Origin of the sequence: Pseudomonas sp. (genome assembly GCF_030147005.1) — a bacterium.
Taxonomy (GTDB): domain Bacteria; phylum Pseudomonadota; class Gammaproteobacteria; order Pseudomonadales; family Pseudomonadaceae; genus Aquipseudomonas.
Window position 1 is genome coordinate 1 of sequence record NZ_JASLAW010000134.1, and the last position, 50,421, is coordinate 50,421.

Annotated in this window: 40 protein-coding genes; 21 read left to right on the forward strand and 19 right to left on the reverse strand. The window is 60.4% G+C overall.

Translation table 11 applies throughout. The annotated features are described in order from the left end of the window. Positions 1-394 (forward strand): hypothetical protein (locus Q1V60_RS12155; protein WP_300630550.1); only part of this gene is annotated, 394 nt, incomplete at its 5' end. A 306-nt stretch (positions 395-700) separates the two neighbouring features. Here Q1V60_RS12155 and Q1V60_RS12160 read toward each other — a convergent pair. Next, complete coding sequence (locus Q1V60_RS12160) at positions 701-6,106, reverse strand: hypothetical protein (RefSeq protein WP_300630551.1); 5,406 nt, start codon at positions 6,104-6,106, stop codon at positions 701-703. 283 nt (positions 6,107-6,389) lie between these two features. On the opposite strand from Q1V60_RS12160, the gene Q1V60_RS12165 reads away from it, so the two are divergent. Next, positions 6,390-7,802: an amino acid permease gene (locus Q1V60_RS12165; RefSeq protein ID WP_300630552.1), complete on the forward strand. Its 1,413-nt coding sequence runs from the start codon at positions 6,390-6,392 to the stop codon at positions 7,800-7,802. Between the two features lie 89 nt (positions 7,803-7,891). Here the strand turns inward: Q1V60_RS12165 and Q1V60_RS12170 are convergent, their stop codons facing one another. Next, positions 7,892-9,022 (reverse strand): OpgC domain-containing protein, encoded by a 1,131-nt coding sequence (locus tag Q1V60_RS12170; RefSeq protein ID WP_300630554.1) that lies wholly within the window; start codon positions 9,020-9,022, stop codon positions 7,892-7,894. A gap of 224 nt (positions 9,023-9,246) precedes the next feature. On the opposite strand from Q1V60_RS12170, the gene Q1V60_RS12175 reads away from it, so the two are divergent. Genes Q1V60_RS12175 through Q1V60_RS12185 form a run of 3 tightly spaced genes read left to right on the forward strand, consistent with a single transcriptional unit; the run spans position 9,247 to position 12,078 of the window. Further along, positions 9,247-9,621, forward strand: a complete 375-nt coding sequence (locus Q1V60_RS12175) for a GtrA family protein (RefSeq protein ID WP_300630556.1) — start codon at positions 9,247-9,249, stop codon at positions 9,619-9,621. Continuing rightward, positions 9,618-10,583, forward strand: coding sequence for a glycosyltransferase family 2 protein (locus tag Q1V60_RS12180; RefSeq protein WP_300630557.1), 966 nt, complete (start codon positions 9,618-9,620; stop codon positions 10,581-10,583). Before Q1V60_RS12175 ends, Q1V60_RS12180 begins: the two co-directional genes overlap by 4 nt. Further along, entirely contained in the window at positions 10,570-12,078 is a 1,509-nt protein-coding gene (locus Q1V60_RS12185; RefSeq protein ID WP_300630559.1) for a glucosyltransferase domain-containing protein, read from the forward strand. Before Q1V60_RS12180 ends, Q1V60_RS12185 begins: the two co-directional genes overlap by 14 nt. Before the next feature lie 154 nt (positions 12,079-12,232). Here the strand turns inward: Q1V60_RS12185 and Q1V60_RS12190 are convergent, their stop codons facing one another. Continuing rightward, a complete protein-coding gene (locus Q1V60_RS12190) occupies positions 12,233-13,846 on the reverse strand; it encodes an FMN-binding glutamate synthase family protein (RefSeq protein ID WP_300630561.1) in 1,614 nt (537 codons plus the stop codon). 184 nt (positions 13,847-14,030) lie between these two features. On the opposite strand from Q1V60_RS12190, the gene Q1V60_RS12195 reads away from it, so the two are divergent. After that, complete coding sequence (locus Q1V60_RS12195) at positions 14,031-14,522, forward strand: hypothetical protein (protein ID WP_300630562.1); 492 nt, start codon at positions 14,031-14,033, stop codon at positions 14,520-14,522. A 140-nt stretch (positions 14,523-14,662) separates the two neighbouring features. Continuing rightward, positions 14,663-14,935, forward strand: coding sequence for a type B 50S ribosomal protein L31 (locus Q1V60_RS12200; RefSeq protein ID WP_300630564.1), 273 nt, complete (start codon positions 14,663-14,665; stop codon positions 14,933-14,935). 20 nt (positions 14,936-14,955) lie between these two features. Here Q1V60_RS12200 and Q1V60_RS12205 read toward each other — a convergent pair whose 3' ends face one another. Genes Q1V60_RS12205 through Q1V60_RS12215 form a run of 3 tightly spaced genes read right to left on the reverse strand, consistent with a single transcriptional unit; the run spans position 14,956 to position 19,090 of the window. Beyond that, positions 14,956-16,335 (reverse strand): ATP-binding protein, encoded by a 1,380-nt coding sequence (locus Q1V60_RS12205; protein WP_300630565.1) that lies wholly within the window; start codon positions 16,333-16,335, stop codon positions 14,956-14,958. After that, on the reverse strand, positions 16,332-18,158 hold the full coding sequence (locus tag Q1V60_RS12210; RefSeq protein WP_300630567.1) for a DAHL domain-containing protein: 1,827 nt from the start codon (positions 18,156-18,158) through the stop codon (positions 16,332-16,334). Before Q1V60_RS12210 ends, Q1V60_RS12205 begins: the two co-directional genes overlap by 4 nt. Continuing rightward, positions 18,155-19,090, reverse strand: coding sequence for a cytochrome c peroxidase (locus Q1V60_RS12215; RefSeq protein ID WP_300630611.1), 936 nt, complete (start codon positions 19,088-19,090; stop codon positions 18,155-18,157). Before Q1V60_RS12215 ends, Q1V60_RS12210 begins: the two co-directional genes overlap by 4 nt. A 266-nt stretch (positions 19,091-19,356) precedes the next feature. Between Q1V60_RS12215 and Q1V60_RS12220 the strand changes: the two genes are divergently transcribed. The 3 genes from Q1V60_RS12220 to Q1V60_RS12230 are packed head-to-tail and all read left to right on the forward strand — an operon-like array spanning position 19,357 to position 21,676. Further along, positions 19,357-20,658, forward strand: coding sequence for an HD domain-containing phosphohydrolase (locus Q1V60_RS12220; RefSeq protein ID WP_300630569.1), 1,302 nt, complete (start codon positions 19,357-19,359; stop codon positions 20,656-20,658). 37 nt (positions 20,659-20,695) lie between these two features. After that, positions 20,696-21,109 carry an NUDIX domain-containing protein gene (locus Q1V60_RS12225; RefSeq protein ID WP_300630571.1) on the forward strand — a complete coding sequence of 138 codons (414 nt, stop codon included), beginning with the start codon at positions 20,696-20,698 and terminating at the stop codon, positions 21,107-21,109. Between the two features lie 57 nt (positions 21,110-21,166). After that, complete coding sequence (locus tag Q1V60_RS12230; protein WP_300630612.1) at positions 21,167-21,676, forward strand: GNAT family N-acetyltransferase; 510 nt, start codon at positions 21,167-21,169, stop codon at positions 21,674-21,676. Positions 21,677-21,895: 219 nt separating this feature from the next. Here the strand turns inward: Q1V60_RS12230 and Q1V60_RS12235 are convergent, their stop codons facing one another. Beyond that, positions 21,896-26,044, reverse strand: a complete 4,149-nt coding sequence (locus tag Q1V60_RS12235) for a DUF6543 domain-containing protein (protein WP_300630573.1) — start codon at positions 26,042-26,044, stop codon at positions 21,896-21,898. A gap of 257 nt (positions 26,045-26,301) precedes the next feature. Here Q1V60_RS12235 and Q1V60_RS12240 point away from each other — a divergent pair, with 257 nt between their 5' ends. The 5 genes from Q1V60_RS12240 to Q1V60_RS12260 all read left to right on the forward strand — a co-directional run bounded on the left by Q1V60_RS12240 (position 26,302) and on the right by Q1V60_RS12260 (position 30,003). Continuing rightward, entirely contained in the window at positions 26,302-27,321 is a 1,020-nt protein-coding gene (locus Q1V60_RS12240) for an alpha/beta hydrolase (protein ID WP_300630575.1), read from the forward strand. Positions 27,322-27,377: 56 nt separating this feature from the next. Beyond that, entirely contained in the window at positions 27,378-28,031 is a 654-nt protein-coding gene (locus Q1V60_RS12245) for a DsbA family oxidoreductase (RefSeq protein WP_300630577.1), read from the forward strand. A gap of 273 nt (positions 28,032-28,304) precedes the next feature. Beyond that, a complete protein-coding gene (locus Q1V60_RS12250; RefSeq protein WP_300630579.1) occupies positions 28,305-29,225 on the forward strand; it encodes an arginase in 921 nt (306 codons plus the stop codon). Beyond that, positions 29,222-29,602 carry an EamA family transporter gene (locus Q1V60_RS12255; RefSeq protein ID WP_300630580.1) on the forward strand — a complete coding sequence of 127 codons (381 nt, stop codon included), beginning with the start codon at positions 29,222-29,224 and terminating at the stop codon, positions 29,600-29,602. Before Q1V60_RS12250 ends, Q1V60_RS12255 begins: the two co-directional genes overlap by 4 nt. Next, complete coding sequence (locus tag Q1V60_RS12260) at positions 29,599-30,003, forward strand: transporter (RefSeq protein WP_300630582.1); 405 nt, start codon at positions 29,599-29,601, stop codon at positions 30,001-30,003. The genes Q1V60_RS12255 and Q1V60_RS12260 overlap by 4 nt, the downstream gene beginning before the upstream one ends. Positions 30,004-30,036: 33 nt before the next feature. On the opposite strand, the gene Q1V60_RS12265 is transcribed toward Q1V60_RS12260, so the two are convergent. Beyond that, on the reverse strand, positions 30,037-30,807 hold the full coding sequence (locus Q1V60_RS12265) for a MipA/OmpV family protein (RefSeq protein ID WP_300630583.1): 771 nt from the start codon (positions 30,805-30,807) through the stop codon (positions 30,037-30,039). Between the two features lie 230 nt (positions 30,808-31,037). On the opposite strand from Q1V60_RS12265, the gene Q1V60_RS12270 reads away from it, so the two are divergent. The 6 genes from Q1V60_RS12270 (at position 31,038) to Q1V60_RS12295 (ending at position 38,400) form a co-directional block, all read left to right on the forward strand. Next, positions 31,038-31,736, forward strand: a complete 699-nt coding sequence (locus Q1V60_RS12270) for an MtnX-like HAD-IB family phosphatase (protein ID WP_300630585.1) — start codon at positions 31,038-31,040, stop codon at positions 31,734-31,736. After that, on the forward strand, positions 31,729-33,123 hold the full coding sequence (locus Q1V60_RS12275) for an aminotransferase class III-fold pyridoxal phosphate-dependent enzyme (RefSeq protein WP_300630586.1): 1,395 nt from the start codon (positions 31,729-31,731) through the stop codon (positions 33,121-33,123). Before Q1V60_RS12270 ends, Q1V60_RS12275 begins: the two co-directional genes overlap by 8 nt. Beyond that, a complete protein-coding gene (locus tag Q1V60_RS12280) occupies positions 33,120-34,031 on the forward strand; it encodes an alpha/beta fold hydrolase (RefSeq protein ID WP_300630588.1) in 912 nt (303 codons plus the stop codon). The genes Q1V60_RS12275 and Q1V60_RS12280 overlap by 4 nt, the downstream gene beginning before the upstream one ends. Positions 34,032-34,110: 79 nt before the next feature. Next, on the forward strand, positions 34,111-35,235 hold the full coding sequence (locus Q1V60_RS12285; protein WP_300630590.1) for a GNAT family N-acetyltransferase: 1,125 nt from the start codon (positions 34,111-34,113) through the stop codon (positions 35,233-35,235). Beyond that, complete coding sequence (locus Q1V60_RS12290) at positions 35,235-37,013, forward strand: HAMP domain-containing sensor histidine kinase (protein WP_300630592.1); 1,779 nt, start codon at positions 35,235-35,237, stop codon at positions 37,011-37,013. Before Q1V60_RS12285 ends, Q1V60_RS12290 begins: the two co-directional genes overlap by 1 nt. Next, positions 37,003-38,400: a sigma-54 dependent transcriptional regulator gene (locus Q1V60_RS12295; RefSeq protein WP_300630593.1), complete on the forward strand. Its 1,398-nt coding sequence runs from the start codon at positions 37,003-37,005 to the stop codon at positions 38,398-38,400. The genes Q1V60_RS12290 and Q1V60_RS12295 overlap by 11 nt, the downstream gene beginning before the upstream one ends. Positions 38,401-38,445: 45 nt before the next feature. Here the strand turns inward: Q1V60_RS12295 and metR are convergent, their stop codons facing one another. The 11 genes from metR to Q1V60_RS12350 all read right to left on the reverse strand — a co-directional run. Then, positions 38,446-39,363: a transcriptional regulator MetR gene (gene metR / locus Q1V60_RS12300; RefSeq protein ID WP_124365990.1), complete on the reverse strand. Its 918-nt coding sequence runs from the start codon at positions 39,361-39,363 to the stop codon at positions 38,446-38,448. Positions 39,364-39,508: 145 nt separating this feature from the next. Continuing rightward, positions 39,509-39,847 carry a GlpM family protein gene (locus tag Q1V60_RS12305; protein WP_300630595.1) on the reverse strand — a complete coding sequence of 113 codons (339 nt, stop codon included), beginning with the start codon at positions 39,845-39,847 and terminating at the stop codon, positions 39,509-39,511. Next, on the reverse strand, positions 39,847-41,184 hold the full coding sequence (locus tag Q1V60_RS12310) for a sigma-54 dependent transcriptional regulator (protein ID WP_300630597.1): 1,338 nt from the start codon (positions 41,182-41,184) through the stop codon (positions 39,847-39,849). The genes Q1V60_RS12305 and Q1V60_RS12310 overlap by 1 nt, the downstream gene beginning before the upstream one ends. Continuing rightward, positions 41,181-43,082 (reverse strand): sensor histidine kinase, encoded by a 1,902-nt coding sequence (locus tag Q1V60_RS12315; RefSeq protein ID WP_300630599.1) that lies wholly within the window; start codon positions 43,080-43,082, stop codon positions 41,181-41,183. Before Q1V60_RS12315 ends, Q1V60_RS12310 begins: the two co-directional genes overlap by 4 nt. 224 nt (positions 43,083-43,306) lie before the next feature. Further along, positions 43,307-44,041, reverse strand: a complete 735-nt coding sequence (locus tag Q1V60_RS12320; RefSeq protein ID WP_003231449.1) for an amino acid ABC transporter ATP-binding protein — start codon at positions 44,039-44,041, stop codon at positions 43,307-43,309. Then, positions 44,038-44,709, reverse strand: coding sequence for an ABC transporter permease subunit (locus tag Q1V60_RS12325; RefSeq protein ID WP_046071144.1), 672 nt, complete (start codon positions 44,707-44,709; stop codon positions 44,038-44,040). Before Q1V60_RS12325 ends, Q1V60_RS12320 begins: the two co-directional genes overlap by 4 nt. Continuing rightward, positions 44,709-45,455, reverse strand: coding sequence for an amino acid ABC transporter permease (locus Q1V60_RS12330; protein WP_300630602.1), 747 nt, complete (start codon positions 45,453-45,455; stop codon positions 44,709-44,711). The genes Q1V60_RS12325 and Q1V60_RS12330 overlap by 1 nt, the downstream gene beginning before the upstream one ends. A 194-nt stretch (positions 45,456-45,649) precedes the next feature. Continuing rightward, the gene (locus Q1V60_RS12335; protein ID WP_300630604.1) at positions 45,650-46,585 is read right to left on the reverse strand and encodes a glutamate/aspartate ABC transporter substrate-binding protein; all 936 of its coding nucleotides are present in this window, start codon (positions 46,583-46,585) and stop codon (positions 45,650-45,652) included. Between the two features lie 312 nt (positions 46,586-46,897). Then, positions 46,898-48,436: a glycerol-3-phosphate dehydrogenase gene (gene glpD / locus Q1V60_RS12340; protein WP_300630606.1), complete on the reverse strand. Its 1,539-nt coding sequence runs from the start codon at positions 48,434-48,436 to the stop codon at positions 46,898-46,900. Between the two features lie 287 nt (positions 48,437-48,723). Beyond that, entirely contained in the window at positions 48,724-49,479 is a 756-nt protein-coding gene (locus Q1V60_RS12345) for a DeoR/GlpR family transcriptional regulator (protein ID WP_300630608.1), read from the reverse strand. Between the two features lie 95 nt (positions 49,480-49,574). Further along, on the reverse strand, positions 49,575-50,421 hold an 847-nt coding region (locus tag Q1V60_RS12350), incomplete at its 5' end, for an FGGY-family carbohydrate kinase (RefSeq protein ID WP_300630610.1).

Genomic DNA, 50,421 nt, shown 5'->3' on the forward strand with positions numbered 1-50,421 from the left:
GATTTTCAGCGTTTGGCAGGCTGCATTTCAAGGGCAGCTCTCACAGTGGATTTGCAGCGTTTGGCAGGCTGCATTTCAAGGACAGCTCTCACAATGGATTTGCAGCGTTTGGCAGGCTGCATTTAAAGGGCAGCTCCCAACAGTGGATTCGCAGCGTTTGGCAGGCTGCAATTCAAGGGCAGCTCTCACAGTGGATTTGCAGCGTTTGGCAGGCTGCATTTCAAGGGCAGCTCTCACAGTGGATTTGCAGGGCTTGGCAGGCTGCATTTCAAGGGCAGCTCTCACAGTGGATTTGCAGGGTTTGGCAGGCTGCATTTCAAGGGCAGCTCCCACAGTGGATTTGCAGGGTTTGGCAGGCTGCATTTCAAGGGCAGCTCCCACAGTGGATTTGTAGGGTTTGGCAGGCTGCATTTCAAGGGCAGCTTCCAACAGTGGATTTGCAGCGTTTGGCAGGCTGCATTTCGAGGGCAGCTCTCACAGTGGATTTGCAGTGTTTGGCAGGCTGCAATTCAAGGGCAGTTCTCACAATGGATTTGCAGCGTTTGGCAGGCTGTATTTCAAGGCTTTCTCCCACAGTGAGCAGGCTGTATTTGGAGGCCTGCTTACTGTGGGAGCTCTCGAGCCTTGGCGAGGCAGCGATGGCGGCGTGTCAGGCAGTGGGTGGTTGGCTGACACCCCGCTCCACTCCCCGATGAAACGCTCAATCCCGTGTATATTTAACGCTGGTTTTCAACAACTCCAACCAAGCCGGATCGTTGGCCGGGCCCCACCGGTATCGAGTTCCGTCGTGAAACAGCACCGTTAGCCTTTGCGTATTCCACACCTCCATCGTGGCAATAAGCTGCCTCATATAGTCTTGCGCCGGGCACACAATTGACGTCCACGGATCGCAAATCCACAAATCCGCCCAGTGCGCCTCGCTGAAGTCCAACGTGTTGGGAACGCCTGGCGGCGGGGTGCCCACGACCACGAACGCATGGGCGGGCGGCAGCGTTCCCCACAACTGCGCCGCACCGTCATTGGCGTGCACGTGCTCAAGCGCCACGTGGGCCAACTGGTCGCAATTGCCGGCGCCGGTCCTGAGAATAACCTCGGTGTAGCTGGGGCGTTCGATCATGCTGTATTCCCACATCACCACGGGCCTGGCGACCTGCATGCGAAGGGCCTCGTCGCGCGTGGCCCCTGTGATGTTGGCCGATCCGATCCCGGTTCTGTCCACCCTCGCCAGGGTGCTGATGTTGGCGCGTTCGGCCAGGTATTGATTGAGCTGACTGACGCCCAGGTGGGCGGTGGGTTGGGGCGCCCAGAATTCAATCCTGATGGGGTGGGAGACGACATGGATGTCCAGGCGGCGCCCTTCCGAGGAAGCGTGGAGCAGCAACTCCCGTTGTTTGAGTTTGGTCAGTGTGTTGCCCTTGACCCGGATCATCGCCACCGTTTCCTCGGAAAAGCCGCGACGGGCCAACTGTCCGTACAGCGTTTCCAGGGTCGGCAGCGCCACCAGCGGTTGGTCGCGAATAAATCCGCCAGCCTGCAGGAAGCGGTTTTTCAGCTCGGCGTAGCCATTGATCAAAGCCTTGTGGTCGCCGCCCTTGCTGAAGTCCAGCAGGTGCAATTGCATGTCCTCCAGTTCCCCGGGAACACCCATGGCTTTATAGAAAACCCCCACGTCGGCCTCGACCACCAAGTGCGTGCCCACGGCGACGCTCGGCGCCGTGAGGTCGACCATCAGCCCGCGCAGGGTGCGCTTATCGTCAATGCCATCGACGATACCGTTGAGTTTGACGGCGACACTTTGAGTGTCCAGCAGGCTGTCGCGCTGGAAGTTGGGCATACCAAACTCGGGCTCGTCGAGCACCTTGCCGCTGGCCACGGGTTTATAGCGCAGCGGTGGCAACTGGGGCAGCGCTATCAATCTGAACTCCGTGCCGTACGGGGAGACGTCGTACACGCAGCGGTTGATCACCAGTTTGCGTTTGCCCGTCAGTGGCAGCGGGGCGGGAATCAGTCGGATGTGCTCCAGCGCCTGCACGCGGCGCTTCTCGATCGAATGATGGTGCACATGAATTTTTTTGGTGAAACAGATCAGCGGGATCGGGCTGCGCGCCGGCCTGCCGGAGGGGCAGCTGTACTCAAATTCATCGGTGAGCCCGACAAAGGCCGGAGAGTTCAGGTCGTCCAGATGATCGAGATGGTCATGGCGCAGGCGCCACACGCGCTCCCGTGTGACCAGGTCGGTGGCGTTGGAGCGCTGAATAAGCAGCGGCGGCGTGTCGAAATACGGTTCTGCGACCAGGGCTTTGTAGCCGTCCGCGGCACTGAACGGGGTGACTTCAATGGCGTTCTTGAGGCGAAAGTCGAGCAGTGCGGGGCCGTAGGGCCTGGCGCTGTACGGATCGAAGGCGTGCCAGGTATCCAGGCGGTTGATGACCAACACGTCGGTCAATGCGTCGGCGCGCGTCAAAGTGGCCGGGCCTACGTCGGCCCGGCCGGGCAGGCGCAGGTACTGAAAGGCGGTGTCCGGTGCGAGCGTGTGCCGCGCGCTGCGCAGGGCTTGCGCCAATGCGAGTCGGCCGGACTGGTTCAGGCGTATCAGGCCAAACCGGGTCAGGCGCACCAGCGATGGCACGAACTCCAGCGGGTTGAGCGTATCGTTCAGGTAACGCGCACTGAGCTTGCTCAGTTGCAGCAGTTTTACGTAGGTTGGGGCGACATTTTTCAGGCGGCTCAGGCCACCGATCAGCAGGCCCTTGGTGGGCATGAACAAGCCGATCGTGTCGAGGAAACAGCCCCAGGCGCCTTCCACCTGGCGCCGGGTATCGCCCGAGGCCAGGTCCTTGCCGCAGGACCAGAAAGGAATGAGATTGAGGAGCGCCTGGTACAAGGCCTCGGCGTTTTTTTCGCGCTCCTCCAGCAGCGTCGACCCCTTGGCCTCTGCCAGCAACGGGTCGATGTCGAGGAAAAAATGCTGGTCGACGATGGTGCTCGCCAGGCTGCGGCTTCTGGGCGAGTCGAAGGCCAGCGGCGCGGCAAGCGCCGGGGCCGGGTCGAACTGCCACAGCTTGTCCACGACCACCGTGGAGTGCTGGTCCGGCCGTGGCGGGCTGCCTGTGAGGTAAGCCTGTTCGTCAATGGCAAGCGAGGTGCCCAGGTACAGCAGGCTGGTCGGCAACGGGCTGCGCAGGGTGCCGGTGGTGACTTTGAAGGGCTCGCCGCCCAGTGTGAGGTTGGCCGGTAAATCGGTGTTTTTGAACACCAGGTTTCGCAGCGCAAACAGTTCGTAGTAATGAACGTTGTGAAAAACCTCGCAGCGCAGGATGAAGCCGAACCTGCCGGTTCGGGCCATTTTTTCTTCCGGTGTCTGTTCGGCCGGCGGCTTCTTCGACGGCCGGCGCACCACCAACAGTTGCACGACGCCTTCTTGCAGGTTCGAGCGATCGGCCAGTGGCAGCTGTGCCAGCAGGTATCGGACGATGTAGGTGTAAGCCTTTTTGAGTTGTTGTATGCGGGTTTCGGAAGTCGTCTTGAACAACCTGTTGATGTCCGCCAGTTTGGCGAAGTGCGGCTTCATCTTTGCCAGATCGAAGCCCTTCCAGGAGGTACGCCATTGCTCGGCGAACGGTTGCAGGCGACCGCTCATGTGCAGGTCCACCAGCGATTGCAGGTTCGCGAAGGGCATTGGTTGAAAGGAGGGCAGCCGTTGCGGGCCGGTGCCCCATTGCAGGCCCGCAAAGGTCAGCCAGCGGTTGCCGGGGAACACTCTTTCAAGGTCTTGCAGGGCGAGGCTGCGGCGCGTGGTGAGCGGGATGGTGAAGAGTGTCGAGGCTTCTCGCAGGCTGTCGATGCGGGTGGCGAGGGTTGTTTTGACCGCCTCGATCTGATCCAGCCGATAGGCCGTCTCTTGCGCGGCAGGTTGCAGTTCGCCCTGGGCAACCGCCCAGTCGATCAGGCTGCTGGTGGCGTAGTGTTCGCGCCATTGCGTTTGCGCGTCCGCGTCCGAGGTCTGGGTGGCCAGGGTCATCACGTCGCTGAACGTGAGGTGCCTGGATGACCCCACGGCAAGCGCTTCGGCCAGCATCACGCCTTGCTTGAAGAGCATCCAGGCGTGGGAACTCATGAAGTACAGCGAGTCGGGAATATCCTGCACCAGAAATTCCGGGGCGATACCGGCCAGCAGTATGTGCGCGACCAGGGCCGTGGTTGCGGCGGTGGCGGCGCCGGTGTCGATCAGGTGCAATTCGATGGCGGTGCGCAGTTGTTGATAGGACCAGCCCCAGTAGTCGCGATGGTTGAGGTCGAGGCCGGCGACCCGGTAGCGCGTCAGGCCGGCCTGCGGATCAAGGTCGAGGATCAACGCGGCCAACACCAGCGCGTCGCGGCTTGCGCGGTTGCTGGTTTCATCGGGCGCGTGGCCGTACCACTGCACGGCGGCGATCAACTGGTCTGCGAGTTTTTGTGCGGCGGGGCTCGCCAGCAGGGCGTTCAGCAGCCCATCGGCCTGGGCCGGGGTGGCTTGCTTGGCCAAGCGCTCGGCGCCTAACAGATCGAGCAGGCCCTTATTGGGCCTGGGGCGTAAAGCGCCGCTGGTCTGGATGACCGTGGCGCGTTGCTCGGCGCTGAGCGTCAGCGCGCCGGACTGGGGCAGGCCCAGAGCGGCCCAGTAGTTGCCCAGCCTGGGCGAGACTGGCGGGTTGGTTTCCAACTGGTGCCGGGTTTTTTGTGCGGCGTACTCATCCAGCGGCATGTTGAGGTTATAGCGCTGCAACCCGTGTTTGAGGTTGGTCTGTTTGCGCGGTGCGAAAAGCGTGAGGGCCGGATGGCTGAGCGCGGTGTCATGCAAGATGACCGGGTGGCCGGCCGACAACGGTGCGCGTGTTTCCTCGGCGATCAGGCCGCCCAGCGTGGTGGACAAGGTGTCGCGATCATGGGCGCCGGTCAGTTGTTGGCGCAGGTGCAGCAAGGCGATATCGGCGTTGGCCAGGTCGCAGGCTGGGGGGATGGGCTCGGGTTCACTGGCGGCCAGTTGTTCAATCAGGTCCCACACGGCGTCGCGCGTTTGCGGCACGTCGAAGTCATACAGTTCAAGCCACTGCGCCAGGCTCAATTTGGCGTCGATGGGGATGGGCAGGTTCAAGCGGCTGGCACTGGCGTTCAGGCGCTCAAGCTGGTCGTCCAGCGCCAGGCTGGCCAGTTGTTGCTGGGTGAGGCTCACACGTGTCTGGTCAGAGTTTGTGGCACTGATGGTTTGGGTGGTCGGGTCAAATTCATAGGTGTCGGGTTGCAGCTCGAGGGTCTGCTCCAGCGCCGCGAAGCGCGGGTGTTCGGTGATGCCCTTGAGCAAGCTCGCGGCGGTATTCAGTGCGTTTGCGCAAAACGAGTGCGAGGTGAATGCCCACCGTGCCTGCTGCAAGGTGCGCGGGCTGAACGCGGTTTTTGCCAGGTCCGCCGCGCTGAGTTGGCCCAGCAAGTACTTGGCCAGGTCGTGAAGGTCCTGATTCGATTGCTCGAAGGCAGTGGCCAGGAGGCAAGGGGCGGCGCGCTCGCAAAAAGACTGGAGACGCTGCATGTCCTCGATTACCGCGCCACGCTGCACGCGCTGTTGCGGGTGTGGGTAGCCGTAGAACCGCAGTATCTGGCGGGCGCTCAATTGCAGGGCCAGGTTGGCATCCTTGAGTGCCGGGCAGGGCAGCCCGATGGCATCGGGGTCGATGACTTGGGCGATGTTCACAATCGGCGGTGCCAGGCGCCGCCAGCCGCTGGCGTCATCCAGGCTGACGCCGGGCGTGAGCGCGTCCTTGGCGAACAGCTCGCCGTTGCGCAAGGTCATGTCGGCCAGGGGCACCGCTTGGCGCTCGGCCCAGGCCAGTAGACGGGGGCGGTCAAGCGCCTGGAAGTAAAGTTGCAGCCAGCAGTGCAGGGAGCATTGGGGGGCGATGTCCAGCAGGTCGGTCGGCGTGTCCCAATGGGTTTCCAGGTGCTTGATCAGCGCCTGGATCATCTGTCGGTCGCCCTCCAGGCGTTGCTCGCGGCCTGGGTCGAGGAGGGTTTGCAGGTCGGGCTCGGGCTGGGGCGTGGGTGCATCGTTGGGGGTGTTGAGATGGGTCATCCATGAGATTCCGTTGCGGGTGATTGTCTGGCTGACAATCGCTCGCTTTATCCTGCCCCTGGGGAGCGCGCGACGGCATTGCGACCTTTCCGCAATGGCCATGGCTTATCTCGATACGTGCTGAAAGCCTTGGGCCAGAGGCTTGCATGCAGGCAAACCGATGAGATAAGGGCATGACGCTTTCGACATACTCTGAAATACTCACCCGCGTTTCGCTGCACTGCTCACGAGGCAGTTCCTATAACAAAAGCAGTCACACCCAAAATAAATAAGGTGGTACACCATGCCCGTTGGCAACTCAACGTCCCACGAGGAAAACGCTCAAGGCGGCCCGCTCAAACGTGAACTGGGTGAGCGGCACATCCGCTTGATGGCGCTGGGCGCCTGTATCGGCGTCGGCCTGTTCCTGGGCTCGGCCAAGGCCATTGAAATGGCCGGCCCTGCGATCATGCTGTCGTACATCATCGGCGGCCTGGCGATTCTGGTGATCATGCGCGCACTCGGTGAAATGGCCGTGCACAACCCGGTGGCCGGCTCGTTCAGCCGCTACGCCCAGGACTACCTCGGCCCTCTGGCAGGTTTTTTGACCGGTTGGAACTACTGGTTCCTGTGGTTGGTGACCTGCATCGCGGAAATTACCGCCGTGGCGGTATACATGGGCGTCTGGTTCCCCGACACCCCGCGCTGGATCTGGGCCCTGGCGGCGTTGATCAGCATGGGCACCATCAACCTGATCGCGGTCAAAGCCTTCGGTGAGTTCGAGTTTTGGTTCGCGCTGATCAAGATCGTCACCATCATCGCCATGGTGATTGGCGGCGTCGGCATCATTGCGTTCGGTTTCGGCAATGACGGCGTGGCACTGGGCATTTCCAACCTGTGGGCCCATGGCGGCTTCATGCCCAACGGCGTGCAAGGCGTGTTGATGTCATTGCAGATGGTGATGTTCGCCTACCTGGGCGTGGAGATGATCGGCCTCACCGCCGGTGAAGCGCGCAACCCGCAGAAGACCATCCCCAGCGCCATCGGCTCGGTGTTCTGGCGCATCCTGCTGTTCTACGTGGGCGCATTGTTCGTCATCCTGTCGATCTACCCCTGGAATGAAATCGGCACCCAGGGCAGCCCGTTCGTGATGACGTTCGAGCGCCTGGGTATCAAGACCGCTGCGGGCATCATTAACTTCGTGGTGATCACCGCCGCGCTGTCTTCGTGCAACGGCGGCATCTTCAGCACCGGGCGCATGCTCTACAGCCTGGCGCAGAACGGCCAGGCGCCCGCGACGTTCGGCACTACATCGAGCAACGGCGTGCCGCGTAAAGCGCTGCTGCTGTCGATCTTTGCCCTGCTGCTGGGTGTGCTGCTCAACTATCTGGTGCCGGATCAGGTGTTCGTGTGGGTCACCTCCATTGCGACCTTCGGCGCGATCTGGACCTGGCTGATGATCCTGCTGGCGCAGCTCAAATTCCGTAAAGGCCTGAGCCCGGCCGAGCAGGCGGGCCTCAAGTACCGCATGTGGCTGTACCCGGTCAGTTCCTACCTGGCGCTGGCGTTCCTGGTGCTGGTGGTGGGCCTGATGGCGTACTTCCCGGATACCCGCGTGGCGCTGTATGTGGGGCCGGCGTTTCTGGTGTTGTTGACGGTGTGGTTCTACGTGTTCAAGTTGCAGCCAACCAACGTGGCGGTGCGCTCCGAAGCCTGACCCCTGACCCCTGACCCCTGAGGCCGTACCGGATCCGGAAATTGGGAGCGAGCAAGCCCGCTCCCAGTTTTTTGCAACGGGGGCATCCACTAAGTCGCGAGGGGCGGGGCCGCAAGGGCTCTGCGCCGGTCCAATTGCTTATTGAACTCCAGCCACGCGGCAAACAGGCTCATTACGGCGGCCCCCGCCAGCGCGGTGAGTATCCGCATGGCGACGGTATCGCCGGTCAGGGCGTTTACCATGTCCGCCAACGGCGCCAGCACGACACCCAGGCAAAACACTTCCAGGGAGTAGCGCCCCATCCGCGCCAGTTGCCGTGCCGACCAGTGTTGCGTCCAGCCGACACCGGGGAGCAATTTTGCGCAGACGTAGGCCAGGGCCAGGAAGTGCAGCAAGCGCACGGGTGACAGATCGGTCTTGCTGATGGGGTACAGCCATTCGCCGATCAGGCTCGGCATCCACGCATCGTGCACCTCGGGCCAGCGCCACGAGAGGGTGATCACGCAGCTCGTCAGCACATAAGCCGCAGCCGCTACAAACAACGGTTGACGCAACACAGGCCGCTGTTCAACGGGGCGCGCCGAACGCAAGGCCGCAGCGCCGCCGAGGATAAACAGGCACTGCCAGGTTATCGGGTTGAAGTACCAGACCCCGCCGTTGCTGGCCGGCAGGTTCCAGCCCTGCCAGGGCGCCAGCAGGTATACCGCCAGCGAAATGCCCACCGTGACCTTCGGTACACGCAACAGCAATGGCAGCGTGAGCGGCAGGCTGAGAATCAGCACGATGTACAGCGGCAACGGGTCGGTCAGGTTCGGTTTGAACCGCAGCAGCAACTCATCGACCAAGGCCTGCTGGGTATTGTTGAGGAAATACTCCAGGCCCATCTCCTGCACCAGGTCGCGGGTTTCAATATGGCTGTTGGCGAAAATCACGATGCCCATCAACAGCGCCAGCAGGAAAATGTGCACCACGTAGAGCGTCCACACCCGGCGCAGGATTTTCAAACAGGCGATGAGATAGCCGTCACGCTGCAGGATCTTGCCGTATGCCAGCACCGCCGCGTAGCCGGCCAGAAAGACGAAGATTTCGGCGGCGTCACTGAACCCGAAGTTCTGCACAGTGACATTGGCCAGAGGGTTGTGGGGCACGTGATCCCAGAAAATGAAGATCAACGCCAGGCCCCGAAAAAAATCGATGCGCGGGTCGCGTCCGTTCAGCATGGCTGCGGGCTCTTGAACAAATTGTTAAGTGAGATTGGCAAGTGCGCGCGTTGTCGTACGCCGCACGTCGGGCGGGCGCAGGTTGGCGGTATTTGTAAGCAAATGCAAAAGTTGGATATTACTGAATGTCTCAGTTGTACGTGGGGGGCACCTGTTAATTCTGACAGTAGACGCAACAGGCACGTAGTGGCTTGCTAGCGGGGTCACTGCAAAAGGACGACGGTATGCCCCGGCTATGGAAAGGTTTTACCTGCTACGCATTGATTGGTATCGCCAATACGGTGATCCATTGGCAGCTGTTTTTTTTACTTCGCGCAGCCTTTGAGTTGAGCCAGGCGTTGAGTAATTTGCTGGCATTCTGCGTGGCGGCGTCTTTCTCTTTTTATATGAATGCACTCTTCACGTTTGCCATGCCGGCCTCCTTCGGCCGCTACCTACTGTTCATGAGCTGCCTGGGCGGGTTGAGCCTGGGGGTGGGCGCGCTGGGCGATTATTTGCGCATGCCGGGAATCGTAACCGTAGTGGTTTTTTCGCTGGTCAGCCTGGTGTGCGGTTTTCTGCTGTCACGGTGGGTGGTGTTTGCCGAGCGTAGCCAATGAAAATCTCGCTGGTGGTGCCTCTGTTCAATGAGGAACAGACCGTAACCGGGTTTTATCGCGCGGTTCGGCAAGAGCCATCGTTGCAAACCCATACCCTTGAGATTGTGTTCATCAACGATGGCAGCACCGACGGCACCGCCAAGGCCGTCGAGGCGCTTGCGATAGCCGACCGCGACGTGGTCCTGATCAACTTGTCACGCAATTTTGGCAAAGAGGCCGCCTTGTTCGCCGGGCTGGAATACGCCACGGGTGATGCAGTCGTGCCTATGGATGTGGACCTGCAAGACCCGGTGGGCGTGGTCCCGCAACTGATCGCCGAGTGGTGCCAGGGCGCCGATGTGGTGCTGGCCAAGCGACGTGATCGCTCCAGCGACGGCTACCTCAAGCGCCGCAGTGCATTGCTGTTCTATCGCCTGCTCAATCTTATCGCCTACACCCATATCGAAGAAAACGTCGGTGACTTTCGATTGATGGACCGCAAGGTCGTGGACGTCATCAAGACCCTGCCGGAACAGCAACTGTTCATGAAAGGCGTGCTGTCGTGGGCAGGGTTCACGGTTGCCATCGTTGAATATGACCGCGCCCCCAGAACGGCCGGGCAGAGCAAGTTCAATAGCTGGAAACTGTGGAACCTGGCGCTGGATGGCATCACCTCGTTCAGTACATTGCCGCTGCGATTGTGGAGTTATATCGGCGGGGGAATATCGTTGTTGGCGTTGGTGTATGCCGGGTATCTGATCGTGGACAAAGTGTTATTTGGCAATGATCTGCCGGGGTATCCGTCGCTGATGACGGCGATCTTGTTTTTAGGTGGGGTGCAACTGATTGGGATTGGGGTACTGGGGGAGTATGTGGGGCGGATTTATATGGAAACGAAGCATCGGCCGCGGTACGTGGTAAGGGGGGTTGTGAACCGGTGTGCCGACAGTGTTGAAAAAGGAAATCACTATGAAGTGGAGTGATAAGGCACTGAGCCGACATGAAGTACTCGGCTTTTTTCTAGTGCTCTCGTTCGTTTATGTCTATCCGATTGTTCATGCAGATTATGCCTATATAGACGATAATTGGCGTTCACTATTGGTTGTTAGAGATGATTGGGGCGAACAGGGCCGTATTCTAATTGAATGGTTGCATGAGGTATTTACCTTCGGTGGCGGGACGGTAAACGTATTTCCACTGCCCTTGCTGTTTTCCATCGCACTGCTTGCGATCGCCATGACTCGACTGACGTTTTGGTATTTTTCCGCGCCTTTCGCATCCAGTTGTCTAATTGTTCTACCGGTACTCTGTAATCCTTTTTTTCTCGGTAACTTGACCTATCAATATGATGGGCCAGCGATGGTCCTTGCCGTGGTTGCCGTCATCTATGCAATTACCTGTAAAGTCGAAAAGGTTGCCGCTCGGTGCAGTGCCGTGGCCTTGCTGCTCGCGGTGACACTCAGTCTTTATCAGCTGACACTGGCCTTGTTTGTTGGGCTCTGTATCGTGGAATTCTATCTTTGTGTAAAAAACAAGATGGCAGTACACGCAATATTGCTGCTGCTGTGTCAGAGGTCTGCACAAATTTTAGGTGGCGGATTGATCTACTTTCTGACCGCCTATCAATTGTCAACCAGCCGCCGCGGGCATTTCGCCCGCTTCGACGGGCATTGGTTTGACGAGGTGGCTCAAAAATTTGTGTTTTCGATGGATAAAATAAGTTTGTTAGTGGTGCCTGGGAATGCCTGGCTTTGCGTGGCGGTATTGGCTATTGCGTCAGTAGGGTACGTGCTTTTTATCAAAAATATTCTCGTAATCGAAGGCGGGTGGCTGGGGAAGTGTGTTGTCATCATGCTCTGTTTGTTGGGTGTGCCTATGTTGGTTCTACTCGTGCCGGGGATGATGCTGTTTTTAACAGAACGTAATCTGGATGCGCGAAACTACATTGCTTTTTCAGCCGTGTTGGTTTTTTTGATGATGTTGAATTATGAAGTGTTGGGTCGCATGCATACACGCCTGCGATGGGCGTTGGTAGTGCCTGTTTTATTCATGTATTCTTTCGGTTATATGTATGGGCAAGTCATTGTCGCCAGAAAAGAGTTCGAGTCGGCGCTCGCGCAGTATATAGCTTATGATTTAATTTCGCATGACGCGCTACGAACGGTGAATAAATTTTATTTTATAGGGGCGGCCGTCAATGATAATTGGTCGCCAAGGGGGCATGCGGCCATGACTCATATGCCGTTGTTAAGATATATATTGAGTGAGTACAATATGCTGCTGCATCCGCATTTTCTACCTCGATTCGGAATTAATAATGTGGTGTATGGAGCGCATGAAGTGTTTGAAGCCTCTGTCAATGCCGAGAATGAAACGCCGGTGTTGGATAGGAAGTTTTATTCAATTTGCTCGCGTGGCGGGCAAGTTTTTATTGTCATCAAGGACTCTTTTGGGCCGGAGGACTATAACGCTAACTGAGCAGTCCGGTCGTGATAAGGCCGGCGCTCATTTACCATGCGTTATAACTGCGTTCCCTGACGGCGCTGACCCCTATGTGCCTCTGTGAGGTCCTTAGGGTCAGCGCCGATATATATTACCTGCCTCGCGGCTATATAAGTGTTAGCCATACGTGTCAAGCCGCCGCATGCGCCTCAAAACTATCCGCCCGCGCCATCTGCCACATGCGCGAATAAAACTCGCCGTTCACCTCACCGCTGAGCAATTCGCCGGGCTTCAAGAACACATGCAACTGCGAGAACAACTTGATCTCGGTTGCCGACATGCGTCGTACCAGATGTTTGGCCGACAGCTGCGACGGATGATCCAGCCCTGCGGCGGCGAGCATTTCGGCCAGGGCGTGGAGGGTGTTGCGGTGGAAGTTGAACACGCGCTGGGCCTTGTCCGGCACCACCAGCGCACGTTGGCGCAGTGGGTCTTGAGTGGCGACGCCGGTCGGGCATTTGTTGGTGTGACAAGACTGCGACTGAATGCAGCCGATAGCGAACATAAAGCCGCGCGCCGAGTTGGCCCAGTCGGCGCCGATGGCCAACACGCTTGCGATATCGAACGCGCTGACGATCTTGCCGCTGGCGCCGAGTTTGATTTTGTCGCGCAGGTTCAGGCCCACAAGGGTGTTGTGCACGAACAGCAGGCCCTCACGCAGCGGCACGCCGATGTGGTCGGTGAACTCCACCGGTGCGGCGCCGGTACCGCCTTCCTTGCCGTCGACCACGATAAAGTCCGGAAGGATGCCGGTTTCGAGCATGGCTTTTGCAATGCCCATGAACTCCCACGGGTGGCCCAGGCAGAACTTGAACCCCACCGGTTTACCGCCGGACAGTTCACGTAACCGGGCGATGAATTGCATCATTTCGATCGGTGTGGAAAACGCGCTGTGGCGTGACGGCGAAACACAGTCCTCGCCCATCATGATGCCGCGGGTGTCGGCGATTTCCTGGGTGACTTTATGCTTGGGCAAAATCCCGCCATGGCCGGGTTTGGCGCCCTGACTCATCTTGATTTCGATCATGCGCACCTGCGGATTTTGCGCCTGCGCGGCAAAGCGTTCCGGGTCGAAGCGGCCGTCACGGGTGCGGCAGCCGAAGTAACCGCTCCCCAGCTCCCAAGTGAGGTCGCCGCCGTGTTCGCGGTGGTAGGGGCTGATGCTGCCTTCGCCGGTGTCATGGGCGAAGTTGCCGAGTTTGGCGCCCTGGTTGAGCGCGCGGATGGCGTTGGCGCTCAACGAGCCAAAACTCATCGCCGAGATATTGAACACCGAGGCCGAATACGGCTGCGTGCACTGGGGCCCGCCGACTATCACGCGAAACGCGCTGGGGTCGCTCAACGGTGCGGGCCGCATGGAGTGGCCGATGAACTCGAAGCCGGACTGGTAGACGTCGATCAAGGTGCCGAAGGGTTTGTCGGCGGTTTCGTTCTTGGCGCGCGAATACACCAGTGAACGTTGCGCCCGGGAGAAGGGCAGGGCATCGCTGTCGGATTCGAGCAGGTACTGGCGGATTTCCGGGCGGATGGCTTCCACCAGGTAACGGATGTTGCCCAGGATCGGGTAATTGCGGCGCACCGCGTGGGGGCTTTGCAGCAGATCGAAAATGCCGATCAGGCTGAGGATGCCGGTGACTGTCGTGATAGGCCAGAGCCATTCATGTTGGAGAAAGGGCAGGCTGGCGAGGGTGAATAGGAGGCATACGGCAAAGAAAGCGTAACGGCTTAGTAACGACAGGCTCATGCGGTTTTCCTTGGTTCGGACTCTTGAGGTCGATCCGGCATTCTGCGCCTGTAACAAAACAGCGGACAAGGCGCGATGGCTCTCGGGCGGCATTCGCGGCGGCGCGGCTATGGAACCGTTCGGCCAAAGGCGGCCACTATCGTGCAGGACGCCCGCTCTATTCATGTACTTGGAGTCATCGCTCATGCTGATCACGTCTGCTGTTTCCGCCGTTCCCCTCATCGACCAAGGCCCGTCCCGAGCGATGGGACGTGAGCAGTCTGTCGCTCAACCAGAGCATCGGCTCAGACCCGCCCACCACGACGCTGTGCACACGGGCCGCACCGACGCCCAACCGGGAAAAGCTCAGCGGTTTGCCGCTGAGGTGGGCAAGAACCTGTGGTTTATTCCAGGCATGAGCAACGTGTTGCTGGGGGCTGCAAAGGCTAAGCCGGGCCTTGATGGCGCCATCAGCGGGGCGCTGGACGGGGTTCATAAAACCCGCGAAGACGGTTTTGACACGGCGCTTCTCGGTGCGTCGACCGGGAATTACAAGGCTGTCGCCAAGGGCTACGTCGGTGCGGTGATAAAGAACGAAGCCACGCCCGAGTCCGTCAAGAAAGCGCTGCGTGAAGGTACCGGCTTGTTAAACCTGGCCGCGACGTTGCGTCAGCCCAAAACGGCGCTGGGGGCTTGATACGCAGCTTGCTCACAGACGCTTTCACACTGCGCGATAGAAGCGTGCGGCCTATGCTTATTGCAATCGGTTCTCGTTTGGGTGCATGATTTGTGTTACTGTATAACGCATAAAGTTCACCCATACGCCCCGGAGGCCTTATGAAAGCTGGTATCCATCCCGACTACCGCACTGTGCTGTTCCATGACACCGCCGCCGATGTGTTCTTCCTGATCGGCTCCACCGCCGACAGCGACCGCACCCATAAACACAGCGATGGCAGCACCTACCCGTACATCCCGCTGGACGTCTCGAGCGCCTCGCACCCGATCTACACCGGCCAGCAACGCAAGACCCAGGTCGAAGGTCGGATTGCCGGGTTCAACAAGCGTTTCGCCTCGTTTGGCTCCAGCCCCAAAAAAGCCGAGGAATGAGCATGCGTCGGCGGCGTGCCCTACGCCGCCGTCTGCCGAATCGGCAGCACCACCCGAAACGTCGTGCTCTTGCCCACCTCACTGCTGACCGAAATAGTCCCGCCGTGTTTCTTGACGATGCCGTAAGACAATGACAGGCCCAGCCCGGTGCCTTCGCCCACCGGCTTGGTGGTGAAGAACGGGTCGAAAATCTTCTGCAGCGTGTCGGGGGCAATGCCGCAGCCGTTGTCCGCAACTTCCAACCAAATGGTTTCGCCGTCCACGCCGTTGCTGATGGTGATGGTGCCGCGCTCCGGCCCCACGGCCTGGGCGGCGTTGATCACCAGGTTCATCACCACCTGGTTGAGCTGCGAGGCCAGGCATTCGATTTCCGGCAGTGGCGTGTAGTGCTTGACCACATCGGCCTTGTACTTGAGTTCGCTGGCGACAATGTTCAGCGTCGAATCGATGCCGTGCTGCAGGTTGGCGAACTGCCAGGTCTGGTCGTTATCCACCCGCGAGAAGTTTTTCAGGTCCTTGACGATCTGTACCACGCGGCCGATGCCGTCCTTGGATTCGCGGATCAGCACCGGAATGTCTTCCTTGAGAAAGTCCAGTTCCAGGTCTGTGCGCAATGCTTCAAGCCGCTCGCGCTGGTCCTGCGCCGGGATCAGCGCTTCGCTGTGTCGATAAGCCTCCAGCATCTGTTGCAGCTGGTTGAAGTAGCTGTCGAGGGTACTCAGGTTGGATGAAATGAAGCCCACCGGGTTGTTGATCTCGTGGGCGACGCCGGCCGCGAGTTGCCCCAGTGACGCGAGTTTCTCGGACTGCACCAACTGGCTTTCCAGCTGCTTGCGCTCGTTGATTTCCAATTGCAACGCCTGGGTGCGTTGTTCCACCAGTTGTTCCAGCTGCAACCTTTGCAGCGACGCACGCCGGGCCATGTCCCATTTATTGGCCAGGGTGTTGGCCATTTGCTGGACTTCGATGTTGTCGAACGGTTTCTTCAGGATCAGCAACCGGTCATAGGCGTTCAGGCGCGACAGCAGCTCGTCCCAGGAATAATCCGAGTACGCGGTGCATACCACCACTTGCAGCTCAGGAGCGACCTTCCACAGTTGCTCGATGGTCTTCGCACCATCCCAGCCTTGGGGCATGCGCATGTCAACGAAGGCCAGCGCGTAAGGGCGTTGCTCCGCCATGGCGGTGCTCAGCAGGCCCAGGCCTTCTTCGCCGCCATAGGCACAATGCAGTTCGAACGTCTGGGCCTGCGGTTTGGCGGTGTCGCCGAACAGCGCCGCCTCCATATCGTCCAGCGCCTGGTTGGTTTCCACGCTGGGCATCAGGATTTTGCGGAAATCCTCATGAATGGACGGTGTGTCATCAATCAGCAGGATGCGCCGGTTGGGAGGCTGGTTCATGGGGGACTTCCGGCAATGGTCAAAGGGATCGTCAAGGTGAACACCGCGCCAAGGCCTGGCCCTTCGCTGTGAGCGGTGAGCTGGCCATTCATTTGCACGGCGGCGAGGGCGCAGCTGTGCAGGCCGAAACCGTGGCCTTCCTTGCGGGTGGTAAACCCGTGGGTGAAGATCCGCGTCATGTTCTCGGCCGGTATGCCTTCGCCGTCGTCCTTCACACTGATCTTAAGCGTATCGTCACCTGTGCGTTCGACCGTCAGGGTCATTTGCCGTGCCCGCTCGGACAGATGGGACATGGCTTGCTTGGCGTTGCTGATCAGGTTGACCATGATCAGCAGCAGCCGGTGTTTGTCCCCCAGAATCGGCGGCACCGGCGCGTACGTCTTGACCACCGTGACGTGGTGACGGCTCAGCGCGCCGGCGTTCATGCGCAGGGCATCGTCCATCAACGCGCCGATATCCAGGGGCTCCAGCAGTGTGGAAGCGCCGGCATAGGATTGCTGGGTCGAGACGATGTCTTTGATGTGATCGATGCTTTTGCTCAGTTGCTTGAGCTCATCGCTCATGCCTTGCTGTTCGATGGCAATCGCCTCCACCAGTTGGTTGAGGTAAGCCGGGAGCAATTTGCCTTTTTCATCCTCGGTGAGAAAAGTGCCCAGGTCGCCCTGATGGGCGTTGAGCAATTGCATGGCTTTGCCCAGGCCCAGGGCCTTGCTGCTGCGCAGTGTGCGGCTGACCAGTTCCGCGGAAATATTCACGCTGTTGAGCACGTTGCCGACATTGTGCAGCACATTGGTGGCGATCTCGGCCATGCCCGCCTGACGGGCGCTGTCCAGCAACTCGCTCTGGGCGTCCCTGAGTTGTTGCGTGCGCCGTTCCACCCGTTGTTCCAGGGTTTCGTTGGCCGATTGCAAGGCGCGATTGACGCGGTTGATCTCGGCGAAACTGCGCAGCAGGCGCACGGCCAGGTAAAGCAGCAGCACCACCAGTAACGTGGAGAACACCAGCAGGTAGCGGTGGTACTGGTGGTCGATGAGGTCGGCGGCCTGCTGGTCCTGATTGAGGTGGGTGGTCAGCGCGTCGAGGCGCTCGGCCACGGGCACGGCGGCAATCCGTTCGAGCAGGCTGTTGACCACGGGCTGTTCGCGCAGGATCAGCGAAATATGGTTGCTGAGGATATCCACCGGCGCCTGGAACTCACTGGGCAGGCTCTGTTTGTTGATCGCCAGTTTGCCCAGCCCCACCAGAATATCGGCGGCGCGCTCGTCGCTGGTGACCTGGGCGAACTCCAGGCTGCTGAGCAACAGGTCGTAGGTGTCGGTGACCACGTCTTGCAATTGCAGCCGGCCTTCATCGTCAATGTTGTTGAACAGGGCCTGGATGTCATCTTCGGCGGTCGGCAAAAACGCCAGTGAGTTACGTAACACCGCGTTGTGGGATTTGAACTGGTCCACCAGCCGGGCTTTTTCCTGAATGGCCAGCTGATACGCCGTCTGGCTGGCTTGCCAACCCGGCAGGTCGGTGGCGCTGTGGTAGGTGGCGCGCCTGTCCAGTTCAGCCCCGATCCGGGTCATTTGCGTCAGGGGCGTGACCAGCGGATCGTAGTTATGAGTAATCGCGATCCGCGCCTTGAGCACTTCGCTGTCCCATTGGGCATTGAGCTGCAGGAGCTGGCGGATCAGGTCCCGCGACTGGGTATAGGTGGCCGTCTGGTCGCGGGAAGACTTGAGGTACAAAAACACCAGCGTGGAGGCCAGCAACAGCGTCATCAGGCCAAGCAACACTTGGCTGGCGCGGCGGCGATACAGGCGTGACAGTCGTTTCATAGCGGCTTGCCCGCCCATTCGCCGGTCAGGGTCTTGAGAAACTGGATAATCAGGTCCTTGTCTTCCTGGGTCGGATTACGCCCCAGTTGATACTTGAACATCACATCCACCGCCTCTTCCAGGGTCTTGGCCGACGCATCGTGGAAATACGGTGCCGTGACGGCCACGTTGCGCAGGCTCGGCACCTTGAACACATGGCGGTCCTCTTCGTCCTTCGTCAGCAGGTAACGTCCGAGGTCCGACTCCTGCGGGTTGCCGCGCGCCTGGAAGTAGTCGCCCATCACACCGAATTTCTGGAACATATTGCCGCCGATATTCACGCCCTGGTGGCAGGCGATGCAGCCGTAATCCTTGAAGCGCTGGTAGCCGTACTTTTCCCGGGTGGTCAGTATCTCGGTGTTGCCTTGCAAATACTGATCGAAGCGTGAATTGGGCGTGATCAGCGTGCGCTCGTAAGTCGCCAGCGCGTTTTGCACGTTGGCGGCGTTGAGGCCGTCGGGGTACGTCTGCTTGAAGGCGCTCTGGTAGACGGGCAGGGCCGACAGGTTCTGCACGACGGTGTTCCAGTCACTGCCCATTTCCACGGGGCTGGTGACCACCTGTTCAACCTGTGCTTCCAGCGTGTCTGCCCGACCATTCCAGAACTGCTTGAAGTTCAGGCTGGCGTTGAACACCGAAGGCGTGTTGAGCGCCACGGGTTTACCGTCAAAACCCGTCGAGAACGGCGTGGTGTCGGCGCCACCGGATGCCAGGCGGTGGCAGCTGGCGCAGGACAAGGTGTTGTTGGCCGATAAGCGCGGCTCGTTGAATAATTGGCGCCCCAGCTCAACTTTGGCCGGGTCCAGCATCGGTACCGGCGGCAAGGGCTTGAGCGCCTCGTTCAGCGGCGCGGCGGAAAGTGGCGCGCCGCTGCCCAGGCACAACGCGACAATAAAAAAGCCGAAACGGGCAGTGGGAGCATTCCTCAAGCGAGCACTCCCTGCCGGCCCTGGCAGGCGCGGTTCAGCTCAAAGGCCTGGAGGCTCGACGGCATAACGATTCCTTCCGTGGTTCTACAGCTGAACGGAGTGCGCACCTGATGTGGCAGCATAGTTGAGTTCCCTTGATATCGACGGCCACTTGGCGTCAAATCACATCGTTTGCATGTTACAGCGGTTCAATTGAGCTTAACGTCGTTTAATTTGAAGGCAGAGTCGCCATGGATGAACAACTCGCTACGAAGTCCGCCGTTCTGCTGGTCGACGATGAAGAATCCATCCTCAACAGCCTGCGCCGCCTGTTGCGCAGCCAGCCCTATGACGTGGTGCTGGCCACCAGCGGAGCCCAGGCGCTGGAGATCATGGCGGCCCGGCCTATCGACCTGGTGATGAGCGATGCGCGCATGCCCGGCATGGACGGCGCCACGCTGTTGGCCGAGGTGCACCGCCTGTATCCGGGCACCAGCCGCATCCTGCTCACCGGTTACGCCGACCTCACCACCATCATCAAGGCGATCAACGACGGGCAGATCCACCGCTACATCAGCAAACCCTGGAATGACGAAGAGTTGCAGCTGATTCTGCAGCAGTCGCTCGAACATCAGCGGCTGGAGCGCCTTACCCGCGAGCAGAACGATCAGCTCAAAGCGCTGAACGCCACGTTGGAAAAACGCGTGACGGCACGCACCGCCGAACTGCAACAGACGGCCGACATGCTCGACCTGGCCTACGACGAACTCAAGCGCAGCTACGTGACCGGCACGGAAGTGTTTTCGTTGCTGGCCAACCTGCGGCTGCCCAAGGACAAGCAAACCAACCGTGCATTGATCGAACTGATCCGCGTGTGCTGCGCCGCCCAGTCCATAGACGAAGCCAGCACTCGCGACCTGACCATGGCCGCGGCGCTGTACAACATCGGCAAGCTGAGCTGGAGCGACAGCATGATGGTGTCGCCGTCGGACAAGCTGCACAGCACCGACCGCGCGCTGTACCGCGAGTACCCGACCCAGAGCGAGTCACTGCTGATGACCCTGGAACCGATGAAGGATGCCGCGCGGATCATTCGTCACCACCAGGAACGTTGGGACGGCTCGGGGTTTCCCGACCATCTCAAGGGCGACGCGATCCCGCCGGGCTCGCGGCTGCTGAAACTGGCCGTGGATTTCATCGAGCTGCAAAAGGGCTTGATCCTGGAGCGACACCTGAACAGCGACGAAGCGTTGCTGTATATCCGCAAGTACGCCGGGCGGCTTTATGACCCGGAGTTGGTTGAGGATTTTGTGCAGGCCTGCGCCACCTTCCTCAGCGATGTGACCCTGGGTGATCCTTCGGTCAAAGTCCTCACCACCCGCGAGCTGGAAGCCGGTATGGTGCTGGCGCGCAACCTCAATGCCGACAACGGCATGTTGTTGCTCAATGCCGGCAAAGTGCTGAACCTGCCGTTGGTGGACAAGCTGATTGCGTTCGAGGCCATGGAAGGGGCCAAGTACAGCGTGTTTATCAAGGAAGCGGAAGAGGCCTGAGGGCTGTTCTTTTTTCTCAATTCAAGGCGTTCGTTTCATGTCCAAGACTATTCGTATTGCCGCCGCTGTGTTGATCGACAGCGCCGGCCAAACCCTGCTGGTACGCAAGCGCGGCACTCAGGCGTTCATGCAGCCCGGCGGCAAGATCGATGCCGGTGAGCAACCCGTGCAAGCCCTGGCCCGTGAACTCTACGAAGAGCTGAATATGCGGATCGAGCCCGGCGACGCCGTGTACCTTGGAAGCTTCTCGGCCCCGGCGGCCAACGAGCCGGGGTTCACCGTGCACGCCGAGATGTTCCAGTTGCACATCGACAGGCCGGTGGCCCCAGCCGCCGAAATTGAAGAAGTGTGCTGGATCGACCCGACCGGTGACGGTGGCCTGGTATTGGCGCCTCTGACACGTGATCAGATCCTGCCGTTCTATCGTGCATCGCTGACCACCACGGCCTGACCTGCCGGCCCCAAGGACTCGACGATGATCGCTCCCAACCCTATTGACGAGCAGCGCATGACCATCCGCGCGCTGTCGCCCGGCGACGCCGAGGCGTATCGGGCGTTGATGCTTGAGGCCTATGAGGTGTACCCCCAGGCGTTCACCTCCAGCGTCGCGGAGCGCGCTTCGATGCCGTTGAGTTGGTGGCAAAAACGCCTGGACGGTGCGTTGGACCGTTTGCTCGGCGCGTATGTCGGCGACGTTCTGGTCGGCATTGTCGGCCTGGCGTTCGAGCCTCGTGAGAAGGCGCGGCACAAAGTGACGTTGTTCGGCATGTACGTGACTCAAGCCCATCAACGCAACGGCCTGGGCCGCCGGTTGGTGCAGGCGGCGCTCGGCCAGGCGCGCGAGCACCCGCGCCTCAAGGTGGTCCAACTGACCGTCACCGCCGGCAATGACGCCGCCTTTGCGTTGTACCGGCGCTGCGGCTTTATCCAGTACGGCCTGGAACCGTTGGCGGTGCGGGTGGGCCTGGATTACTTCGACAAGATCCACATGTGGCGTGAGCTGCGCGGCGAGGGTTAAGCGCGCTTTGGTAAAACTGTGCCCTTTCCCAGGCATAAAAGCGGCTGAACGAATAATCCGTGGTGACGGAGCTTGCTCTCGCTGGGTCGCGAAGCGGCCCCAGAAAATGGAACCGCTACGCAGTCCAGCGGGAGCAAGCTCCCTCGCCACGGTTAAGTGCTCTTTCTTAATTACCGGGGAGGGGCATTACATTCCCCAGGCGACCGGCCTGGCCCCTTGTTAATCAAAGATGCCCCGGAGTACGAAGACATCTTTGCCATCCTCTTTTGCGATGCTCTCAATCGCCACCCGCCATCGACCACGCCCCGCGCCTGCCTCTACCTGGGGTAAATCAATATAGGTGTAGTTGCCGATTTTTTTGCGGCTGACACGACCTGCCTGAATGTCCTGAGTGATCTGCTCAAGTTTGTTTCTCGCACTGTCTGATAGCAGCGGGCTTTGCGCTTCCAACAGCTCGTCCTGTTTCACGATGTTTACCACGGGGTCTCGGGCCGTTGGGGAGGCCGGGGAAGGTGTCGGTGCGGGGGAGGGTTTTTCAATTTTTTTGGTGGGTACGCGGGGGGCGTCAAACTCTAAAGGCGCTGAAAACCGAGGGAGGTTCTTTTCAAAATCCGTGACGGAAACACTGTCGATCATTCTTACGCCAGACTCACCGCCCCTGTGTGTACCGCGTGACATGGCGATATAGGGAATGCCGGATTTTTTGAAATCCTCGGCGAAGGAGTCCACGCCCAGTTCCTTGAGTTTTTCCTTGAATTTTTGTGTTCTGAACAGGGTTAAGGATTTGTGTACCGCAGGGTTCGACAAAAGCGATTCCAGCGCCATATCGCGCGTAATTTTACTCTCGGTGACTATTTGGGTAATCGTTTGTTGGCGACCTTTTTCGTTTAGAAACGCCTTGAGCGAATCCGCCGCCCAGCTTGAAAGTTTATATTTTTTATCAAATTTATCCATGCTCTTCATTTGCTGGGGCGTGATCGCATAGCCTACAAACTGTGCGCTTGTGTCAGGGTCCTGGATTTTAATGGAGGCTCGGATTTCTTTTGAGAAGTTATCGTTTTTGCCAATTAATCTTTTTATTTGTTTGAATAATTCATCTTTCTCCACCGGCAGCAGGGGAGGGATCAGGTTCGCGGTTGATCTGTTGATGTGGACGTAAATGTCCGCCTCCGAATGCATCCTCAACAACGCGTCACGTAATTCATTTTGGGCGCGGAGGCTTAAATTTCGCTGCCCCGAGACCCTCTGACGAAAGGTGGCTTCGTCGATATTCCCCATCTGCTGTCGCGCGTTCGCCAGCATGGTTCGCTTCTGCGGCTCGGTTATTTCTTTAATGATGGGTTCGAAATACCTTAGTTGCTCATCTGTTGCGTAAACACTAAGCGCCGCGATCAAGTCGGCATCCACTTGCTGTTCAGGCGTGAGCCCGCGCAGCATGCCCATCACCGTGCCGCCGCCCGCTGTCGTGCGTTCGAAACGTGGCTTCCAGCTTTTTGCGTCACCCGGCACCACCCTGAAGTTCGCACTGTTTCCTGCCGGGTCTTTTACATAGCGCGCACCGTCTTCCACAAAAGACTGAAACAGGTGATAACGCCCGCCTTCATCCCTCATCGCGATCAGTTGGTTATTGTGTTTGTCAAAAAAACACGGGGCGCTGCCCGAGGTGCGTGACAGCGTGTAGTGGTTCGCCTGAGCAAATTCGTCCACGTCAAAGAATGCGTCGATTTGTTTGGGCAACCGATACGCGGCCACATCGACCCAGGCCGGCTCCAACGGCCGGATCGAGGCCTTTGTGACCGCGATGCGTGCCTTGTGGCGGGTGCCGATTTTTCGGACCAGGCCCGGTACACGGCGGCCCAGTTGTCTGGTCAGGCTTAGCCCTTTATCGATACCCCTGCGCACAAACGTCTGCGCGGCCTTGCCGGGCACCAGGTCGATAAAAAGATCCGCCACTTCAACGCCGAATATAAAGGCGTTTACGGCGGACTCGCGGGAAATCTGCGCATTGCTGCGTGAACGAAACGCGGCATGCGCGAGTTGAAACCCAAGCTGCGCCAGATACAAATACGCGTGAAAATTGCCGGTTATCGTTGTCAAGGCGTAGCGGTGCACGCCGCGTGTATCGCTGAATATCCGTGAGCGCTCTTGCGCATCGTTGGTGGCCATGCGCTCGCTGAAATAGGCTCGCCATTGCGCTTGTGCCTTCAGCGCGTCCAGCTCCCCCAGGCCGTTGGAGAGTTCCCTGAAGGGCGCGTCATCCGGGGCGTCCGGCGTATACAGCACGCAGACGCCGCCAGGCGTGGTGCCTTTTCGCTGAATGATCAACACGCCGTTGATCACTTGCCCCCCTCGGCCTTCTTCCAGTGCGCTGCCCATCACCAACAGGTTCACGTCGATCTCGAACTCGCTGACCCGGGGGCGTTTTGTGGAATCGGGGGACTCGATCACCGCCTTTATCCAGTCAAACCCGCTGCCGGGCGTTTCGAATATAAACAGCTTGTGAACATCGGGATTCAACCGGCTCTCCAGGGCATCCTTGTGCATTTTCGCCGCGTTGGCGCGCTGCCAGGCGCTGGCGAAGCTGTTGCCTTCGCCGCCCTGCGAAAAGGTTGACCTCAGGTACTCGGCGTATTTTCGTCCAACGTCGGCTTCTTGGGCGAGCGCGCGTAAATCCGAATCGCCAAGCGTGCCCTTGGTGGCGCCGTCGGTATCGACAAGGGTGGCGGTGGCGCTGATGGTTCTGTGGAAGTCATGCGCGGACCATGGGTCGACATTGCGCTGGGCGTAACTGCCCAGTGTGCGCAGGTCTATGACAACCCGGCTCTTCCAGGTGCCACTGGCCAGTGTCTGGCCTTGCAGAAACCGTGGGATGTTTATCTTTTCATCGGCGGTGATGTAAACGATCGAGGTGTTCTCGTCGCGATACCCCGTCAGCTCGACCGGCAGGGAGGAGGAGGTACGCAGACGAACCAGGCTTTTATACGGGGCGATATCCACGTCGGCGTAGGCCGGTTTCTGTTTTTTCAGAACCTTGTCGGTGTGTTCCAACGAGAACGCTTCCAGCGTCTGTACCGTTTCAAGAAAAGGCATGAGCGCCGCATTGCTCTCGTCCATCGCCTGTTCCAGTTGCCTGTAGCGGGCCTGGTCGGGCACATCGGCAGTTTTCAGCCACTCGGGTTCGCGCACTTCCATCAGGCGCAGATTGCGTGCGGCAAAGGCATCGGCGATGTCCAGATACTGGGTGGTGTCCGCCGCCAGATCGAGTTCGCCGGCCACCGGCAATGTCTCCTGGCGCAAGGCTTCGCGCACAGCAAAATATTGTCGAATCCGCACTGAGCGAACACCGTGGGCCACGATATCGGCGTCTATCGTTGACGGGCTTGCGGCCAGCACGGGCAAACCGGTCAGCCCTGCGCGGGCCGTCGTCGACAGGCTTGCGAGCAAGCGCTTGCCGGCCGGGCCGCCTTCGCGTATGCGCGCCGCCACGGCTTGATTCAAACGGCCCAGGTTTTCATATTCCTCAAACTCCTCGCCCGGGCTGTACAGCATCACGCTGCCCGTGGGCGGAGTCTTGCCCGTGGCGTTGAGGATGAATGCCGCCGCGAACTCACTGCCGTCCTCCAGCATCAGCCGGTATACCGCGGGCCTGTTGTCGATGGCGAAGGCCTTTTCCCGCGCCGCCGCAGTGGGGTACTTGAGCACAGTGTCGGCCAATGTCCGCCCGGCCGCCGACAACGTGCCATCCACCGTGCGCAGCGCCAGTTGATGGGCCAGCACCTGGCGACGCAAGGCAACCAGTTGTTCCTCCGGGTCGGGTTGGTTGTCCTGCGCTGTACCCCAGAACGCGTTCAGGCTCTCGATGACGGCGACTTCCGTCGAACCGGCCAGTTGCGCCGTCGTGCCGTTTGAAGACAGGTGCTTGTCCGCGTCCAGCGTGTTGGGTTCCCGGAAGAAGGCACCGCTCTGTTGGGTCAAATAAGTGCCGGCGTCCGGCGCGCGCAACCGGATGAGCAACGACCCCAACGGTTCGCTGGACACGAGTTGCCGTTGCCCCTCCTGGTCTTCCCGGTAACGGCTGTAAAAGATCTGGTTGGGGTTGATGGGCCGGGGCAAATGGGGAAATGCTTCAGTCAATTTATGCTGATACACCCTGCCCAGGCTTGGCTGTGCCTGCATCAAGTCGTCGGTTTGGACATTGAGTCTGGCGAGCTCGCCGATGAGGTGCTCCTGCTGGTTCTCGATCGAAGACGCCGGCGGTACCACCGGTTGCGTCACAGGTTGCAAAGTGACGAGGGGCGGGCATTTGGCCTGGATCGATTGTGGATCGTCACCCTGTTGGGTTGGGGAGGAAGGCGAAGAAGTGTGCATGCGCGAGCCCGTACTAAAGGGCGCAGGTTGAGCGAAGGTGCTGTGCGCCCGGATGAATGTGAGGGTGCGAGTGTAGGTGCGCCGCCAAGGGGCTCAGCGGTGCATGTGTCTCGGATAAAACGGCTTGGCGGCGCAGTGGCCGCCCTCGAATGACCGTTGGGCGCCCTTCATCAAACTGTCACGCAACTGTGGCAGCGCGCTTGAACAAACTTCATCAGACTCGCGCTCTACTGGGGTTCTGCGTTTCGGTGTTTTTCATGCGCGTGTTGCTTTTACTGGCCGCTCTGTTGTTCGGCCTGCCGTGTTTTGCGGCTTCTCGATGTGACGTCAATGTCCCGACCCAAACGGTCGACCTGGCTCAGGTGAGCATCGCCTACCAGAGTATCGGCCGTGCGTCCGACCCGGCCTTGCTGCTGGTGATGGGCCTGGGTGGGCAGTTGATCCACTGGCCCGACGAAGTGGTGGTTGCCCTGTGCCAGCAAGGTTTTCGGGTGATCCGCTACGACAACCGTGATGTCGGTTTATCCACCTGGCGCCAGGCGCCGGCCAGCGCCAATCTGACGTTCGAGGTGCTGCGCTACAAGCTCGGCCTGCCGGTGGCGGCGCCGTATACGCTGACCGACATGGCCGACGACGCCCTGGGTTTGATGGATGCGTTGCAGGTTCGGCAATTTCACGTGTTGGGGGCGAGCATGGGCGGCATGATCGCCCAGCACCTGGCCGCGATGGCGCCGCAACGGGTGGAGAGCCTTACCCTGATCATGACCAGCTCCGGCGCCGAGGGCCTGCCCGCCCCGAATGCCGCGCTGGTGCAGTTGTTGTCGCGGCGCAGCGCGCCCAATCGCGAAGTCGCCCTGGAACAGCAAGCCGATTTGCTCGCAGCGCTGGGCAGCCCGAATGTGCAGGATGATCGCCAAGCATTGCTGCATCAGGCGGCGCTGTCCTATGACCGCGCGTTTAATCCGGAAGGCGTGAAGCGCCAGATCATGGCGATCCTCGCCGAGCCGAGCCGCGTGCCGTTGCTCAACCAACTGCGCGTGCCGACCCTGGTGGTCCACGGCACCGCCGACCCGTTGTTGCCGGTGATGCATGGCGTTCATCTGGCCGCGCATATCCGGGGCAGCCAGTTGAAATTGATTCCAGGCCTGGCCCACCGTTTTCAGGAAGCCTTCAAGGCGCCGTTGCTGGCAGCGGTGCTGCCCTACCTGCAAGCCCATCGCGAAGATACCGCGCACTGGGCGCAGATCGACTTGGGTGAGCCTTCGAAGCTGCTGTAAAGGTGGTGTATCGTGTGGCCTTTGTGGCTTATCAATGCCAGCGAGGTGGCTGACCCATGAGTACTCCCCTGAAAATCAATTTCGTCAGCGACGTGTCTTGCCCCTGGTGCATCATCGGCCTGCGCGGCCTGACCGAAGCCCTCGATCAGCTTGGCGCCGAGGTGCAGGCCGAGATCCATTTCCAGCCGTTCGAGCTGAACCCGAACATGCCCGCCGAAGGGCAGAACATCGTTGAGCACATCACCGAAAAATATGGCTCCAGCGCCGAAGAGTCCCAGGCCAACCGCGAGCGCATTCGCGACATGGGCGCCGCGTTGGGCTTTGCCTTTCGCACCGACGGCCAGAGCCGCATCTACAACACCTTCGACGCGCACCGCCTGCTGCATTGGGCCGGGCTGGAAGGCCTGCAATACAACCTCAAGGAGGCGCTGTTCAAGGCCTATTTCACCGACGGCCAGGACCCTTCCGACCACGCGACCCTGGCGATCATTGCCGAAAGCGTCGGCCTGGACCTCAAGCGCGCCGCCGAGATACTCGCCGGCGACGAATACGCCGCAGAGGTGCGTGAGCAGGAGAAATTGTGGGTCACCCGTGGCGTGACCTCGGTGCCGACCATCGTGTTCAACGACCAGTACGCCGTCAGCGGTGGCCAGCCGGCCGAAGCCTTTGTCGGGGCGATTCGCCAGATCATCAAAGAGGCCAAAAACTAAGGCAAGGCACATAGCCAGATGTGAAAGGGGGCACTGCCTGTAGGAGCGAGCTTGCTCGCGAAAAACGCTCAGGCGCCGCGTGCCTCCAGGAAACACGCATTATCGTTGACGTTTTTCGCGAGCAGGCTCGCTCCTGCAGTGGAACTGTTACTGAACGGTATCCCTCCCGCATGGGACCTGTGTTCACGGCCGCCTGGCCCGCCCCTTGCATTGACCCCCCTAAAGCCCATCCGGTCTGCGGCTGGGCGCTGCTATTAGGGGTGAAACACGACCTTGAACATTCTCGACCTCGACCACAGCCTTACCGGTCAGGCGCCGATTGCCCAGCGGTTGGCCAGCGGCCGGGCCACGCGCCTTGATCTGCTGGACCTGGGCCCGAAGCTGCGCCTGTGGTCCACCGAAAAAACCTGGAAACGTTTCGTCGAGCGCCTGGCCCAGCGGCCACGGCCCAGCGATGCGCGCCCGGAAATCCTGTTCGTCGGCTCCGGCGACTATCATCACCTCACGCCGGCGTTCCTCGCCGACCTGAAAGAGCCCATCAGCCTGATCCACTTCGACAACCACCCCGACTGGGTGCGCTTTGCACCCAGGCGCCACTGTGGTTCGTGGGTCAACCGCGCGCTGAAAATGCCGGCGATCAAGCGCATCGTCACCCTTGGCCCCTGCAGTGACGACCTGCACAACCCGCAACTGCGCGGCGGTAACCTCGGCGCCCTCAAGCGCGGGCAGTTGCAGCTGTTCCCCTGGCAGCACCCGCCCTCGAAAGTCTGGGGCAGGGTCGGCGATGGTGCCGGGCATCGACAGCAGGAGAATCACCTGCACTGGCGCAACCTGGCGCAGCTGGACTGGGCACTGTTTCTTGATCAGATGATCGCCGGCCTGCCCACCGAAGCAATCTGGATCACCCTCGACAAAGACGTGCTCGCCAGTGAAGACGCCGCCACCAATTGGGACCAGGGCGGCATGCGGCTGAGCCACTTGCTCCAGGCCTTGCGGGCGTTGGCGGCGCATAAACGCATCATTGGTATCGACGTGTGCGGCGAGTTCGCGGTGCCGGCGTTCAGCAACGCCTTCAAGCGCTGGGAGGCCAAGTCCGACCAGCCACCGCCCGAGCGTTGGAGCGCGCACGACTTGCAGCGCAATGCGACGACCAATGCAGCCCTGATCGACCTGTTCGAGGAGTTGTTCCCGTGACCCTGACCGTAGTGCTGTTGCTGGCGTTTTCCATCGTCCTCGATGTGGTTGGCCAGTTGTGTTTCAAGCTGGGCGTGGACCGTTTGCCGCAACTCGATGGCGGTTTTCGTCTGCGTGCTTTCTGGGGCCAGGTGTTCAACGCGCCGCTGCTCTGGGCCGGAATCGGGGCCTATGTCATCGAGTTTTTCGTCTGGCTCGAAGCGTTGTCACGCGCGCCGTTGAGCGTGCTGTTTCCGCTGGCGGCGTTGGCGTATTGCCTGGTGGTGCTGGCGGGCAAAGTGGTACTCAAGGAAACCGTAAGCCGACGTCGTTGGCTGGGCACCCTGGTGATTACCTTCGGTGTGATGTTGGTGGCGATTGCGGGAGGCCAGGCATGAGTACGCAAATCATCAATACCGGTTGGCTGCATGGGCGGGTTGGCACGCTGGTGCTGTGGGCGCTGTTGATCGCCACGGAAAGTGCCGGGCAGTTGTTTACCAAGGTTGCCGGTGATCAATTGGGCCAGATGAATTTCACCTGGCAATGGCTGGCGGAAGTGGGGCGCAACCCTGGGATTCTGGCGGCGATTGCCAGTTATATCAGTGCGTTTTTTGTGTGGATGCTGATTCTGCGGCGTAGCAGCTTGTCCCTGGCTTTTCCCTTGAGTTCGCTGGTGTTTGTGGCGGTGCTGCTGGGATCTTGGCTGGGGTTGGGGGAGCACATCAGCGGTTTGCACTGGGTGGGTGTTGCGGTGATTGTCGGGGGGATCGCGTTGCTGGCGGAAGGAGAAGAGAACTGAGGTTGCAGAGCAAACCCCAACCCGTCTCTGGTATCAGTCGAACGTGTAGCTGATCGCCGTCTGCACCTGCCCCTGGTTCACGTCGCCGGCCTGTCTGACGATGCTGCTGTTGGCTGCCGAGCCGACCAGGCGGACCCAACTGGCGCTGGTCAGCAGTGACCAGTGCGTTGCCAGCGGGAACGCGAAGCTCTGAGTCAGCGCGACGTTTTGAAAGCCACCGCTGGCGTTATAGGGCCGAAAACCGGTAACGGCCGCTTCGTGGCTGTCGACGCCGAAGAACGTGTTGGCCTGGCGTGCATCGGCAAAATGCGCGACCAGGCCAGTGCTGCCGATAATCCCGCCACCCAGTGGGTAGCCCAGCTCGCCGCCCAGTTTGCCGAGTGCGCCACTTTGCGCATGGCCACCGCCCACGGCCTGGCCCAACTGCGCGTAGACCCGCCAGAAATCGGCCGGGGCGTATTGGACGAAACCACCGACCTCGGCCATATCCGACACATTGCGCAGGCCCTGCAGCGCGCCGTTGGACGTACGGCCCGACAGGTAATTGATGTACGGGCCGGCTGTGAGTCCATGGGTGTTCAACGCGCTCCAGGTCAAGCCGTCATCGGTACTCAGGCTGACGTCGCCCCAGTCCAGGTCCAGGTAGGGCACGGGGCGGGTTTCGTAGCGGGTGCCGCTCGGGTCGTGGGGCTGGTAACTGAGGCCCGCGCCCACGTCGCCGCTGATGCCCTGGGCCGATGCGCCATTGGAGGCGCTGCACAGCCCGAAAAAACCTGCGAATACAACAGCCGTGAGCTTGGACATGGTGCGCTTTCCCGGTGAGTTCATGCGCGCATGAACGCGCAAACTATCCCTGCCGCGCAAGCACTCATCTTGTTTGTAGCAAGCTACAAAAATTGTAGCTTGCAGCGCACACACCCGCCCCGGATTCCCGGAAAACCCCCGGCCCTGCTGGGCTTTGTTCCGTTGGCACGCTCCCTGCTCTACCGGTAATGCAAGCGCTTACAGCGCGCCTCTTTCCAAAGGTAGACGCAATGATCCAATGGCACATCGTGTGTGACTTCGACGGGACCATCACCCCCACCGATGTCATCGACAACGTCCTCCAACGCTTCGCCGGCCCCGAGTGGGAAACCATTGAGCAGGAATGGCTGGATGGGCAGATCGGTTCACGTGAATGCCTGAGCCGCCAACTGGCGCTGATCAAGGCCACCCCCAGTGAACTGCTGGCGTATTTCGACAGCGTCGAGATCGACCCGGACTTCCCGGATTTCGTCGATCACGTCATGGGCCTGGGCGCGACCATCGAAGTGGTCAGCGACGGCATCGAGCAGGGCATCGCGCGCATTCTGTCGCGTAACTACGTGTCGTTGCTGCCGATCCTCGCCAACCGCCTGCGTCAGGTCGACCAGAACAGCTGGCGCATCGACTTTCCATATGCCAGCGATGCCTGCCGCGCCGCTTCCGGCAACTGCAAATGCAAGTCCACGCCGCGCGACAAGCGCGTGCTGGTGATCGGCGACGGCAAGTCCGATATGTGCGTGGCCTCCACCGCCGACTTCGTGTTCGCCAAGGGCAGCCTCGCCGAGTACTGCGTCGCCCACCACATTCCTCACGCGCGCTTCGACACCTTCGCCCAGCTGCCCGCATTGCTGGCTCAACTGCCACAAAGCATCGCCGCCAACGCAACGTCCTTCACTGCCGACACTCAGGAAATTTTCCATCATGTCTGATATCCGTATCGCTACCGCCGAAGACCGGATCCTTCTGGATAAAGAAGCCAAGTACTGCTCCTACGGCGACACCGTTCACTACATCGAGCCGCCGCGTATCTTCAGTCGCTGCGAAGGCTCCTATGTGTGGGACACCGAAGACCAGGCGTATCTGGACCTGCAGATGTGGTACTCGGCCGTCAACTTCGGCTACGCCAACCCGCGTCTGAACAACGCGCTCAAACAGCAGATCGACACGCTGCCGCAGATCGCCAGCCAGTACCTGCACAAAGGCAAGATCGAGCTGTCGGAAATGATCGCGGTCGACGCCAAGAACAAGTTCGGCCTCGACGGCCGCGTGCACTTCAACGTCGGCGGTTCGCAATCGATTGAAGACTCGTTGAAAGTGGTGCGCAACGCCAGCAACGGCAAGAGCCTGATGTTCGCCTTCGAAGGCGGCTACCACGGCCGTACCCTCGGCGCTTCATCGATCACCTCCAGCTTTCGCTACCGTCGCCGCTACGGCCACTTTGGTGAACGCGCCAATTTCATTCCATTCCCGTACCACTTCCGTGGCCCGAAGGGCATGACCAAGGAAGAATACGGCAGCCACTGCGTGCAGCAATTCGCCCGCTTGTTCGAGACTGAATACAACGGCGTCTGGGACCCGAAAACCAACCAGTGCGAATATGCGGCGTTCTACGTCGAGCCGATCCAGGGCACCGGCGGCTACGTGATCCCGCCGATGAATTTTTATCGCGAGCTCAAGCACGTATTGGATCAGCACGGCATCCTGATGGTCTGCGACGAGATCCAGATGGGCTTCTACCGCACCGGCAAGTTGTGGTCGATCGAACACTTCGACGTGCAGCCGGACGTGATTGTGTTCGGCAAAGCGCTGACCAACGGCCTCAACCCGCTGGGCGGCATCTGGGCCCGTGAAGAGTTGATCAACCCGAAGGTATTCCCGCCAGGTTCGACCCACTCCACCTTCGCCTCCAACCCATTGGGTACGGCGGTCGGCCTGGAAATGTTCAAGATGACCAGCGAAGTCGACTACGGCGCGATGGTCATGGCCAAGGGCAAATACTTCCTCGAAGGTTTGCAGGACTTGCACAAGCGTTTTCCGATCATCGGCGACGTCGACGGCCTGGGCCTGGCGCTGCGCTGCGAAATCTGCGGCCCGGATGGCTTTACTCCAGACAAGGCGACCCTGGACTACATGGTCGAGGAAGGCATGAAAGGTGACATGGTGGTCGATGGTCGCAAACTCGGCCTGATCCTCGACGTGGGCGGCTACTACAAGAACGTGATCACCCTGGCGCCGTCGCTGGAAATCAGCTACCCGGAAATCGAACTGGGCCTGAAGCTGCTTGAGCAATTGCTGGTGCGGGCGACCAACCGGTGAAAACAGCAGAGATCGACCTCGGTGAAGGGGATGCCGGTTTCGTTCTCGGTGACGGTCCGGTCGGGGTCTTGTTGATCCATGGCCTGACCGGCACCCCAACCGAATTGCGACAGGTCGCCAAGGGGCTGGTCAAGGCGGGCGGCTGCACGGTGTACGTGCCCACCCTGGCCGGGCACTGCGGCGATAACAGCGATCTGCAGGCCACCGGCTGGCGGGACTGGTACGAAGGCGTGCGCAAGACCTTCGTCCAGGTCAGGCAACGCCATCAGCAGGTGTTCGTCGGCGGCTTGTCCATGGGCGCGGTGATGTCGATGTACGTGGCGGCCGAGCACCCGGGGCAGGTCGCCGGGCTGCTGATGTATTCCACCACCTTGAAGTACGACGGCTGGAGCATCAACAAGCTGGCCTTTCTCACGCCGTTGCTGATGAAGATTCCGTTCGGCGTGCACGTTTGCAGCTTCGAAGAGAAACCGCCCTATGGCATCAAGAACGAACGCCTGCGGGCCATCGTCGAGCGGCAGATGAAGGAGGGCGAGAGCAGCGAGGCGGGGTTGTTGACCATGGAGGGCATCACCGTGCGCGAGTTGCATCGCCTGAACGCGGTGGTCAAGAAACGCATGCCCGCGATCAAGGTGCCGGCGCTGGTGTTGCACTCCATCGAAGACGACATCACCAGCCGCTGGAACGCCGATTACGTGGAGCGCCACCTCGGTGGCCCGGTGACCAAGGTCCTGCTGGATAACTGCTACCACATGATCACCGTCGATTTGCAATACCGCCGTGTGATCGAGTTGAGCGCCGAGTTTATCGGGCAGCATTCGCTCCATGCCGAGCCTGGCTTGTTGTGGCGAGGGAGCTTGCTCCCGCTGGGCAGCGAAGCTGTCCTGGAACCGGCGGCTTCTTTTTAACTGGAAAAACTCGCTGCAGTTGAGGGGGCTGCTTCGCAGCCCAGCGGGAGCAAGCTCCCTCGCCACAAAGGGATCAGATGTGATAACCACCCAAGCCTACCCGACCATCCGGGCTATCGAGCGCAGCGCCTGGAATGACTGCTTTCCCGGTGCCCTGGAGGACTGGGACTATTACCTCGCCGTGGAAAACGCCGCGATTGATGACTTTGAGTGGCGTTACTTGGCCGTTTACGAAGATGAAACGCTGGTGGCCGTGGCGGCTGCGTTCATCACCCATTATCGCCTCGACACCACGGTGTCGGGGGCCGGCAAGCGCTTGACCGAGCGCCTGGATCGCCTGTGGCCGGGCGCCTTGCAGTTGGCCCTGTACGCGATCGGCTCGCCGGTGGCCGAGCGCTGTGACGCGGGTGTCGCCAGTCACGTGTCCGAGGGACGAAGGCCGCTGTTGCTCCAGCAATTGCTCGCCGCAGCGCGCCGCGATGCCGACCACTTCGGCATCGGCCTGGTTGCGGTCAAGGACGCACCGACCAACGACTCGCACTGGGCCGAAAGCTGTCGCGTCGCGGGCTTTCAAAGCATGCCGAGCCTGCCCACGGGCGTGTTGCCGGTGCCCTATGGTTCGGTGGATGCGTACCTGGGTTCGCTGGGTAAATCCACCCGCAAAGACCTGCGCCGCAAACTGCGCGCGCCGGGACCGCGGATAGAGTGGCGGCACAATATCGACGATGTGCTGCCCGAGGTCATGCGCCTTTATGAAGCCACGCTCACGGGTTCGGACTTGCAGTTCGAACGCCTGCCCGCCGGTTACTTCACGGGGATTCTCGAGCAACTGCAAGCGCGGGCGGCGTGTGTTCTTTACTGGGTGGACGGGCACCTGGTGGCGTTCAACCTGATCCTGCTTGACGAGCATCGGCTGATCGATAAATTTTTCGGGCATGACGTCGCGTTCAGCCGTGAGTACAACCTGTACTTCCGCAGCTGGCTGACCAATGTCGACTACTGTATCCAACACAATATTGCGGTGTATGAGTGCGGCCAGGCCGGATATGCCAGTAAACTGCGGCTGGGCTGCCAGTTCCAGGGCAACAGCCTGTTCTTCCGCCACCGCAACCGGTGGGTCAACGGCGTGCTCAAGTTAGTCAAAATGCTGTTCCGACCGGATCGTTCCGACCCTGCCATGGCTGCTGCGATAAGCGAAACCTGATGATTACAAAGACTCGCCGCAAAGCCCGCCCCTTTGCCATTTCGCGCTGGAGCGTCCAGCGCAAGCTGGTGCTGGCCTTCTGGCTGGTCAGCGTGATTCCGACCATGATCGCGGCGGAACTGGCCGCCGCCACGCTGTCGCAGATTTTCGACAGCAACGTGCGTATCTGGCTGCAGGAGTCGACCAAGATCGTCAAGGACGAGATCGGCGACATCCTTCACGACAACGCGCGCATGGCCAAGCTGTTCCTGCGCTATACCAGCCCACCTTCATCCAAGCAAGCCGAGCGGCATGACCGGCTCATCGCCGACATCTCCGATGCCACCGACATCGATGTGGTGGCGCTGATTCGCGCCAGTGATCACAAGGTGGTGTTCAGCACCGCCGCCGACGACATCGTCAAACAGATCAGCCTGACCAACAATGCGGTGTTGCAGATCATACAAGTCGCCGGTGTGAGCACAGGCCTGGTGGTGTCGACCTTCGAGACCAATCGCGATGGGGTCGATTATCTGTTGCTGGTGGCCACTTACCTGGACAGCAGCTTCCTCACCAGCGTGGCCAATGTGCACTCCCTCGACCTGCGCCTGTACCTGGCCAACCCCACGGGGTTTACCGAGATATTTGCCACTCAGCGTTTCGAAAGTCACCCGGCGCGCATTCCCAAAGACGTCGAAGTCGCGCTGCGCAGCACCCGGCAGCCGAGCGAGCAATTCACCAAACAGTACAGCGGTCTGTACTGGCCGATATTCAACGATGCCGGCGAGCTGCAAGGCGTGATCTTCAGCGGCCTGCTGCGCCACACCAGCCTGGTGGGCCTGGTGAACCAGAGCAACCTGTTCGTGCTGATTTTCCTGGTCAGTTCGGCGCTGTCGCTGGCTGCGGGCGTGTGGGTGTCGCGACGCCTGACCCAGCCCCTGCGCGACTTGTCCCAAGGCGTGAATGCGGTGATTGGCGGCGACTATGCTCACCGTGTAACGGTCAGCGGCGGCGACGAGCTGGCGCAACTGAGCAGCACTTTCAATCACATGACGGAACGCCTGGGCGAACTGCATTATCTGGAAGCCCAACTGCGCCGCCGTGACCGCCTGCATGCGCTGGGTGAAGTCGCCATGGGCCTGGCCCATGAAATCCGCAACCCGTTGGGCATCATCAAGACCGCCACTCAACTGTTGCACCGGCGCGCCGACCTTCCGGAGACCGACAAGCGCCACCTGGAGTACGTCATCAGCGAGGTCAGCCGGATCAACGAACTGATCACCGAATTTCTTGACTTCGCCAAGCCCAACCCGCCGATACGCGTACTGCAACCGGCACGCGCGCTGGTGGAAGAAATCCTCGGTTTCTGCCGCCCGCAGTTGAACACCCACAACATCGACGCACAGATAGACGACCAGGCGCCCGACGCCACGGTCTACGTGGATGCCAAGCAGTTCAAACAGGCCTGTCTCAACCTGATTCTCAACGCCATCGACGCGATGCCTGAAGGCGGGCGCCTTACTTTGGGTATCCGCAGCGCGGGCGATAACACCGTGATCAGCATCGTCGACACCGGCGAGGGCATCCCGGCAGATATGGTCGAGCGCATCTTTACGCCGTTTGTCACCACCAAGGCCTCGGGCACGGGCTTGGGCCTGGCCAAAGTCTATTCGATCATGGAAAGTCACGACGCCAGCATTGAGTGCGTCTCCGAGAAAGATGCCGGCGCCACCTTCAACCTGTACATTCCGGCTAACGGTGAAGACGACGGCGAGGATGAGGACGGCCATGACGCATAACGTATTGGTGGTCGACGACGAACCCAAGCTCTGTGACCTGTTATCGTCCGCCCTGAGCCAGAATGGCATCCAGGTGTTTACCGCCGGTAATGGCTTGCACGCGCTCAAGGTATTGGAGCAGGAAGGCATCGACCTGGTCATCAGCGACTGGCGCATGCCGGGGATGGACGGGCCGACGTTACTGGCCGAGATCAAGCAGCGCTATCCGCACGTGCCGGTGATCGTGATGACGGCCTACAGCACGGTGAAAAATGCCGTGCAATCGATGCGCAACGGCGCCTACGACTACATCGCCAAGCCGTTCGATATCGACGAGCTGGACATCACCGTGGCCAAGGCCCTGCAGTTTCGCGACATCATGCGCGACAACGCACGCCTGCGCGCCGAGCTGGATGAACATGCACAGTTCGACAGCCTGGTGGGCGACAGCCCGGCGTTTCGTAAAGTGCTGCAAGCGGTGGACTCGGTGCGCGACAGCAGCGCAACCATCCTGCTGACCGGCGAAAGCGGTACCGGCAAGGAAATGGTCGCCCGCGCCATCCACAAGCACGGCAGCCGCGCCGATCAACCGTTCGTGGCGGTCAACTGCGCGGCGATCCCCGAAGGTTTGCTGGAAAGCGAGATGTTCGGTCATCGCAAGGGCGCCTTCACCGGCGCCGTGGCCGACCGGGTAGGGCGCTTCATGCAGGCCGACAAGGGTACGCTGTTTCTTGATGAGGTCGGTGATATGCCGTTGGCATTGCAGGCCAAGATTCTGCGCGCCTTGCAGGAACGGGTCATCGAACCGGTGGGCGACCCCCGCGAGCGCAAGGTGGACGTGCGGGTGATCGCCGCCACCAACAAGAACCTGCTCGACGCGGTGGCCAACAAGGAATTTCGCGAAGACTTGTATTACCGCCTGAATGTCTTCCCGATTCCTCTGCCGGCGCTGCGCGAGCGCGTGGAAGATATCGCGCCCCTGGCCCGGCACTTCGCCCGCACCCTCAGCGCGACCGCCGGCAAACGCATTACCGGGTTCAGCCCCGAAGCCTTGCAGGCCATGGCGGCGTACGCCTGGCCGGGCAATATCCGTGAACTGCAAAACTGCGTGGAGCGGGCGACCATTGTGGCTGCTTCACCAGTGATCGAAGATATCGATTTGCCGGGTTACCTGTTCGTCTCCAGGCCCGCCGAGGCTGGCGCAGCGACGATTCTGAGTGATGGCCCGGGTGTGCCGCAGGATCTGGATGCGGCGCTGGCGGAGGTGGAGAAAGCCTATATTCTGGCGGCATTGCAGGAGAGCAATGGGGTGCAGGCCGCGGCGGCGGCGAAGATCGGGATCTCCGAGAGGAGCTTCTGGTATCGCTTGAAGAAGCTGGGTATCCACGTGGACAAGATCGTCCGCTGATCGCTTTCGGCCTGGCCTCAGATAGCGGTGAGCCTGTCGCGAGCCTCAGCGCACCGCACTCACACCATCGAGCGTGGAAAATGACGTGTCTTTGGCCGTCAGCAAAAAATCACGCATATACGGTGCATCCAGCATGTCGGCACGAATGCCCGCATACAGCGTGGCGAACAACCCTTTTTCGCCCAGCCGCTTGGCCTTCACATAACCGCGTGAACTGTACTCGTGCAGCGCCCAATGGGGCATCCCGCACACGCCTCTACCGCTGGCCACCAGTTGCATCATCATCACCGTCAGCTCCGAGGTGCGCACTTGGGCCGGTTCCACGTCGGCCGGTTCCAGAAAGCGGGTGAAGATGTCCAGGCGATCACGCTCCACCGGGTAGGTGATCAGCGTTTGCGTCAGCAGGTCTTGCGGCACGATGTACGATTTGTTCGCCAGTGGGTGCTGGTTGGCCACGGCGAGCATGGCTTCGTAGGTGAACAGCGGCACGTAGGTGATGCCCGGCAATTCCAGCGGGTCGGAGGTCACCACCAGGTCAAGATCACCCCGGGCCAGGGCCGGCAGCGGGGCGAAGGCGAAGCCCGAGGCCAGGTCCAGCTCGACTTCAGGCCAGGCATCGCGGAACTGGTCGATGGTCGGCATCAGCCATTGAAAGCAACTGTGGCACTCGATCGCCATGTGCAAGCGCCCGGCGGTGCCGCCGGCCAGCCGCGCAATATCGCGCTCGGCGCCGCGCAGCAGCGGCAGAGTGGCATCGGCCAGTTGCAGCAGGCGCAGGCCGGCGCTGGTGAAACGCACCGGTTTGGTCTTGCGCACGAACAGCGGCATGCCCAGGCGCTCTTCCAACTCCTTGAACTGGTGGGACAGCGCCGACTGGGTCAGGTGCAGGCGCTCGGCGGCCTCCACCAGGCTGTCGGCTTCGCGCAGGGCGTGCAGCGTTTTAAGGTGACGGATTTCCAGCACGACGGCCTCCATGAGTAAAATTTGTGCTCAATCATAAGGTATTGAGAAAGGCTCATGTCAGCCGGCGCGTCGCATGGGTTATTCAACCTTCGAAAAATGCCGGTTCGTGACAGGGCGGGCAATATTGCCTCGCTCACTTCCTGCCTCAGCTGTGCACGCGTACCCACACGCTTACCAGGACGGTTGCCGCCATCAACCACGCCACCGCCGCGACCGCGAGTGACGCTTCAAGGCGCATACGCTCCACCAGTACATAGAGGGTCGCCAGGTACACAAAGTAAGGAATGATCGACCACATGCCGAACAGGATGGTGGTCTTCAAATCCTCCACCGAGCGGCCCTTGCCGACGATGTAGTGGGCGATCAACGCAAAGGTCGGAAACAGCGGCACCAACCCGGCGATGTAATAGTTTTTGGTCTTGGCCAGTGCGGCCAACACAAGCACCACCGCCGCGCCCAGGGCGGCCTTCAAGAACAGGTCCATCAGTGAGCCAGCCCGTATTTCTTGACCTTGTCGAACAACGTGGTCTTGGCCATCCCCAGCTCCTGGCTGGCCTGGGTCAGGTTGCCGCCGCTGCGTTGCAGGGCATCGTTGAGCAGATTGCGTTCGAAGGCCTCCACCGCCTCGGTAAAGGCCAGGCCCTGGGGGCTGCCACCGCTGCCGCTTTTCTTGAACGCCGGCAGGCCCAGGGCGAAGCGTTCGGCGACGTTGCGCAGTTCGCGCACGTTGCCCGGCCAATCGTGGCTCATCAGGTTCGACAGGGTCTGGTTGTCCAGCTCCGGCGCGGTGCGATCAAAACGCAGTGAGGATTGCTGCAGGAAATGTTCGAACAACTGCAGGATGTCTTCACGGCGCTCGCGCAGCGGCGGCAGTTCAAGGGTGACCACATTGAGACGGTAGTACAGGTCGCTGCGGAACTGGCTGGCACGGCTCAGTTCGTTGAGGTCGGACTTGGTGGCGGCGATCACCCGGCAATCCACGGCCACGCTCTGGTTCGAGCCCAGGCGTTCGAGGGTGCGTTCCTGCAAAACCCGCAGCAGTTTGATCTGCAGGTTGATCGGCATGCTTTCCACTTCATCGAGAAACAGCGTGCCCTCATGGGCGTGCTCGATCTTGCCGATGCGGCGCTTGCCCGCGCCGGTAAACGCGTTGGCTTCGTGGCCGAAGATCTCGCTTTCGAACAGATTCTCCGGCAGCCCGCCGCAGTTCAGCGCAACGAACTGGTGGGAATGGCGCCGGCTGAAATCATGCAGGCAACGCGCGACCAGCTCCTTGCCGGTGCCGGTTTCGCCTTCGATCAGCACGTTGGCCGAGGTGTCGGCGACGTTGGCGATCAGTTCGCGCAGGTTTTGCATCGCCGGCGAGCGGCCGATGATGCGGCCCTCCAGCGAATCGCGCTCGGCCAGTTGGCGGCGCAGCGACCAGACTTCCCGCGCCAGCCCACGCTGTTCCAGGGCTCGGCGGGCAACATCCACCAGGCGCTCGGGGGAGAAGGGTTTTTCCATGAAGTCGTAGGCGCCGTTGCGCATCGCGCCGACGGCCATGGAGATGTCGCCGTGCCCGGTGATCAGCACCACCGGCAGGCTTTTGTCCAAGGCTTTGAGACGAGTGAGCAATGCCAGGCCATCGATGCCGGGCAGGCGAATATCACTGATGACAATGCCGGCGAAGTTCTCGCCGATGTGCGTCAACGCTTCTTCGGCACTGCCCACGCCAACGCTGGGAATGTCTTCCAGTGCCAATGCTTGCTGGCAGCCCAGCAGTACATGGGGGTCGTCTTCGACGATCAGAACGGTGAGGTCTTGGGGTTCAATATTCATGTCGACTCAACTGTTTCAGCGCCCGCCAGCGGCAGGTTCAGGACAAACGCGGTGCCACCGCTGGCCGGATGTTCCACGGCCAGGCTGCCGCCGGTGGCCGCCGCAAGGCTCGCGGACAGCGTCAGGCCCAGGCCCAGGCCTTGTTCGCCGGGTTTGGTGGTGAAGAAAGGTTCGAACAGATGCTTGCGGGCCTCGGGGTCGATGCCATGGCCATTGTCGCGCACCCGCAGGCGATATTTACCCTCGGCGCTCTGGCCTTCCAGCCACAACTGCGGTGCGGTTTGCGCCTGCATCGCATCAAGGGCGTTGCCGACGAGGTTGACCAGGATCTGCTCCAGGCGCGTCTGGTCGATCTGTAATTGGGCGTTGGCGAAGTCACGGTGCACGGCCAGGGGCAGGTTGTCCAGGCGCGCGCCGAGCACTTGGAACGCGGCGTCCACGGCCTTGGCCAGGTTCGCTTCGCCCTGGTCGTCACCGCGCCGGGCAAACGAGCGCAGGCTGGCGGTGATGCGGCCCATGCGGTCGATCAGTTCGTTGATGGTCTTGAGGTTGGCGCTGGCGGTGTCCAGGGCCCCGCGTTCGAGGAAGCGCACGGTGTTGCCGGACAGCGTGCGCAACGCGGCCAGGGGTTGGTTCAGCTCATGGGCGATGCTGGTGGACATCTGGCCGATCGCCGCGAGTTTGCCGGCCTGCACCAGTTCGTCCTGGGCGCGGCGCAAGGTTTCTTCGGCCTGGCGCCGTTCGCGGATCTGGCCTTTAAGGCGTTCATTGCTGGCGCGCAGGTCGGCGGTGCGTTCGGCAATCCGTCGCTCCAGTTGGCTATTGGCTTCCTGCAAGGCTTCCCGCGCGGCGAGGCGGGTGGCGATGACTTTGCGCCGCTCGTTCCAGGCAATCAGCAAAAACGCCACCAGGCCAAACGCAACGGCGACCAGAATGCCCTGGTTGATCGCGGCGCGGCGCAGCTCATTGAGCGGGGTGAGCAGGGTGAAATTCCACGGTGTGTCATTCAGTGGCCGGGTTTGCGCCAGGTAGCTGACTTCGTGCTTGTCGCTGACCACTTCGCTGTTGGCCGGGAAGGTCAGCTTTTCGCTGCCTTCGTCCAAGCGCTCGCGGGCCAGGGGTTCCAGCGCGTTCAGTGTCGCCCAGTAATATTGCAGGCTGTGGGCCAGTCGGTCCTTGGTGTCATCGCTCAGCGGGCGCACGGCCTTGAGGCGGCGGGCCGGGTCACTGGAGAGGATGATGATGCCGTTTTCGTCGCTCACAAAGGCTTCCAGGCGCGCCCGTTGCCAGCGCTCCTCGAGCGCTTCCAGGCGGACCTTGACCACGGCGACGCCGATGATCTTGCCATGCTCTTCCAGCCCGTGGGCCAGGTAGTAGCCGGGTTCGCCGTTGGTGCTGCCGATGCCGTAGAAACGACCGGGTTGGCCGCGTACGGCGTTTTGGAAATAGGCGCGAAAGGACAGGTCTTCACCCTGGTAACTGTCGGCGTCGCGCCAGTTACTGGTGGCCAGCACCCGGCCGGTGGTGTCCATCACGTAGATGGCGCGGCTGCGGCTGCGGCGGTTCAAACCTTCGAGGTAATCGTTGACGGTCTTGCGGGTTTCCTGGCTGGGATCGGCCAGGAGCATGGAAACGCTGGATTCCAGCTCAAGCAGGCTGGGCAGGTAGGTGTATTTGCTCAGTTCGCTTTCGACGGTGCGGGCGTGCAACTCCAACTGGCGTTCGCCGTTGTCGCTGAGGGTGCGGATGCCGTAGTACTCACTGACCCAGAAGCCGATATAACCCAAGCCGATCATCAGGGCGATGATCAACGGCGGCAGGAACAGTTGGCGTATCAGACGAGGCTTCACGGCAAGTGATGGCGGCGCGGCGCGAAATTGATTGGGGTCGCATTTCATCACAGATGCCTTGGGTCAGCTACCGACGTGAATACAGGGGTCTTTGGCTGGGAATGATTGCGGCGGGGGAGCTTGCTCCCGCTGGGCTGCATAGCAGCCCTGGAACTGACGACCGACATTTCACTTTGGAAATATGTGTCGCTGGTTCTTGGGCCGCTTCGCGCCCCAGCGGGAGCAAGCTCCCTCGCCACAAAAGCCCCTCAGCGCAGCTATATTCAGCGTACTTAGTGCTGCAGGATTTTCTCAAGGAAGTGCTGCGCACGTTCGGAGCGGGCGCTGATGTCACCGAAAAACTCTTCTTTCGGGCAGTCTTCGATGATCTTGCCGGCGTCCATGAAGATCACGCGGTCGGCCACTTTGCGGGCGAAGCCCATTTCGTGGGTCACGCACATCATGGTCATGCCTTCCTGGGCCAGTTGCACCATCACGTCGAGCACTTCGTTGACCATTTCCGGGTCCAGTGCCGAGGTCGGTTCGTCGAACAGCATGACGATCGGGTCCATCGCCAGGGCGCGGGCAATCGCCACTCGTTGCTGCTGGCCACCAGACAGCTGGCCGGGGTGCTTGTGGGCATGGGCCGAGAGGCCTACGCGCTCAAGCAGTTGCAGGCCCTTCTGGGTGGCTTCTTCCTTGCTGCGGCCGAGCACCTTGATTTGCGCGATGGTCAGGTTTTCGGTGATGGTCAGGTGCGGGAACAGCTCGAAGTGCTGGAACACCATGCCCACGCGCGAGCGCAGTTTCGGCAGGTTGGTCTTCGGGTCGGCAATCGACGTGCCGTCCACGACAACATCACCCTTCTGGAAGGGTTCCAGCGCGTTGACGCACTTGATCAGGGTGGATTTGCCCGAGCCGGACGGCCCGCACACCACGATCACTTCGCCTTTTTTAACCTCGGTGCTGCAGTCGGTCAGCACCTGGAAGTCGCCATACCACTTGTTGATGTTCTTGATAGAGATCATACGGCAAACCTTTTTTGCAGACGCTTGACCAGCAGCGAGGCGGAAAAGCTGATGATGAAGTAGACGACACCGGCGAAGATCAGGAACTCATTGGAGCGGCCAATGATGTCGCCGTTGGAGCGGGCGGAGTTGAGGAAATCCACCAGGCCCACGGTGTAGACCAGCGAGGTGTCCTGGAACAGGATGATGCTCTGCTGCAGCAGCAGCGGCGTCATCTTGCGGAACGCCTGGGGCAGGATGATCAGGCGCATGGTCTGGCCGTAGGTCATGCCCATCGCCTGCGCGGCGGCCATCTGTCCCTTGGGGATCGACTGCACGCCGGCCCGCACGATTTCACAGAAGTACGCGGCTTCGAACATCATGAAGGCCACGACACAGGAGGTGAACGCGCCGATCGGCGTGTCTTCACCGGTGATCCAGCGCAGCACGAACGGCACCGCCAGGTAAAACCAGGTGATGACCAGCAGCAGCGGGATCGAACGGAAGTAGTTCACATAGGCGCCGGCCACACGCGACAGCAGCTTGCTGGACGACAGGCGCATCAGCGCGAGGATCGTACCTAGGATGATGCCGCCGACCACGCCCATGACCATCAGCTGCAGGGTCATGACCATGCCGTTCCACAGGCCCGGGATCGCGGGGATGATGCCGCTGAAATCAAAATCCATTATTTACCCCCCACGGAGATCAGGCCGGGCACTGCGACTTTCTTCTCGACCATGCGCATGAGCAGCATCAGGCTCATGTTCAGGGTGAAGTAGATCAGCGTGGCCAGGGTGAAGGCTTCAAACAGGTTGGCCGAAAATTCGGCGGTCTGCTTGGTTTGCGCCAGCAGTTCCATCAGGCCGATCAAGGACGCCACGGAGGAGTTCTTGAACACGTTGAGGAATTCGGAGGTAAGCGGCGGAATGATGATGCGGTAGGCCTGGGGCAGCAGCACGTTCCAGTAGATCTGCGGCAGCTTGAAGCCCATGGCGCGGGCTGCGGCTTCCTGGCCACGGGGCAGCGCCTGGATGCCGGTGCGCACTTGTTCACACACACGGGCGGCGGTGAACAGGCCCAGGCACACCACTACGCTCAGGTAGGCCGAGGTGGTCGGGTTCAAGTCTTGTTTGTACCAGTCCTGCAGGTTCTGCGGCAGCATGTCGGGTACCAGGAAGTACCAGATAAACAGCTGAACCAGCAGCGGCACGTTACGAAACAGTTCCACGTAGCAGGTCGCGATGCCCGATACGAGGCGGTTTGGCACGGTGCGCATGACCCCCAGAATGGAGCCCAGCAGCAAGGCGATAATCCATGCCACGACAGCGATGGCGATGGTCCAGCCCAAGCCGGCAATGTACCAGTCGAGATAAGTCTCGCTGCCCACGCCGGTGGACTTGAAGAACACGCCCCAGTCCCAGTTGTAATTCATTAGGGTCTCCCCTCGAGATCGATCGATGTACAAGCACCCGCTTGGGGGAAATCCATTCCCGCCCGACGATGAACGCCAGGCACACACGATCGGCTCGAAAACCGCCAGGTCGAGTGTTCCAGGTTATAGCAAGCAGGTAGTAACAGACGCCTGAGGGAGGGTTGGCTCCCTCAGGAGATAAGCTTAGTCAGGTATCAGATTTTTACTTCAGGTGCTGGTTTGTCGCTTGGGTTAGCGATCAGCTCCTTAACCTTGTCGCTCATCGGGAAGTTCAGGTTCAGGCCTTTCGGTGGGATCGGGCTTTCGAACCATTTGGCGTAGATCTTGTTGATCTCGCCGGATTTGTACAGGCTGACGATGGCGTCATCCACGGCTTTCTTGAAGTCCGGGTCGCCTTTGCGAACCATGCACGCGTAGGCTTCAAAGGACTGCGGCGTACCGGTGATGACCCAGTCGTCCGGCTTCTTGGCCTTGGCTTCTTCACCGGCCAGCAGGGCGTCATCCATCATGAACGCTACGGCGCGGCCGCTTTCGAGCATCTGGAAGGACTCGCCGTGGTCTTTGGCGGAGATGACGTTCATGCCCATCTGCTTGTCGGCGTTCATCGCCTTGATGATGCGCTCGGACGTGGTGCCGGCGGTGGTCACGACGTTCTTGCCCTTCAGGTCGGCAAAGTCGGTGTAGGACGGCTTGCCTTCCTTGCCTTCCTTGTCTTTCTTGACCAGCAGACGGGTGCCGATTTCGAAGATGTTGGTGGTGAAGTCAACTTGCTGGGCGCGCTCGGCGTTGTTGGTGGTCGAACCACATTCCAGGTCCGCGGTGCCGTTCTGGATCAGCGGAATACGGGTCTGCGAAGTCACCAGGTTGTACTTGACCTTCAGATCAGGCTTTTTCAGGTCTTTTTTCAGGGCTTCAACAACGGCCAGCTGAATGTCGTGGGAGTAGCCCACGGGTTTGCCCGAGCCATCCGCAATGTAGGAAAACGGGATTGAGCTGTCGCGGTGAGCGAGGGTGATAGTGCCGGAGTCGTTGATTTTCTTCAGCGTGCCGGTGAGTTCGGCGGCGAAAACTGGAGTGCTGATCAGAGCAGCAGCGATAGCTGCGCCCAAGATATGGGGAACAATGCGCATCAATACTTCCTCGACATTTGTTTTTTTTATGAAGCCAGCTAAACGGCTCTCTTGTACTGCGAATGCCTTGACGGCTCCTGAGGCGTCTCAGGCAATCGTCAGGAAGTGTAGAGCATGAGTCGTGCCATACCGAAAACAAAAGCTTAACGTATTGAATTATATGGCTATTAACTTTATGTGACGGTCACTATTCGCTTCGCGTGTACGGTTGACCGAATAGGGAAGCATATCGCGTTCGGAAAACCGAATATCCACGCGGGCTTAAAAAAGCCCCTGGACCATAAGGTGCAGGGGCATTGTGCGGCAGGTCGGTCAGGCCGCTTCGATCTTGCTGCGGTTCTGTTCAACCTTGGACAGGTAGCGTTGCAGGTTATCCTGTTCGGCGGGCGTGGTGAACAGGCCCAGCTTAGTGCGGCGCCACAACACGTCCTGAGGCTGTGTCACCCATTCCTCAGCGCACAGGTAATCGACTTCGCGGGTGTACAGGCCGCCCCCGAGGTGCTCACCCAGATCAGCTAGGGTTTGCACACCTTCCAGCAGGCGCCAGGTGCGGCTGCCGTAGGTGGTCGACCAGCGACGAGCGATTTCGCTCGGCACCCAGTTGAATTTGCTGCGAATGGACTCGGCCAGCGCTTCCGGCGTAGTCATCTCTTCGCCGCCGGGCAGGCTGGCCTTGGCGGTCCAGCTTGGGCGCATGTGCGTGAAGTACGGCGCCAGTTGCGCCATGGCCGACTCGGCGAGCTTGCGATAGGTCGTCAGCTTGCCGCCGAACACCGACAGGATCGGCGCCTCGCCAGTGCCACCGGACAGCGACAGGGTGTAGTCGCGGGTAATGGCCGACGGGTTGTCCGATTCGTCGTTGCACAGCGGACGCACGCCCGAATAGGTGTGGACGATGTCGTCACGGCCCAGCTGCTTCTTGAAGTGTGCGTTGACCACCTTGAGCATGTAGTCGGTTTCACCTTCGGTGATCGCAACTGCAGCCGGATCGCCGGTGTATTCGCGGTCGGTGGTGCCGATGATGGTCAGGTGGTTCAGGTAGGGAATAGTGAAGACGATACGCTGGTCTTCGTTCTGCAGAATGTGCGCATGCGCACCTTCGTAGAGTTTCGGTACGATCAAGTGGCTGCCCTGGATCAGGCGGATACCGTAGGGCGAATCCAGCTTGAGGTCATCCTTGATGAACTTGGCGACCCACGGGCCCGCAGCGTTCACCAGCGCCCGAGCGCGGATCGAGAACAGGCTGCCATCGGCGCGCTCCATGTTCATCTCCCACAGCCCGTTGCTGCGGTGTGCACTGACGCAGCGGGTCTGGGTATGGATATGCGCGCCTTTTTCGCGCGCGGCCATGGCGTTGAGTACAACGAGGCGGGCGTCGTCGACCCAGCAATCGGAGTATTCGAAGCCTTTGGTGATTTCGCTTTTCAGCGGGCTGTCGGCGCCGAACTTGAGGCTTTTCGAACCGGCCAGTTTCTCGCGCTTGCCCAAGTGGTCATACAGGAACAGGCCGGCACGAATCATCCAGGCCGGGCGCAGGTGCGGGCGGTGCGGCAGTACGAAGCGCATCTGCTTGACGATATGCGGGGCTTTGGCCAGCAGCACTTCACGCTCGGCCAAGGCCTCGCGTACCAGGCGGAATTCGTAATGCTCCAGGTAACGCAAGCCACCGTGGATCAGCTTGCTGCTGGCGGAGGAGGTGTGGCTGGCCAGGTCGTCCTTTTCGCAAAGGAATACCGACAAACCGCGACCGGCTGCGTCTGCCGCAATGCCGACGCCATTGATCCCACCGCCGATAACGGCGACGTCATAGACTTCGGCAAGCGGTGGAGCAGGCAAGGTAGAAGGGTTCATCGGCTGGCCTCGCGATCTTTTCGTATTGGAATTCGAACATTAATGTTCATTTGCGAAAATGGTAGCTGATAAATGCGGGCACAGCCAGCCAACTTCGATTAAAAAAACTCATCGAAGGTGGGGGAAAGGAAAATTTGTGAACATAAGCCAGGGATAAGGCTTGAGGTTTGGGCTGTTGGGTAGATTGCTTTCGCGAGCAAGCCCGTTCCCGCAGTCAGCCGAGTTCTAACATAAGAATACGGCCGACTGTGGGAGCGGGCTTGCTCGCGAAGGCGTCAGCGCAGAGGCTATACGACTTCCAGGCGCACCTTGTGGTCATTCAACAATTGCACCAGCGCCGGCACCGGCTGCTGATCCGTCACCAAACAGTCCACCAAGCTGATCGGCCCCAGGCGAATCATGGCGTTGCGCCCGAATTTGCTGGAGTCCGCCGCCAGAATCACTTGGCGCGCATTGGCGATGATCGCTTGGGAAACCCGAACTTCCTGATAGTCGAAGTCCAGCAGGCTGCCATCTTCATCGATGCCGCTGATGCCCACCAACGCAAAGTCGACCTTGAACTGGTTGATGAAATCGACACTGGCCTGGCCAACCACGCCGCCGTCACGCCGCACGTTGCCGCCGGTCAGCAATACATCGAAGTCGTCCTTGGCGCTGAGCATGGTGGCGACGTTGAGGTTGTTGGTGATGATTTTCAGGTGGTGGTGATTGAGCAGGGCACGGGCGATGGATTCGGTGGTGGTGCCGATATTGATGAACAACGAAGCGTGATCGGGGATCTGCGCCGCGATGGCTTCGCCGATACGCTGTTTTTCATCGCGCATCTGGTCTGCACGCATGGCGTACGCGGTGTTTTCAACGCTGGAGTCATAGGCCGCGCCGCCGTGGTAGCGGCGCAGCAGATTGGCGTCCGCCAGCTGGTTGATATCGCGGCGGATGGTTTGCGGGGTGACAACGAATAACTGCGCCATCTCCTCGATACTGACGTAGCCGCGTTCGCGGACCAGTTCGAGGATTTGTTGTTGGCGGGGAGGCAGATTCATGGGGCGTCCTTTGGGCTGCCATACAAAAGTGGCCCATGATGACGCAGGAATCCGCTCCCTGCCAGTTACAACCTGATATAGATCCGGCGCTTGGCTTATTCGGCGCCTTCGTGCGGTTCCCAGTCGCGGGTGCGGCTGACTGCTTTCTGCCAGCCCGCGTAGAGTTTCTCTTTGGAGGCCTCATCCAGCTGTGGTTCGAACTCGCGCTCGATCACCGCTTTGCCGCGCAATTCGTCCAGGCTGCCCCAGAAGCCGCAGGCCAGGCCCGCCAGGTAGGCCGCGCCGAGGGCCGTGGTTTCGCGCATTTGCGGGCGCTCGACCTGGGTGCCGAGGATATCGGCCTGGAACTGCATCAGGAAGTTATTGGCAACGGCGCCGCCGTCCACGCGCAGGGCTTTGAGGCGTTCGCCCGAGTCCTGTTGCATGGCATCGAGTACGTCGCGGGTCTGGTAGGCGATCGACTCCAGGGCTGCGCGAATAATGTGGTCCACACGTACGCCACGGGTCAGGCCGAACAGGGCGCCACGGGCATACGGGTCCCAGTACGGCGCGCCCAGGCCGGTGAAGGCCGGTACCAGGTAAACGCCGTTGCTGTCCTTGACCTTGCCGGCAAAGTATTCGGTGTCGTGGGCGTCGTTGATGATTTTCAGCTCGTCACGCAACCACTGCACGGTGGAACCGCCGTTGAAGACTGCGCCTTCCAATGCGTAGGCCACTTCGCCACGTGGGCCGCAGGCGATAGTGGTAAGCATGCCGTGCTTGGATTTAACCGCTTTGTCGCCGGTGTTCATCAGCAGGAAACAGCCGGTGCCGTAGGTGTTTTTCGCCTGGCCGGCTTCGACGCACATCTGGCCGAACAGCGCCGCTTGCTGGTCGCCGGCAATACCGCCGATGGCGATGCCGCTTTTGGTGCGGCCGTAGATCTCGGACGACGACTTAACT

Coding starts and splice junctions, on each gene's coding strand:
- glpD (WP_300630606.1), bottom strand. CDS start 48,436: ATGAACCCTTCTACCTTGCCTGCTCCACCGCTTGCCGAAGTCTATGAC.
- Q1V60_RS12165 (WP_300630552.1), top strand. CDS start 6,390: ATGCCCGTTGGCAACTCAACGTCCCACGAGGAAAACGCTCAAGGCGGC.
- Q1V60_RS12290 (WP_300630592.1), top strand. CDS start 35,235: ATGATTACAAAGACTCGCCGCAAAGCCCGCCCCTTTGCCATTTCGCGC.
- Q1V60_RS12200 (WP_300630564.1), top strand. CDS start 14,663: ATGAAAGCTGGTATCCATCCCGACTACCGCACTGTGCTGTTCCATGAC.
- Q1V60_RS12180 (WP_300630557.1), top strand. CDS start 9,618: ATGAAAATCTCGCTGGTGGTGCCTCTGTTCAATGAGGAACAGACCGTA.
- Q1V60_RS12225 (WP_300630571.1), top strand. CDS start 20,696: ATGTCCAAGACTATTCGTATTGCCGCCGCTGTGTTGATCGACAGCGCC.
- Q1V60_RS12220 (WP_300630569.1), top strand. CDS start 19,357: ATGGATGAACAACTCGCTACGAAGTCCGCCGTTCTGCTGGTCGACGAT.
- Q1V60_RS12245 (WP_300630577.1), top strand. CDS start 27,378: ATGAGTACTCCCCTGAAAATCAATTTCGTCAGCGACGTGTCTTGCCCC.
- Q1V60_RS12295 (WP_300630593.1), top strand. CDS start 37,003: ATGACGCATAACGTATTGGTGGTCGACGACGAACCCAAGCTCTGTGAC.
- Q1V60_RS12325 (WP_046071144.1), bottom strand. CDS start 44,709: ATGGATTTTGATTTCAGCGGCATCATCCCCGCGATCCCGGGCCTGTGG.
- Q1V60_RS12345 (WP_300630608.1), bottom strand. CDS start 49,479: ATGAATCTGCCTCCCCGCCAACAACAAATCCTCGAACTGGTCCGCGAA.
- Q1V60_RS12235 (WP_300630573.1), bottom strand. CDS start 26,044: ATGCACACTTCTTCGCCTTCCTCCCCAACCCAACAGGGTGACGATCCA.
- Q1V60_RS12160 (WP_300630551.1), bottom strand. CDS start 6,106: ATGACCCATCTCAACACCCCCAACGATGCACCCACGCCCCAGCCCGAG.
- Q1V60_RS12170 (WP_300630554.1), bottom strand. CDS start 9,022: ATGCTGAACGGACGCGACCCGCGCATCGATTTTTTTCGGGGCCTGGCG.
- Q1V60_RS12305 (WP_300630595.1), bottom strand. CDS start 39,847: ATGGACCTGTTCTTGAAGGCCGCCCTGGGCGCGGCGGTGGTGCTTGTG.
- Q1V60_RS12330 (WP_300630602.1), bottom strand. CDS start 45,455: ATGAATTACAACTGGGACTGGGGCGTGTTCTTCAAGTCCACCGGCGTG.
- Q1V60_RS12205 (WP_300630565.1), bottom strand. CDS start 16,335: ATGAACCAGCCTCCCAACCGGCGCATCCTGCTGATTGATGACACACCG.
- Q1V60_RS12185 (WP_300630559.1), top strand. CDS start 10,570: ATGAAGTGGAGTGATAAGGCACTGAGCCGACATGAAGTACTCGGCTTT.
- Q1V60_RS12195 (WP_300630562.1), top strand. CDS start 14,031: ATGCTGATCACGTCTGCTGTTTCCGCCGTTCCCCTCATCGACCAAGGC.
- Q1V60_RS12310 (WP_300630597.1), bottom strand. CDS start 41,184: ATGAATATTGAACCCCAAGACCTCACCGTTCTGATCGTCGAAGACGAC.
- Q1V60_RS12190 (WP_300630561.1), bottom strand. CDS start 13,846: ATGAGCCTGTCGTTACTAAGCCGTTACGCTTTCTTTGCCGTATGCCTC.
- Q1V60_RS12265 (WP_300630583.1), bottom strand. CDS start 30,807: ATGTCCAAGCTCACGGCTGTTGTATTCGCAGGTTTTTTCGGGCTGTGC.
- Q1V60_RS12210 (WP_300630567.1), bottom strand. CDS start 18,158: ATGAAACGACTGTCACGCCTGTATCGCCGCCGCGCCAGCCAAGTGTTG.
- Q1V60_RS12230 (WP_300630612.1), top strand. CDS start 21,167: ATGACCATCCGCGCGCTGTCGCCCGGCGACGCCGAGGCGTATCGGGCG.
- Q1V60_RS12275 (WP_300630586.1), top strand. CDS start 31,729: ATGTCTGATATCCGTATCGCTACCGCCGAAGACCGGATCCTTCTGGAT.
- Q1V60_RS12335 (WP_300630604.1), bottom strand. CDS start 46,585: ATGCGCATTGTTCCCCATATCTTGGGCGCAGCTATCGCTGCTGCTCTG.
- Q1V60_RS12260 (WP_300630582.1), top strand. CDS start 29,599: ATGAGTACGCAAATCATCAATACCGGTTGGCTGCATGGGCGGGTTGGC.
- Q1V60_RS12270 (WP_300630585.1), top strand. CDS start 31,038: ATGATCCAATGGCACATCGTGTGTGACTTCGACGGGACCATCACCCCC.
- Q1V60_RS12175 (WP_300630556.1), top strand. CDS start 9,247: ATGCCCCGGCTATGGAAAGGTTTTACCTGCTACGCATTGATTGGTATC.
- Q1V60_RS12315 (WP_300630599.1), bottom strand. CDS start 43,082: ATGAAATGCGACCCCAATCAATTTCGCGCCGCGCCGCCATCACTTGCC.
- Q1V60_RS12240 (WP_300630575.1), top strand. CDS start 26,302: ATGCGCGTGTTGCTTTTACTGGCCGCTCTGTTGTTCGGCCTGCCGTGT.
- Q1V60_RS12320 (WP_003231449.1), bottom strand. CDS start 44,041: ATGATCTCTATCAAGAACATCAACAAGTGGTATGGCGACTTCCAGGTG.